Below are 56,864 nucleotides of genomic sequence, written 5' to 3'. Positions count from 1 at the left end.
GACCGCCATCACCTCCTTCGTGGGCATCGTGCTGGTGATGGTATTCTTCATCACCTCCTCGGACTCCGGGTCCCTGGTGATCGACTCCATCACTGCCGGCGGCAAGGTAGACGCGCCCAAGCCCCAGCGCATCTTCTGGGCGCTGATCGAGGGCGCCATCGCCATCGCCCTGCTGCTGGGCGGCGGCCTGACCGCCCTGCAGACGGCCGTGATCACGACGGGCCTGCCGTTCACCCTGGTCCTGCTGGCGGCCTGCTACGCCATCGTCAAGGGCCTGATGAGCGAGCCCAAGAGCGTCTGAGCGGCGCACGGATCGGCTCGACTCCCACGCAAAAGGCGGCCTACGGGCCGCCTTTTGCGTGGCTGGCCTCTCCAGGCCAGGACCTCCGGCCTTGCCGACCGGGCCGGCGTCGACGGCACGCTACACTGCAAGCTTCCTGGCGGGGACCGGTGTCGACGACACGCTACACCCGGTGTCGCCCCACAGCAGACGGTGTCGACGGTTCGCAACACCCGGCATTGCCGGGCCTCGACCGGTCCCGCACCGGCGCCCTCCACGCCCTCCCTCCTTGTGCCTGCCGAGGCGCAGCTGGCGGGGCTGGCGGCGATAACCGGGTCTCGGCAGGGCGCCCCCTGCCGGCAGCATTCCGCCACCGGAATATCGCCTAGCCCCCTGAACAAAAGTCCAAGCTGTTGCCCAGAGGCGACAGGTTCTGCCTCCACCGGCCCACCCTCTCGCATCACGCCTGATCATCGGATTCAGTAATCTACTGATAATAAAGAACTATTATTAAATGGCGCGATTATTGCTCCTCATCCTGGCATACACACGTTTGCATTCTCTCCTCGTTGCCCACTGAGGCACGAGGCCACGCAGAACGTTCAAGCCCAAGACAAGGAGCGACGACGCCCATGAAGATCACCATCTTCGGTTCCGGATATGTAGGACTCGTCACTGGCGCCTGCCTCGCCGAGGTCGGCCACGAGGTGATGTGCGTCGATGTGGACGCCGACAAGGTGGCCCGTCTCAGCCAGGGCGAGGTACCGATCTACGAGCCGGGGCTCGAGACGCTGATCCACCAGAACCTGGATGCGGGTCGGCTGCACTTCACCAACGATGCCAAGGCAGCGGTCGACTTCGGCCTGCTCCAGTTCATCGCCGTGGGCACGCCCTCCGACGAGGATGGCAGCGCCGACCTGACCCATGTGCTCAAGGTCGCCGAGACCATCGCCACCCACATGACCGATTACCGCATCATCGTCGACAAGTCGACGGTGCCGGTGGGGACCGCCAGCAAGGTTGCGCGGACCGTCGCCGCGACCCTCGAGGCTCGCGGCCTGGACCTCGAATTCGACGTCTGCTCCAACCCCGAGTTTCTCAAGGAAGGCGCCGCCATCGAGGACTTCTCGCGCGGCTCGCGCATCGTGGTGGGCACCGAGTCCGAGCGGGTCCGCAAGGTCATGCGCGAATGCTACGGCCCCTACAACCGCCAGCGCGACAAGCTGATGTTCATGGGCGTGCGCAGCGCCGAGCTGACCAAGTACGCCGCCAACGCCATGCTGGCCACCAAGATCAGCTTCATCAACGAGATCGCCAACCTCTCCGAGCGCCTGGGCGCCGACGTCGAGGAGGTCCGCCACGGCATCGGCAGCGACCCGCGCATCGGCTACAGCTTCATCTACCCGGGCTGCGGTTATGGCGGCTCCTGCTTCCCCAAGGACGTCAAGGCGCTGGCTCACACCGCCGAGGCGGCAGGCTATCCCGCCGAGCTGATCACGGCCGTCGAGAACGTCAACGCACGCCAGAAGAGCCGCCTGTTCGAGATGCTCAGCCAGGCCTTGAACGGCGACCTGGCCGGCAAGACCATCGCGCTGTGGGGCCTGGCCTTCAAGCCCAATACCGACGACATGCGCGAGGCGCCGAGCCGTGCCTTGATGGAGGCCCTGTGGCAGGCCGGTGCCCGGGTGCAGGCCTATGATCCCGAGGCCGCCGAGGAGTGCCTGCGCATTTATGGCAACCGCAACGACCTGGACGTGACCGAGCATCGTGACGAGACCCTCGAGGGCGCCCATGCGCTGGTCATCTGCACCGAGTGGAAGGCTTTCCGTACCGTCGACTTCGGCAAGCTGCGCGAACGGCTGATCGAGCCGGTGGTGGTCGATGGTCGCAACCTCTTCTCGCCCCAGAGCGCCCAGGAGGCCGGGCTCAGCTACTACGCCATCGGCCGAGGCGCCTCCGTCCGTCCCGTCGTCTCCTGAGAGGCAACGCTATGTCGAAGCTCCCAGACCACACCTCCGTCGCCAGCAAGGTGACGGAGCTGACCGCCCTGCTGCTGCTGCTGGCCCTGCTGGTGGTGCTGCTCACCGAGCTGCCGTCGGAGGTCTTCTCCCCGGCGTCGAAGAGCTTCTTCTTCGCCATCGGGGCCATCGGCGCCTGGCGCTACTCCTGGTGGTTCGTCCAGGCCCTGCGCTCGGTATGGTACAACCGGCGCATCTTCCCGCGCCTCCGGGCCGCGGCGGATGCCGCGGGGGACGCCGCCAAGCCCAGCGAGCTGTACGTGCTGTGCACCTCGTTTCGCATCGACCCCGATGTCACCTATCAGGTCTACGAAGGGCTGGTGCGCGAGGTCGGCGACTACGGGGTGCCGACGACGATCTTCGCCTCGCTGTCCGACCGCACCGACGTCGACATCATCACCCACGTGATGGAAGACCTCGGCTGGCCGGACAACGTCGAGCTCCGCTACATGTTCCAGAAGGGCGACGGCAAGCGTTCGGCAATGGCGGAGGTGCTGCGCGCCATCTCGCGCCGGGCGCCAGCGCCGGACGCCCTGCTGGTGTCGATGGACGGGGACATCCTGCTGGAGCCGGGCACCCTGTCGCGCTCGCTGTCCTTCTTCAAGACCAACGAGGACCTGGGGGCGCTGACCACCAACAACAGTGCCATCGTCAATGGCGGCGACGTCACCAAGGAATGGTACGACCTGCGCTATGCCCAGCGTCACCTGGTGATGAGCTCCCTGTCGGTATCGCGGCGCCTGCTGGTACTGACCGGCCGCTATAGCGCCTTTCGCCTCGACCTGGCCACGCAGCCGAGTTTCATCGAGCTGGTGGAGAACGACCATGTGGAGCACTGGCGCTTCGGCAACTTCAAGTTCCTCTCCGGGGACGACAAGTCCACCTGGTACTGGCTGCTCAAGAACGGCTGGCGGATGCTCTACCTGCCGGATGTCTACGTCTCCGGCTTCGAGGAGCTGCCGGATCGTCGGCGCTTCTTCAAGTCGACCACCGACCTGATGCGTCGCTGGTACGGCAACATGCTGCGCACCAGCGGCCGCGCGATCGCCCTGGGCCCACGCCCGATGGGCATCTTCACCTGGTGGAGCCTGGTCGATCAGCGGCTCTCCATGTGGACGACCCTGATCGGCCCCATGGTGGCGATCCTGGTGACCCTGTTCGTGCGGCCCTCGTTCATCTTCGCCTATGCGCTGTGGATCCTGTTCACGCGCAGCATCTCGACGCTGATCCTGGCCTGGCAGCGCGGCCGCTACAGCCTGCTGTGGATCCCGCTGATCTACTACAACCAGGTCTTCGGGGCGCTGCTCAAGACCTATGTCAGCTTTCGTTTCAATCGCCAGAAATGGTCGCGCCAGGGGATCTCCGCCGGCGAGCCCAGCGACCCGGTCGCGGTCAGCCGGCAGCGCCGCATGGGCCACGTGCTGCATGGGTTCTTCGTCGCCGTGATGTTCTACGTGCTGCTGCTGGCCACCGGCGTGCTGCAGCCCCCCGATCGCACGGCCATGGCCATCCTGCAGGGTCCGGCCCCCGGCGAGGCGCAGGCATCCCGCGAGACGCCGGGCACGGCCAACCGCTGGCTGGCGATGACCCTCGCCGATGGATCCCCGAGTGGCGCCGTCACGCTGCCGCCGGACCGCCTGAAGCTGGACGAGGGCCTGCTCGAGATCGTGGCCACCACGCAGCGCATGAGAACCGAACGCCTGTCGGGGGCGGCCGGCGACCAGACGACCACGCTGGAGATCAGCCCCGCGCTGGCCCGCCATATCCGTGACGCCAGTGGTCGCCCCCTCGACGGCAGCGGGATCGAGACCTGCAGCACGTCGCAGGGCTGCGCCCTCGAGCTCGACGACCGGGAAGTGACCCTCGTCGACCTGAACATCAGAGTGCAACCCGGCCGCTCCTGAGGACGCAGGCAGGCGCCAGGAGACCTCTCTAGGAGACACCTATGACCGACTATTACGCCGACAATCACGAACGCAGCGAACCCACACTGGGTGGGCAGCGAGATGCCGAATCGGCCCCGCAGGAGGGCCATCAGAGCGGACAGCGCCCGCAGACACCCGGCGTGGGCATCGCCCACGAGCGCCGGGACGAACGGCGCTATATCCGGGTGGCGCGGGCCTTCCAGGTCAAGATGGACGACGGCACCGTCTTCGACGGGGCCGACCTGTCACAGGGCGGCTTCGCGATCCGTACCGAGCGTCCCATCCGCACCGGGGCCAAGATCAAGGCCTCGCTGCTGATCCTGGCGGGCGGCGCCGAACTGACCATCCCCGTGTCCGCCGAGTGCCGGCATTGCACAGCGACGGTACAGGGCCAAGAGCATACCGCGGGCTTCGAGATCACCGATATCAGCCCGGGCCACCTCGAACTGCTGCGCCGGGTGGTCCGCGCGAGCCTGAGCGGCCGCGAGGTCGACGTGGAAGGGCTGATGGCCGGCGAGGATCCCCAGACGCCGCGCAAGCGCCGGACCAGTACGGGCATGTCCGCTCCCCAGTCCGCCCAGCGCCCGCCAAAGCCGATGGGGCGCTACGTGGCGCTGTTCATGGCCTTCGGCGTGCTGGCGCTGGTGGCGGCCGCCACGGCCTATCGCAACTTCATGCTGATCGAGCCGAGCTTCGCCGCGGTGACGGCGCCACGCATCGACATCCGGGCACCGGGGCCGGGCATCCTCCAGGCCCACGATCTCCAGGCCGGCGACCGGGTGGAGCGCGACGCCAAGCTGACCAGCGTCAAGAACGTCGACCTGGAATCTGACCTGATCCTGGCCAAGGCGGCCCAGAACTACAACAGCAAGCTGATCGAGAACCTGCAGAACAACATCGACTCCGGCGCCAACCAGGTCAGCCTGGCCAACTCCGCCAAGCCGGCCAACGGCGAGTCGGTGAGCTTCGAGACGGTGTCGCCGGAGATCGCCCAGGCCCGCATCGACCAGTTCGAGACGGCCCGGGATTTCCAGAACTCGCGCATCACCGCCCTCGAGGCCCGTCAGTCCCAGAACGAGATCTACAGCCCCTGCAACTGCCTGGTGGCCTGGGCCCTGAGCAGCTCCGACGGGACCTATATCAACGAGAGCGAAAAGATCATGACGCTCATCCGCACCGGCGAGAACGACATCATGGTCGAGGCGCTGGTGCACATGGACGACATCGACAACATCGATCCCAACCAGAAGGCCTACATCTCGCTGCCGCACACCTCGGGGCCGATCAGTGCCCGGGTCCGCAGCGTGGCCCTCGACATCGAGCGCCAGCCGCGTGCCGGCTTCCCCAGCTGGGTCCGCCAGCAGCAGAACGTGGCCAGCGTGCTGCTGGTGCCGGAGAAGCCGCTGCCGGCTGACGCCGTGGGTACCCCGGTCGACGTCCGCTTCACCGAGGCCCCGCTGATCGGCACCACTGCCGAGTGGATCTGGCAGGGCGGGCGCGCCGTTGGCCAGCTGTTCGGTGGCGTCATCGACCTGTTCACCGGCGACGAGCAGGACGCCCAGAACAGCGGCAACCTCAGCCAATCGGGCTAAGCCCGTTCATACCGTACGCCAGCTCATGACCACGGCCGCCCGTCGGGCGGCCCCGACCGGAGCCCGACATGTCTTACGACACCCTTCCGAACGGTAAGCGTCACTGCGCCATGCTGATGATGGCCCTGCTCCCCGGCCTGGCCGCCCCGGCCATGGCCAAGAGCGATGAAGGCAACAACCTGTCGATCCCCAGCGAGGCGGCCTGCTCGACCCGCTATCCCCTGGTCGCCTCTCCCGCGCCCGCGCCGCAGGCCGAGGATGCCAAGTCCGCCGTGCGTGACGGCTTCGGCACCCAGCGGGACTGGGGCACCGAGGACAACGTCGCGCTGCTCTCGGCCGGCGAGACCGGCCTCAACGAGCCCGGCCTGCGGATCCGTTACCCCGCAGGCACCTCGTCCCCCGGCGATACCGAGAAGGGCGGCGCCGGCTTCTATGCCGCACCCGACGCCCTGGCCGGGGCAGAACGCGCCTGCCTGCAGTACCGGGTCCGCTTCGAGCCGGGCTTCAATTTCGTCAAGGGCGGCAAGCTGCCGGGCCTGTTCGGCGGCGAGGCGCCCAGCGGCGGCGAGGAAGCCGACGGCGAGAACGGCTTCTCGATGCGCTACATGTGGCGCAAGCACGGCCAGGGCGAACTCTACGAGTACGCCGTCAACCAGGACGAGGAGTATGGCAAGTCGGTGGGCCGGGGGCTGTGGAGCTTCCCCACCGGGCAGTGGGTGACCCTCGAGCAGGAGATCATCCTCAACGACCCCGGCCAGGCCAATGGCATGGCCCGCGTGTGGGTGGACGGGCGACCGATCCTCGAGCAGCGGGGCATCACCTATCGCACCAGCGAGGCAGTGACCATCGACGGCCTGATGTTCTCCACCTTCTTCGGCGGGAATGGCAAGGACTGGCGTACGCCCCGTGACCAGCATGCCGACTTCGCCGGCTTCCGGGTCTACGCCCCCCGGTCCTGACCGACCCGACGGGCCGTGCCGACGGCCCGTCCCGACACCGCTTCACAAGGAGCTCCGATGCCCATGACCCAGTTCACCGGCCTTCGCCGCGCCGCCCTGCCCCAGCGTCTGCTCTCGGGCCTCTCCCTGGCCCTGTGCGGCCTGGGCGCGGCAGGGATCCCCGCGGCACAGGCGATGACGCTCGAGGAGCGAGCCGAGCTCGACCTCTCCGAGTACAAGGTGACGGCGCCGGATGCCTCGTACTTCGATGTCGAGGCGCGCATGGCGCTGTTCGAGGACGTCGACAACCCCATCCTGCTGCAGGAAATCGACCAGCTGTCGACGGGCACCAGCTGCGAGCAGCTGCTGGAGTACAAGCCAATCGACACGCGCATGCGGATCCCGGGCTACTATCCCAGCCCCGAGGAATGGGAGCTGGCCTCGGAGCCACTGTTCCAGTTCGAGGACAACGTCTCGCTGCTCGCCGGCAGCTACGTGGCCACCGGCGACGACTACTACGCCGAGTGCCTGGTGCGCTTCCTCGACAAGTGGGCCCAGGACGAGGCGCTGACCAATTTCTACTACGACTCCATGGAGCCCCAGGCCTGGTTCGCCACCGAATCGATGATCTTCGCGGCCGCCATGGCCTACTCGGTGATCCGTCCCGGGTTCGAGGGCATGCAGGAGGAACGCCAGCGCATCGAGACCTGGCTCAACACCCTGGCCCACCAGCACTCGGACATCCAGGGACAGGCGGGCAACAGCTGCTGCAACAACCACTTCTACCGCCGCGCCCTCTACGCCACCATGGTCGGCGTGCTGACCGAGGACAACGAGCTGTTCCGCTTCGGCGTCAGCGCCATCTATTCCGCGCTTCACGACATCACCGAGGAAGGTGCCCTGCCCATGGAGGTGGCCCGCGGCCGGCGCGCGACGCACTACCAGAACTATGCCGTGCTCTACCTGATCACCAACATGCAGGTCATCGCGCGCCAGGGATACGACATCTTCGAGCTGGAGGTCGAGGGCAACACCATCCATGAGGCCGTCGACTTCGCCCTGGAGATCTTCGAGAATCCCGCCGCCCTGGGCGACATGGCGCCCCTGGAGCAGTACACCGGCTTCCTGAAGGACAACCAGTACTTCTCCTGGATGGAAATCTACCAGACCCGCTACCACGACCCGCAGATCGCCGAATTCATCCGCAGTGTGCGGCCCATCTACAACCGCAGTGCCGGGGGATACATCACGCTCTACTTCATGGAACCCGATGCGCAGCGGAATATCGTCATGGATGAACAGCAGCGCGAGGACGCCGCGTTCAAGGGCCTGGGCGAGGAGTGATCGCTCCCCCGCCGCCCCCATCCATTACATTGAGGCAGACCGATACCATGACCAAGACCATACTCACACTCCCGCGCACCGGCCAGTCTCCCGGACTGCGACTGGCCGCCTCGGCCGGCCTGCTGGTCTGGCTGAGTGGCTGTGCCGCGCTCCAGCAGCCCGACCCCCATGTCAGTGGGCCTCCCTCCGCCAAGTACGAGGACTGGTTCGACGGCGGCCAGCCACGCAACCTGAAATGGATGCACAAGAACACCCTGGAGAAGGCCGACCAGCTGCTGGAGGCGGGGAAGCCCTACGAGGCCATCGCCCAGATCGAGTCGCTGATGCAGCAGGGCCTGCCCCAGGCCTACTACGAGATGGGCAAGATCTTCGATCAGGGCAAGAGCGTGGAACCCGATCCGGCCCGCGCGGCGATGCTCTATTCCGAGTCCATCAAGACACCGTCCTACATCCTCGGTCACGCCTCCCTGAACCTGGCCACGCTGTATCGCGAAGGAAGAGGCGTCGAGCGTAACGACGTGCTGGCCTACCACCTGCTCCAGCAGGCCATGGACGAGGAGGTCGGCGCACGGGCCGAAGTCGCCCTCGCCGAACTCCTCGCCGAGGGCGGCCAGGGCGTCAGTGCCGACCCGGCACTGGCCGCCTCGCTGTACCGCAAGGCCGCCGAGGCCGGCAACGAGGCGGCCCTGCAGGCCCTCGCCGAGGCCCATCGCCCCGGGGGGTGGCTGAAGGCGGACCCGAGCCGGGCCCAGGAGTATGCCCAGCGCTATGCCGAGGTGCTGGAGCGGCGTGCCGGCAACGGCGACGTGGACGCCATGGCCAAGCTCGCCGGCCTGTTCAGTCCCGACGGCCTGCTGGGCGACCAGCCCCAACGGCGCATGCACTGGCTGACCAAGGCTGCCAACGCCGGCGATTCGGACGCCCTGAGCAAGGCCGGTCGCGCCCTGCTGGAGGGCGACAATCCGCGCCAGGGCCTGACGATGCTCGAGCAGGCCGCCCAGAACGGCGACGTCGGTGCCATGGAGACCCTCGGCAAGGCGCTGCTGGAGGGCAACGGCATCCCCCGGCGTCCCGACCAGGCCCAGCACTGGCTGAGCGCGGCCATCGCCCAGGATTCCGTCGATGCCAAGGTCACCCTGGGACGTGCCCTGCTGACCGGCGAGGGCATCCCCGCCTATCCGCAGCGCGGCGTCGAGCTCCTCGAGGAGGCCGCCGCGCAGGACGACGGTCTGGCCCTGGCGCTGCTCGGCAGCTACTACCTCGACGACGAGAACAAGGCCAGCCAGCCGCTGGTGGCCCTCGACTACCTGAAGCGCGGCCACCAGTTGGGCCACCCCTATGCCACCCAGCAGCTGGGGGAGCTCTACCTGGAGGGACGCGGTATGCCGGCGGACGGCCAGAAGGCCGCCATGCTGCTCAACGAGGCCGCCGACCAGGGACAGACCGCCGCCCTGCGCATGCTGGGCGAGGCCTACATGGAAGGCGAGGTACTGCCCTATCACCCGTCCAAGGCGGAAGAGTTGTTGACCCGGGCGGTGGAGAGCGGTGACGTCTCCGCCATGACCGCCCTCGGCCAGGGCTACCTCGAGGGCACCCTCAAGGAGCGCCGTCCGTCCCGTGGCCTGGCCCTGCTGGAACAGGCGGCCCGCAAGGGCGACGCCTACGCCATGGTGGTGCTGGGCCGGGCCTACCGCAAGGGCGACGGCGTCCCCCGCGACCTCCAGCAGGCCCAGCAGTGGCTGACCCGGGCCCGGGACGCCGGCCATTCCTCGGCCGAGGATGCCCTGGCCCAGCTGCGCTACGACCAGGGCGAGGCCGGTGACATCGAGGCGCTCGTCAAGGCCGCCGAGGATGGCCATCCCGGCTCCATGGCGAGCCTCGGCGAGGCCTTCCTCAACGGCCGCGGCGTCCAGCAGAACCTGCGCCAGGCCCGCATCTGGCTGCAGCGGGCCGCTTCCGAGGGGCATCCCGGCGCCGCCGCCGACCTGGGCCGCATGTACCTCGAGGGCCAGGGCGTCCAGCGTGACCCGGCCAAGGGCGCCCGCTACCTGCAAAGCGCGGCCGCCAGCGGCCATGCCGGGGCCCGCGCCGACCTGGGCGAGATCCTGCTCACCGGCCGGGGGCTGCCCGCCGATCCCGAGCGGGGCATGCGCCTGCTCGAGCAGGCCGCCGCCAACGGCCACGACGGGGCACGCCTCGCCCTGGCCGAGGCGCTGCTCAAGGGCGAGCATGTCGCCCAGGACACCCAGCGCGGGCTCGAACTGCTGCGCGGTGCCGCCGAAGCCGGCGACGACTATGCGGCCCAGCTGCTGGGCGAGGCCTACCTGGAGGGCAATGGCGTGACCGCCGATCCGCAACAGGCCAAGACCTGGCTCGGCCGGGCCAGCGAGGCGGGCAACCTGTCGGCCCAGACCCTGCTCGGCACGGCCCTGGTACGCGGCGACGGGGGCATGACCCCGGATCCCGCCCGCGGCCGCCGCCTTCTCGAGCAGGCCGCCGAGCAGGGCCATGCCGGTGCGCAGGCCACCCTGGGCCGGGAGCTGCTGCGCGGCGAGAACCTCGAGCAGGATCGTCGCCAGGGAGCCGACTACCTGCTGGCCGCCGCCCGCCAGGGACACGAGACCGCGCGCCTGGCGCTGGCCAAGGCCTACCTCACGGCCAACGGCCTGGAGAACGCCAACCGCGAGCAGGCCATGCTGTGGCTCAACGAGGTGATGGACGGCGACAGCGAGATGGCTGCGCAGACGCTGCACGACCTGCTGTCCGACGAGGCCGCCATCGACGCCCTGCAGCAAGTCTCCGCCGAAAGCTGAAACCGGGGGGAGCCCCGCTCCCCCTCCCCGCCAAACGCAACAGGCCGGCAGTTACCTGCCGGCCTGTTGACGTCTGGGCTCGGGGCGGACGGATCAGCCGCCGAAGGGATTGCGCAGCACGATGGTCTCGTTGCGGTCCGGCCCGGTGGAGATGATGTCGATGGAGGTCCCCACCTGCTCCTCGAGGAAGCTGATGTAGGAGCGGGCATTGGCGGGCAGGTCCTCGACGCGCTTGATGCCCAGGGTCGACTCGCTCCAGCCCGGCAGGTCCTGGTAGACCGGCTCGATGGCCTCATAGCCCTCGGAGTCCACCGGGGTGTCCAGCACGTCGCCATCCTTGCTGCGATAGCCCACGCAGACGCGGATGTTCTCCAGGCCATCGAGCACGTCGAGCTTGGTCAGGCAGATCCCCGAGACGGAGTTGATCTGCACGGCATGGCGCAGGGCCACGGCGTCGAACCAGCCACAGCGGCGCGCCCGGCCGGTGGTGGCGCCGAACTCGTGGCCCTTCTCGGCCAGGTGACGGCCATGCTCGTCGAAGAGCTCGGTGGGGAAGGGACCGGAGCCCACCCGGGTGGTGTAGGCCTTGGTGATGCCCAGCACGTAGTCCAGGTAGAGCGGGCCGACGCCGGAGCCGGTGGCGGTCCCGCCGGCCGTGGTGTTGGAGCTGGTGACAAAGGGATAGGTGCCGTGGTCGATGTCCAGCAGCGAGCCCTGGGCTCCCTCGAAGAGGATGTTGTTACCGGCCTTGCGCACCTCGTGGACCAGGCTGACGGCATCGCAGACCATCGGCCGCAGTTCCTCGGCCATGGCCATGGCATCGTCGAGGACCTGTTGGAAGTCCACCGCGGCCTCGCCGTGGTACTGGGTCAGCACGAAGTTGTGGTAGTCCAGCACCTCGCCGAGCTTCGAGGCGAAGCGCTCGCGGTGCAGCATGTCGCCCAGGCGCAGGCCGCGACGCGCCACCTTGTCCTCATAGGCCGGGCCGATGCCGCGCCCGGTGGTGCCGATCTTGGCCACGCCGCGGGCCTTCTCGCGCGCCTGGTCGAGGCGCACGTGGTAGGGCAGGATCAGCGGGCAGGCCGGCGACAGCCGCAGGCGCTCGCGAACCGGCACGCCCTTGGCTTCCAGTTCGCGGATCTCCTCGATCAGCGCTTCCGGCGACAGCACCACGCCGTTGCCGATCACGCAGGTCTTGTCGGGACGCAGGATGCCGGAGGGAATCAGGTGCAGGACGGTCTTCTCGCCGTCGATGACCAGGGTATGGCCGGCGTTGTGTCCGCCCTGGAAGCGCACGACCGCATCGGCGGATTCGGTCAGCAGATCGACCACCTTGCCCTTGCCTTCGTCACCCCACTGGGTGCCCAGTACGACTACGTTCTTGCCCATAGTGCTCTCGTCTCTCGTTGCTGCGCCGCCGGCTGTCGGGCCGGTGTCGATATCGTGTCTGCCTGACCGTTCAGGCCTGATCGGTGGACGGCTCCAGGGGCGCCACCTGCCAGCCGCCGTCGGCCTGGACCAGGCGTCGATGGCAGCGATGTTCCGCGGGGCCGGTGCGCTGCCCCGGCAGCGCCTGGACGACCCGTTCGCCCTGCTGACGCAGGGCATTGATGACCTCCGCCAGGCCGTCTCCCTCGACCGGCGCCCAGATGCCGTCGTGACGCGGCTCGCTGGGCACCAGGGTGGCCAGCAGCTTGAGCTCCAGGGAGAAGCCGGTGGCCGGCCGGGCCCGGCCGAAGGCGCGCCCGGTGTCATCGTAGCGACCGCCCTTGGCCAGCGCCTGGCCATAGCCGGGCACGAAGGCGGCGAACATCATCCCGGTGTGATACTGGTAGCCACGCAGCTCGGCCAGGTCGAAGTAGAGGTCGACCTCGGGATGCTCGGCGGCCACGCCCTGATGGAGGGTCCGCAGCTGATCCAGCGCCGCGCCCACCGGCTGGGGGGCCTCGGCGAAGGCCTCGCGGGCCTCGTCGAGCACCTCGGGGCCGCCATGCAACTCGCCCAGGGCACGGAACATGGCCGCCAGTGCCGGGTCCGCCACACAGGCCTCGACCTGGGCGGCCAGTTCCCCCGGCGACTTGAGCTCGAGGGCCTCGAACACCGCCTTCTCCTGCTCGGGAGTCAGGTCGGCGGCCTGCACCAGGCTGCGATAGATGCCGATATGACCGATCGCCAGGTGGACCTCGCCGGCACCGGCGGCCTGCAGGCTGGCCAGCGCCAGGCGCAGGATCTCCACGTCGGCCTCCAGACCGGCATGGCCGAACAGCTCGACCCCGACCTGCACCGGGCTGCGCCCGCCCTGGTACTGGTCGGGCTTGGCCCGCAGCACGGTGGTGCAATAGCACAGTCGTACCGGCCCCTGGCGCTTGAGCGAGTGAGCATCCATGCGCGCCACCTGGGGCGTCACATCGGCGCTGACACCCATCATGCGCCCGGTCATCTGGTCGGTCAGCTTGAAGGTCTGCAGATCCAGCTCGGTGCCGGTACCGGTGAGCAGGGAGTCCAGGAACTCCACGGGGGGCGGCATCACCTGATCGTAGCCCCAGCGGTGGTAGAGGTCGAGCAACGCCCGGCGCAGCTCCTCCATGCGGCTGGCTTGGGGCGGCAGCACCTCGTCCATGCCGTCGGGCAGCAGCCAGCGGTCAGCGATGGTCATGTCGTTCTTCCTGCAAGACGGTGATTGGCCTTCGGCAAGCCTCGCGGCATGACGTGGCAGGAGTGCCGGAGGGGGATTGCCGGGAGTGGAGAGGCCACAAAAAAACCGGGCCACGCCCGGTTACAGGAGTCTATCACGTTTGGGGGCGGGATGAACCCCATGAGGGGCGGCGCGGGCCGCCCCTCATGGCCGTCACTGCCCGGACTGGGGCGTGGGGCTCTTGAGGTACTGGAAGAAGTCGCTGGAGGGATCCAGCACCAGCATGTTGCCATCGCCCCGGAAGCTCGACCGGTAGCCCTCGAGGCTGCGCCAGAAGGAGAAGAACTCCTCGTCCTTGCCGTAGGCATCGGAGAAGATGGCCGCCGCCTCGGCATCGCCCTCGCCGCGCAGCGTCTGGGAGCGCTCATTGGCCTGGGCCAGCAGCACCTGACGACGACGGTCGGCGTTGGCGCGGATGCGCTCGGACTCTTCCTGGCCCTGGGCACGCCACTCGCGGGCCTCCCGCTCGCGCTCGGAGCGCATGCGATCATAGACCGCCGAGGAAACGTCCTCGGGCAGGTCGATGCGCTTGACGCGGATGTCGAGGATCGCCACGCCGAGTTCCTCGCGCATCAGCTCATCGAGATCCTGGGTGGGGCCGGTCATCAGCTCGTCGCGCTTCTCGGAGATGATCTGCTGCAGGTTCAGGCGACCGAACTCGTTACGCAGACTCTCGTCGACACGCGGCTGGATCAGGCGCACCGCCTGCATCTCGTCACCGGCCGTGGCCTCGTAGTAGCGGGTCGGGTTGATCACCTGCCACTTGACGTAGGAGTCGACGATCACCGCCTTCTGCTCGAGGGTCAGGTAGCGGCTGGCATCGGTGTCCAGGGTCAGCACCCGAGTGTCGAACTTGCGGATCGTCTGGGTGATCGGGATCTTGAAGTGCAGCCCGGGCTGGATGTTCTCCTCGATCACCTCGCCGAAGCGCAGCTTGACCGCCCGCTCGGTCTCGTCGATCACGTAGAGGCTATTGCTGGCCAGCCAGGCCACGGCGGCCAGGCCGCCCACGATGAGCAGGGATCGGTTGTTGATCATCATTAACGGCCCTCCCTGCGGATTCCGTTGCTGCTGGAGTTGCGGTTGCTGCTGTCACCGGAAGACTGGGTGGCACGCAGGCGCTCGAGGAGCTGGGGATCCAGCGCCTCCTCGTCGATGTCGTCCTGGCTGCCGGCGGCCCCGGCGGTGCCGGTGCGCAGGCGGTCCATCGGCAGCACCATCAACGGGCTCTCCTCGGCAACGTCCACCATGACCTTGGATGTCTCGCCGTAGACCTCGGAAATGGTGTCGAGGTAGAGGCGCTCGCGCATGATTCCCGGCGCGTTCTGGTACTGGGTCAGCAGCGCATTGAAGCGGTTGGCCTGACCGCGGGCCTCGGCGACCACGGACTCGCGGTAGCCCTGACCCTGCTCGACGATGCGCTGGGCCTGGCCCTGGGCGGCCGGGATCACGGCATTGGCATAGGCCATGGCCTGGTTGATGGTGCGCTGGCGATCCTCGCGGGCGCGGATGACGTCATCGAAGGCATCCTGGACCGCATCGGGCGGCGAGGTGGACTCGACGTTGAGGGTCTGGATGAGGATGCCGGTGCCGTAGCTGTCCAGGTAGGATTGCAGGCGGCTGGAGACCGCGGTACCGAGAATCTCGCGGCCCGATGTCAGGATGTCGATCATGTCGGTGCCGCCGACCACGTGACGCAGGGCGGAGTCCAGGGCGTTCTCGAGGGAGAGTTCGGGGTTGCGCACGTTGAGCACGTAGCCACGGGGATCGGCAACCTGGTACTGCACCGACATCTCCACGGAGACGATATTCTCGTCCTGGGTCAGCATCGACTGGGTCTGGGTGATCGAGCGCACCCGGGTCACGTTGACCATGCGCACGTCATCGATCAGCGGCGGGTTCCATTGCAGGCCGGGCGTGACCACTTCCTGGAACTTGCCGAAACGCAGCACCACGCCACGCTCGGACTGGTCGACCAGGTAGAAGCCGGAAGCCGCCCAGATGGCGAGCGCCACGATCAGCAGCAGCCCCGGCAGGGCAAAGGCGTTGCGCGGCTTGCCGCCGCCCGAGCCGCCACTGCCGCCGCGCTTGCCGCGACCGCCCAGCATGTTGTTGAGCTTGTCCTGAAACTTCTTCAGGGCCTCGTCGAGGTCGGGAGGGCCCTGGTTGCCACCGCCCTTGCCTCCACCGCCGTTGCCGCCACGGCGCCCTCCCCCGCTCCAGGGGTCGTGCTGGTTGCCGCCACCGGGCTCATTCCAGGCCATACGTCGTCTCCACTCTGCGTTGCGTTCCACCGTGCCGCGTCGCCGGGCGGTGGGCATCGGTTGCGATCCTTGTGGCGCCGGCCACTGCCGGCGCCCGAAGGCGACTCATTGTTCCCACACGGGACGATCCTGCAGTTCCTCGGGCAGGTAGTCGTCGGCACGCTCGCCGAGGCGTGCCATCAGCTGCAGGAAGTCACGCCGCGGCAGGCGGACCTCCAGCAGGGTGCGGCCCTGGTCGTCGAAGCGTTCCTCGCGTACCGCGCCCAGTTCGTGCAGCCCGGCCCGCAGCTTGCCCTGCTCCGGAGCCAGGGTGACGTCGAAATCGATGATGTCGTCGGCCAGGCACTCGGAGAGCGCCTGCTCGAGCAGCTCGAGCCCCCGGTTCTGCTGGGCGGAGAGCCACACCACCTCGGGGCGTCCCTCGCCGTCGCGCTCAATGCGCGGGGCGCTGTCGAGCAGGTCGATCTTGTTCATCACCTTGAGCGTCGGCACGTCCAGGGCGCCGATCTCGTCCAGCACCCCCTCCACCTGATCGACATTGAGCTCGCGGTCCGGGTCGGCCGCATCGATCACATGGACCAGCAGGCTGGCCTCGGCGGCCTCCTGCAGGGTGGCCTGGAAGGCCTCCACCAGCTTGTGAGGCAGGTGCCGGATGAAGCCCACGGTATCGGCCAGCACCACCGGCCCCACATCCTCGACCTCCAGGCGCCGCAGCGTGGGGTCGAGGGTAGCGAAGAGCTGGTCGGCCGCATAGACCCGCGAGGCGGTCAGAGCGTTGAAAAGCGTCGACTTGCCGGCGTTGGTGTAGCCGACCAGGGACACGCTGGGAATCTCGGCCCGGGAACGCGCCCGACGGTTCTGACTGCGCTGGCTGCGCACCTTGTCGAGGCGCTTGTGGATCGCCTTGATGCGCCCGCGCAGCAACCGGCGGTCGGTCTCGAGCTGGGTCTCCCCCGGCCCGCGCAGGCCGATGCCACCCTTCTGCCGCTCCAGGTGGGTCCAGCCACGTACCAGTCGGGTCGACATGTACTCCAGCTGGGCCAGCTCCACCTGCAGCTTGCCCTCGTGGGTCCTCGCTCGCTGGGCGAAGATATCGAGGATCAGGCCGGTGCGGTCGAGCACGCGGCACTTGAGCGCCTGCTCGAGGTTGCGTTCCTGGGAAGGGCTCAGGGCGTGGTTGAAGATCACCAGTTCGGCGTCATGGACCGCCAGGGCCTCGCGCAGCTCCTCGACCTTGCCGGAGCCGATGAAGGACCGCGGGTCAGGCCGACCACGGCTGCCACTGAGCAGAGTGGCCGGCTCCGCGCCGGCCGAGCGCACGAGTTCCAGGAACTCGCCGGGGTCTTCGCGCTCCTGCTCGTCCTGGAAATCGACATGGACGAGCACCGCCGTCTCGCCGGCGTCGGGTCGTTCAAAAAACAATCAATACCTCACGCGTTGCTGTCCGACGGCGCAGGGGCGTCAGGGGCCGGCAGGCGCACGTTGCGCGACGGCACGACCGTGGAGATGGCATGCTTGTAGACCATCTGACTGACGGTGTTACGCAGCAGGATGACGAACTGGTCGAAGGACTCGATCTGCCCCTGCAGCTTGATGCCGTTGACCAGGAAGATCGATACCGGAATGCGCTCCTTGCGCAGGATGTTCAGGTACGGATCTTGAAGGGACTGCCCTTTGGACATGTTGCTCTCCCTGAATTGTCTCTTGGGTGGATAGGGTTTGCAGTGCTCGCCCCGGGCAGGGACGACACGGGTTAACCATCGGGCCTGTTCAAACGGCCACTCGAAACGCTCATCTTACGCTAACTACCGAATTCGCGCACCAGTTTCAGGACCTCGCCGAGGGGATCGTCGCCCAGGGTGTCGACCCACTGCAGTCCCGGCCAGCGCCGCATCCAGGTGAGCTGTCGCTTGGCCAGCTGGCGGGTGGCGACGATGCCCCGGTGGCGAAACGTCTCCCGATCGACGTGGCCATCCAGGTACTCCCACCCCTGACGATAGCCCACGCTCTTCATCGAGGGCAGCTGCGGGTGCAGGTCACCTCGAGCGCGCAGTCCCGCCAGCTCGTCCAGGAAACCCGCCTCGAGCATGGCATCGAAGCGCCGCTCGATACGCTCGTGCAGCACGCCTCGATCGGCAGGGGCAAGACCTATCGACAGCGTGCGCCAGGGAAAGGTTTCCGGGCGCTGCTCCTCCCAGAGTGCGGTGAGCGACCGGCCACAGACCCGGTAGACCTCGAGGGCCCGCATCAGGCGCTGGGGATCATGGGGGTGGATGCGCGCCGCGGCCGCGGGGTCAACCCGAGCCAGTTCCGCGTGGAGACCGGCCAGGCCAAGGCGTTCGGCGTCGCGAGCCAGCTCGGCGCGTACCGCCGGATCCGCCGGAGGCAGGTTGGCCACCCCCTCCCGGAGCCGCTGGAAGTACATCATGGTCCCCCCCACCAGCAGTGGCACCCGCCCGGCAGCGCTGATGGCCGACATCTCGCGGTACGCATCCTCGCGAAACTCCGCCGCCGAGTAGGCATCGGCCGGGTCGCGGATGTCGATCAGCCGATGCGGGGCCCGGGCCAGCTCGGAGGTGTCGGGCTTGGCGCTGCCGATGTTCATGCCGCGGTAGACCATCGCCGAGTCGACACTGATCAGCTCATGTCCCAGCCGTTCGTGGAGGACGATGGCGAGGTCGGTCTTGCCGGCGGCGGTGGGGCCCATCAGGAAGATGGCGGGGGGGCGGGTGTCACTCATCGTCGCTCATTGGCCGCGCAGGAACAGGCGGTCCAGCTCCTTCATGCTCATCTCGGTCCAGGTGGGCCGGCCGTGGTTGCACTGGCCGCTGCGCTCGGTGCGTTCCATGTCGCGCAGCAGGGCGTTCATTTCCTCCAGAGTCAGCTGGCGGTTGGCGCGCACGCTGCCGTGGCAGGCCATGGTGGCCAGCAGTTCGTTGATATGGGCCTCGAGCCGATCGGAGCGGCCGTAGCGCTCCAGGTCGCCGAGCATGTCGCGGATCAAGGGCTCCACGTCGGCGTCGACCAGCAGGGCCGGCACCTGGCGCACCAGCAGGGTCTCGGGGCCCGCCACGTCGAGCTCCACCCCGAGGCGCGAGAAGGCCCCGCGCTCGGCCTCGGCGGTGGCCACCTCGGCGGCGCTGGCGGCCAGCGACACCGGCACCAGCAGCGGCTGGGCCTCCAGCGCCCCGCCATGGACCTGGGTCTTCATGCGCTCGTAGACGATGCGCTCGTGGGCGGCGTGCATGTCCACCACCACCAGGCCCCGCTCGGTCTGGGCGAGGATGTAGATGCCATGGAGCTGGGCCACGGCATAGCCCAGCGGCGGGGCCCGGGTGTCGTCCGCCGCGGGCATCGCCGGGCGCGGCCGCACGGCCTGAGCCTCGCGCTCGGCCAGGGCCACGTCGGCGGCAGCCCCGCCGGCCCCGGGGGCGGCCGGCTGGGGCGTCAGCAGGCTGTCTTCGTGGTTAGGGTGCAGGGCCCGGTAGCCCTCCATGAAGGCGCGTACCCGATCGGCGGTCGGCCGTTCCGGTCCTTCCTCGCGGCCCGGCAGGGCCATGGGCTGCTGCTGCCAGCGCCCGGCGGCCTCCGCCACGCGCTGATCTCCCCCCGCCGGCATCGCCGGCTCGGCATCCTGGGGTGCCTCGACCGGGCCTGCGCCGCCCTCCTCGTGGTCGTCGCCGGGGCGGGCCTCGCCCAGCGCCCGGTGCAGGCTGGAGAACAGGAAGTCATGGACCATGCGCCCGTCCCGGAAGCGCACCTCGTGCTTGGTGGGATGGACGTTGACGTCCACCACCGTGGGGTCGACCTCGAGGTAGAGCACGAAGACCGGATGCCGGCCGTGGAACAGCACGTCCCGATAGGCCTGGCGGATGGCATGGGCGACCAGCCGGTCGCGGACCACCCGGCCATTAACGAAGAAGTACTGCTGGTCGGCCTGGGCCCGCGAGTGGGTGGGCAGCCCCACCCAGCCCCACAGGCGCAACCCGCCGACCTCCAGGTCGAGGTGCAGGGCATTCTCCAGGAAGGCCTTGCCAAGCAGCGCCTGGAGACGCCGCTCATGGCCGACCAGGTCATCTCCGGGGCGCAGCTGATGGACGGTCTTCTGGTTGTGGCGCAACACCCAGCCGATATCCAGCCGCGACAGCGCCTGACGACGAAAGGCCTCCTCGACATGGCCGAACTCGGTCTTCTCGGTGCGCAGAAACTTGCGCCGCGCCGGGGTATTGAAGAACAGATCGCGCACCGTCACCGAGGTCCCTCGGGGATGCGGTGAGGGCGAGACCCGGGGCTCCATGCGGCGCCCTTCGACTACCACCCGCCAGCCACTGGTGGGATCCTCCTCGACGTTGGACATCAGCTCCAGCCGCGAGACCGAGCTGATCGAGGCCAGGGCCTCGCCACGAAAGCCCAGGCTGGCCACCCCCTCGAGGTCATCGAGGGAGGCGATCTTGCTGGTGGCATGCCGCGACAGCGCCAGTGGCAGGTCATCCTCGCCGATGCCGCTGCCGTCGTCGCGGACCCGGATCAGTCGTGCGCCGCCGGCCTCGAGCTCCACCTCGATGCGCCGGCTGCCGGCGTCGATGGCGTTCTCGATCAGTTCCTTGACCACCGAGGACGGGCGCTCGACCACCTCGCCGGCGGCGATCTGGTTGGCGAGGCGGGGATCGAGGATCTGGATGCGTCGGGTATCGGTCATGGATCGTCGTCACTCACGAACGGGGAATGCGCAGCACCTGGCCAACCCGGATGACGTCGCCGTCGAGCTCGTTGGCCTGGCGCAGCTGGGCTACCGGCACGCCATGGCGCGCGGCGATCTCGGAGAGGGTATCCCCGGGCTGGATGCGATACTCGTTGCCGACGGTGTCGCGGCCCTGGTCGCGCTGCCAGGCCAGCAGGCTGGCCGGGGGCGGGTTACGATGGAAGTGGGCGCGGATGCCGCCAAAGATCGCCTCGACCATGCGCTGCTGGTAGCCGCCGTCGCGCAGGCGGCTCTCCTCGTCGGGATTGGAAATGAAGCCGGTCTCCACCAGCAGCGAGGGGATGTCCGGCGACTTGAGCACCATGAAACCGGCCTGCTCGACCCGGGACTTGTGCAGGTCGTTGACCCGCCCCAGCCGGTCCAGCACCTGGCCACCGATGGTCAGGGAGTCGTTGAGGGTGGCGGTCATGGTCAGGTCCAGCAGCACGCCGCGCAGCACTTCGTCCTTGTCGTCCAGGGAGAGGCTGCCGTCCACCCCGCCGATCAGATCCGCGCGATTCTCGGTGGCGGCCAGCCACTGGGCGGTCTCCGAGGTGGCGCCGCGCTGGGAGAGCGCATAGACGGAGCTGCCGTGGGGCCGCGGGCTGTTGAAGGCGTCGGCATGGATCGAGACGAAGAAGTCGGCCTTCTGCTCCCGGGCGATACGGGTCCGCTGACGCAACCCGATATAGTAGTCGCCGTCGCGGATCATCACCGCCTTGAAGCCCTCGGTCGCATCGATCAGCCGTGCCAGCCGGTTGGCCATCTCCAGCACCACGTCCTTCTCGCGTGTCCCGCTGGGTCCGATGGCCCCCGGGTCCTCGCCGCCATGCCCGGCGTCCACCGCGACGATGATGTCCCGCTTGGGGTGCGGCTGGGCGGGCTCCATGACCGGCGCCACCGTGGCCGGATCGCGGCCCTCCGCCACGGCCTCGGCCTGGGCTCGGTCGGCGGCGATCTCCTGCTCGCGGATCATCGACTCGATCGGATCGATGGGGTCTTCCACGGCGCTCTCGCCGGGATACTCGAGGTCCACGACGAGGCGATGGCCGTACTGCTCGTTGGGGGCCAGGGCGAAATGGCGAGGCTCGATCGCCCGGGACAGCTCCAGCACCACCCGCAGGTCATCGCCGTCGCGGATGCCGCTGCGCACCTCTCGGATGGCGCTGCCCTCGAGGTCGAGCCGGGCAAGATCGGCGTTGAGCCGACTGTCGCGCAGGTCGATGACCAGCCGCCGCGGATCGTCCAGGGAAAAGACCTTCGCCTCGGCCGGAGCGGAGAGATCGAAGACCAGGCGGGCATGGTCCGGCGCCGCCCACAGGCGCAGGTTGTCGACGCTGGCCGCCTCGGCCGCGCCCGGGGCAAGCAGTGCCAGCGGCCAGAGCCAGCCGAGCAGCCGGGATCGCAGGACTCCCTTCCTCATGAGGCGTCGTCACCCTCCCTGGCAAGACAGCCATCCGCCAGTGCCGGGTCGGCGGCCAGGCGTGCCAGCACCCGACGACCGTGGTCGCTGTGGGCGGTGATCAGGGCTCGACGGCCATGGCTGGCCACCTCCAGGTGGACCACCAGGTCCGGCGTGGGCAGCCAGCCCTCACCCCGGGCCGGCCACTCGATCACGCACAGAGCGTCCTCGGCCAGCAGGTCGCGCCCGCCGATGAACTCCAGCTCCTCGGGATCCCCCAGGCGATAGAGATCGAAGTGATTGACCCGGGCGGCTTCCAGCTCATAGGGCTCCACCAGGGTGTAGGTGGGGCTCTTCACCGCACCGCGATGGCCATAGGCGCGCAGGATGCCGCGAGTGAGGGTCGTCTTGCCTGCCCCCAGCTCGCCGTCGAGGTGCAAGCGACCTCGCCCCTCCAGGGCCCGCCCCAGGGCTTCGCCGAAGGCCACCTGGCGGGCTTCGTCATCGAGTCGCAGCTGCATCGTCCTCGCCCATCGTCGGGTTGACCAGAATTCGCGCACAGGATGCCAGATCGCCGGCCAGCAAGCCACGCTCTCCCCCCTCGCCGGCCGCCATGTCGGCGGCCAGGGCATGGACCACCACCCCGAGTCGGGCGGCGCGCTCCGTTGCCAGCCCCTGGGCCAGCAGCGCGCCCAGGATGCCGGAGAGCGCATCGCCCATGCCGCCGCTGGCCATGCCGGGGTTGCCGTAGGGACAGACCGCCAGGCCGGCCGGGCCCGCCACCAGGCTGCCGGCCCCCTTGAGGATCACCACGCCACCAAAGCGACGCTGCAGGGCGAGCACCGCCGCCGGCCGGTCGGCCTCCACCTCGGCGGGTTCGATGCCCAGCAGGCGCCCGGCCTCGCCAGGGTGCGGGGTGAGGATCCAGTCGTCGCGCTGCTGCCCGGTGAAGCGCGACGCCAGCAGGTTGAGGCCATCGGCATCCACCACCAGCGGGCGGGCGGCGGCGAGCGCCGCCTGGAGCATGGCCTGCCCCCAGCTGCCCTGGCCGAGGCCGGGCCCCACCACCAGCACGTCGGCCTGGCCAGGCAGTTCGCCGAGATCCGCGGCTCCGCGCACGCCGTGCACCATCACCTCGGGCCGGCGCACCAGGCTGGCGATGACGTGCTCCGGCGCCGTGGCCAGGCTCACCTTGCCGGCCCCCAAACGCGCGGCATGTTCGGCGGCCAGCAGGGCCGCCCCACCGAAGCCCGGGGCACCGCCCAGCACCAGGGCATGGCCCGCCGCGCCCTTGTGAGCGTCGCGGGCGCGCGGCGGCAGCGCCGAGGCGATCATCGCGCGGTCGAGCAGGTGGGCCGCCGGCGTCATGTCCGCCGCCACTTCCCGGGGAGCGTCGAGGGCGCGGAAGCTCACCTCGCCGGTCAGCGCCGGGGCGCGGCCGGTGTGCAGCCCCAGCTTGTCGCCGATAAAGGTGACCGTTCGATTCGCCCGCACGGCCACGCCAAGTTCGGCCCCGGTGTCGGCGTGCAGCCCGGAGGGAATGTCGATGGCCAGCACGGGACGGCCCGCGGCGTTGACGGCAGCGATGGCATCGCGCAGCTCGCCGCGCACCTCGCCGGCAAGCCCGGTGCCGAGCAGCGCATCCACCACCACCTCGCCGTTGAGCGCCAGGCCCGGCTGCCAGGGCTCGAGACCGACGCCGGCGGCGCCGGCCATGTCGGCGGCCCGGCGGGCATCCCCTGCGAGCTCTGCCACGGGCTTCACGACCACGTGCTGGACCTCGAGGCCCGCGGCGGCGGCCAGGGCCGCCAGCACATGGCCGTCGCCCCCGTTGTTCCCCCCGCCACACAGCACGCTGAGCGAGCGCGCCTCGGGCCAGGTCTCGCGAAAGGCCTGCCAGGCCGCGGCGGCGGCTCGCTGCATCAGGGCGAAGCCCTCGATGCCGGTCGCGATGGTGCGCCGGTCCAGCTCGCGGACCTGCTCGGCCCGGTAGAGCGGACGCCCCTCAAGGTGTCGGTCCTGCGACTGCCCTGCCATGCGCTGTCTCCCCTGAACGCGATGCTTTACCATGAGTGTGTCGTTTCCCCCGCCCGGCGCCAAGCGTCGCGGCGCTTTCCTGCATGGTGTTTTCTCGATCATGACCCAGCCGTCTCCCGCCGGCGACGCGCCCGACCTGGATCGCCTCGCCGAGCTGATCAAGACCTGGGGCCGCGAGCTCGGCTTCCAGCAGGTAGGCATCACCGATGTCGACCTCGCCGAGGACGAGGCCCGCCTGCAGCGCTGGCTCGACGCCGGCCACCACGGCGAGATGGGCTTCATGGCCAAGCACGGCACCAGGCGCACCCGCCCCGAGGAACTGGTGCCGGGCACGGTGCGAGTGATCAGCGTGCGCCTCGACTATCTCCCCGCCGAGGTGGAAACGACCCGGATGCTCGCTCGCCCCGACAAGGCCTATGTGTCGCGCTACGCGGTGGGACGCGATTATCACAAGCTGATGCGCAAGCGCCTGGCCCACCTCGCCAAGCGGATCGAAGACACGGTGGGGGCCTTCGGCTACCGGGCCTTCGTCGACTCCGCCCCGGTGATGGAGCGCGCCCTGGCGCGCAAGGCCGGCCTGGGCTGGGTCGGCAAGAACGCCATGCTGCTCAATCCCCGCGCCGGCTCGCTGTTCTTTCTCGGCGAACTCTACACCGACCTGCCGTTGCCGGTGGACGCGCCCTTCGAGGCCGAGCACTGCGGCCGCTGCAGCGCCTGCCGCAGCGCCTGCCCCACCGATGCCATCGTCGAGGACAAGGTCGTCGACGCGCGGCGCTGCATCTCTTACCACACCATCGAGCTGCACGGCCCCATCCCCGAGGAGTTCCGCGCCGCCATGGGCAACCGGGTCTTCGGCTGCGACGACTGCCAGCTGGTCTGCCCCTTCACCCGCTTCACCCGGACCACCCGGGAGGACGACTTCTCCCCTCGCCACGCCCTGGACCGGGCCGACCTCACCACGCTGTTCGCCTGGAGCGAGGCAGAGTTCCTGGACAAGACCGCCGGCAGCCCCATCCGGCGGATCGGCTATGAGCGCTGGCTGCGCAACCTGGCCGTGGGACTCGGCAACGCCCCCTGGAGCGAGGCGGTGGAGGCCGTCCTCAGGGCCCGCCTGCCCTACCCCTCGGACCTGGTCCGCGAGCATGTGCGCTGGGCGCTCGACCGCCAGCACGAGAAACGGCAGCAACTCATAGCCGTAAGCCGTAAGGCGTAAGCTGGAAGCTGGAAGCTGGAAGCTGGAAGCTGGAAGCTGGAAGCTGGAAGGCAGCCTCGATCCTCCACCACAGGCATCAAAGGGTATCTTCCGGCTTCAAGCTTCCAGGCGCGAAGTGCCGCTCTTCAAGCTTGCGTCCGGCGCAGCCGGGCTTATTCCTCCTCGTCGCGCTCGTCGTCCTCGAGGCGCAGGAAGGTCCGGCGGTAATGGGCCAGCTCGGCGATGGACTCCTTGATGTCGTCCATGGCCAGGTGGACGTTGCGCTTGCTGAAGCCGACCAGGGCCCCGGGGTTCCAGCGCTTGGCCAGTTCCTTGAGGGTGGACACGTCGAGGTTGCGATAGTGGAAGAAGGCCAGCAGCTCGGGCATCTCCCGTTCGAGGAAGCGACGGTCCTGGTGCACGCTGTTGCCGCACATGGGTGAAGTGCCGGGCGCGACGTGCGCTCGCAGGAAGGCGAGCGTCTGGCGCTCGGCCTCGGCGGTGTCGATGCGGCTCTCCTTGACCCGCTTGACCAGCCCCGAGGCGCCGTGGGTCTTCTGGTTCCAGTCGTCCATGGCCTCGAGCAGGCTGTCGGCCTGGTGCACGGCAAGCACCGGGCCCTCGGCAACGACATTGAGGTCGGCGTCGGTGACCAGGGTGGCCACCTCGATGATGCGCTCGCGGCTGGGGTCGAGCCCGGTCATTTCCAGGTCGATCCATACCAGGCGTTGAGCGCGCGGTTCCTGAGGGTCTTGTGTCGCGGACATGGGGCCTTCCTTGCAGGGCACCCGGCTGACGACAGCCGGGCCCGTTGATGAGTACAATGCCGCCATTGTACCGACCTTCGGGCCATCATGAGCAAACGCAAGTTGAGCCGCCAGCAGCGCTGGCGCATCGAGAAGATCCAGGCCGAACGGGCCAGGCGCGCCGAGAAGCGTGGCGACCAGGACACCGAGAAGCTCGCCGCCGGGGAATACGGTCCCGAGCAGCAGGGCCGGGTGACTGCCCACTTCGGGCGTACCCTGGAGGTGGCCCCTGCCGGCGGCGGGGAGCCGGTGCGCTGCCACCTGCGCGCCAACCTGGAGGGGCTGGTCACCGGCGACCGGGTGATCTGGCGGGCCGGCCAGGACGGCAGCGGCGTGGTGGTGGCCCGCGGGGGGCGCGACAACGTGCTGGAGCGGCCCGACGCCCGAGGCCAGCTCAAGCCGGTGGCCGCGAACATCGACCAGATCCTGGTGGTCTTCGCCGTGGAGCCCGAACCCCACGCCAACCTGATCGATCGCTACCTGGTGGCCGCCGAGGCCACCGGGATCGCCCCGGTGCTGGTGCTCAACAAGGTCGACCTGCTGCCGCCGGAAGGCGGCACCCTGCGCGGGCTGCTGGCCCGCTACGAGGCCCTGGGCTATCCGGTGGTGACCACCACCACCGCCCGGGCGGATGGCCTCGATGCCCTGCATGCGCGCCTCGCCGGGCGCACCTCGGTGTTCGTCGGCCAGAGCGGGGTGGGCAAGTCCTCGCTCATCGACCGCCTGCTGCCGGATGCGGAGCTGCGCATCGGGGCGCTGTCCGAGGACTCGCGCAAGGGCCGCCACACCACTACCACCGCCAGGCTCTACCGCATGCCGAGCGGCGGCGAGCTGATCGACTCCCCGGGGATCCGCGAGTTCGGCCTGACCCACCTGGACGAGGGCCAGGTGGCGGAGGGCTTCGTCGAGTTCCGCGAGCTGCTGGGTCGCTGCCGCTTCCGCGACTGCCGCCACCGCCAGGAGCCGGGCTGCGCGCTGATCGAGGCCGTGGACGAGGGCACGATCCATGCCGATCGCTTCGCCAGTTATCGACGCATCGTCGACAGTCTCGACGAGACTTGAGATAAAGACGAAATACCCCGAGCGAGGAGAGCGCCATGAGTTCCGAAGCCAACCTGCTGCCGCTGATCGTCGAGCCCGCGCAGCTCGCCGAGCACCTGGATGCCCCTTCCCTGCTGGTCATCGACGTGCCGCTGAGATCCGAGAGCCATGACCAGGGCCATGTGCCGGGTGCCGTCTACCTGGACTTCAAGCGCCTGCTGCGCGGCGAGGGCGAGGTGCCCAACGAGGTGCCCGACGTGGCCGCGCTGTCGCGGCTGTTCTCGTCGCTGGGCCTGACCCGGGACACCCATGTGGTGGCCTACGACGACGAGGGCGGCGGCTGGGCCGGCCGGCTGCTGTGGACGCTGGAGCTGATCGGCCATACCCGCTACTCCTACCTGAACGGCGGCCTCCACGCCTGGCGCGGCGCCGGCCTGCCACTGTCCACCGAGCCCACCACGCCGACGCCCAGCGACTACGAGGCCGAGATTCTCCACCCCGAGGTGGCCATCGACCGGGTCGAGCTCCAGGAGCGCCTGGGCGCGAAGGGCTTCGCCGTCTGGGATGCCCGCTCCCGGGCCGAATACGACGGCGAGAAGGGTGACAACCGGCGCCTTGGCCATATCCCCGGGGCGGTCAACCTCGACTGGACCGACGCCATGGACAAGGACCGCGACCTGCGCCTGCGCGACTATGCCGAGCTGATCACCGAACTCGAGGCCCTGGGCCTGACACCGGACATGGAAGTGGTCACCCACTGCCAGAGCCACCACCGCAGCGGCTTCACCTGGCTGGTGGGCAAGGCGCTGGGCTTCGAGAAGATGCGTGGCTATGCCGGCTCCTGGCAGGAATGGGGCAACCGCGACGATACCCCCATCGAAAAATAAGCTGGAAGACGCGGCTGCGCCGCTTGAAGAAGGAAGACCGGCGCTTCGCGCCTTGAAGAGGGAAGCAAGCCGCATAAGCTGTCTTCCCTCTTCCTTCTTCCCTCTTACAACTCATGTAACTGACCGGAACGCCTCCTTCGTGACCCCAGCCAAGTTGTTTGCCCTGATCCAGTACCCGCTGCCCCAGCATTTGCTCTCCCGCCTGGTGGGGCACCTCGCCGACTGCCGAGTGGCCTGGTTCAAGGACCTTGCTATCCGCGCCTTTATCCGCCAGTTCAAGGTCGACATGGGCGAAGCCCACGCGCCCGATCCCCGCACGTACCCGAGCTTCAACGCCTTCTTCACCCGGCCGCTGAAGGACGGCGCCCGACCCATCGGCGAGGGACTGATTTCCCCCGCCGATGGCACGCTCTCGCAGTTCGGCGAGATCGGCCACGGCCGGCTGATCCAGGCCAAGGGTCATGACTTCACCGCCGCCGACCTGCTGGGCGGCGACCTGGAGGCCGCCGCCCGCTTCCACGACGGCAGCTTCGCCACCGTCTACCTCTCGCCCAGCGACTACCATCGGGTGCATATGCCGGTGTCGGGCACGCTACGGGAAATGGTCTACGTGCCGGGGCGGCTGTTCTCGGTCAACGCCGCCACCACCCATCACGTGCCCAACCTCTTCGCCCGCAACGAGCGGCTGGTCTGCCACTTCGACACCGCACACGGCCCCATGGCCCTGGTGCTGGTCGGCGCCATGATCGTCGCCGCCATCGAGACAGTATGGGCCGGCCAGATCACGCCGCTCCCCCGTGGCGGGGTGCAGCGCATTCGCTTCGACACCCCGGTGCGCCTCGAGAAGGGCGAGGAGATGGGCCGCTTCAAGCTCGGCTCCACCGTGGTGATGGCCTTCGCCGAGCCGGTCGCCTTCGATCACCTCCCGCTCGAAGGCAAGGTGCGCATGGGACAGCGGCTGGGCGTCTTCGACGAGACGCTGGGTGCCAAGCCTCGCCAGGAAGAAGTGGCGAGCCCGTCCTGACCGCGGCGCCGCGGGAATGGGCACAGACTGCCTGTCGCGATTCGGCCAAGGGATAAGCGTTCCGGCACTCCTCTCGGCCGCTGCCGGGACAGGAGTTCCTAGGCTATTGGGGTGGCAAAGGCCATCACCTCGGCCACGCTGGCCTTGCCCAGCGCCAGCTGGAGCAGCCGGTCGAGGCCCAGGGCCACCCCGCTGCCCGCCGGCATGCCGGCATCGAGTGCGCCCAGCAGACGCTGGTCGATGTCCACCTCGGGCAGTCCCTGGGCGCGGCGGGCAGCGTTGTCCTCCGCGAAGCGGGCGCGCTGCTCGTTGCCATCGGTGAGCTCGTCGTAGCCGTTGGCCAGCTCCAGACCGTCCCGGTAGACCTCGAAGCGCGACGCCACCCAGGCGCCGTCCTCGGCGTCTCGGTGGCGTCGGGCCAGGGCCGCCTGGCTGGCCGGGTAGTCCACCACCACGTCGATCCCGTCACGGCCGAGGGCCGGCTCGATGACCAGACTCATCAGCAGGTCCAGGCAGTCGTCCCGGGACGCCTCCGCCATCTCCAGCCCGCCCTTCTCGGCGGCCAGCCGGCGCAGGGAGATCAGAGGCTCGCTGAAGGGATCAAGGGCCAGGGTCTCGCGGAACAGCTCGCGATAGCGGCGGCGGCGCGTCGGGCCGGGGTCTTCCGGCAGCAGGCGGCGGATCAGGACCGCGGTCTCCTCGATCAGGCCTTCCAGGTCCAGCCCCGGGCGGTACCATTCCAGCATGGTGAACTCGAGATTGTGCCGGCGCCCCACCTCGCCGTCGCGGAAGCTGCGCGCCAGCTGGAAGATGGCACCGCTGCCGGCGGCCAGCAGGCGCTTCATGTGGAACTCCGGCGAGGTCTGCAGCCAGAGCCGCTCGCGGCCCGACGGCGTGGTGGCCTCGCAGGCCAGCGAGGCCAGGTGCAGGTCGGTGCTGCCGCCATGGCCGAGCGCCGGCGTCTCCACCTCCCACACGCCGAGCTCGGCGAAGAAGGCCCGCACCTCGGCGATCAGCCGCGCCCGCTCGCGCAGGGTCGCGATCTCGGCCGTGGGCTGCCAATCCACCATCGATCGATCCTCCAGAATCACGAAGGCCACGCCAGAAACCAGCGTGGCCTTTCAAGGCAGGTCGCCCAGATAGCGCCCTCACCGAGCGATGCTCAGGGCTAGACCCTTTCCCTACGGGCCTTCGCACTTCCCACATCCCGGTGGGTCGCAAGGCGATTCCCGGGTAAGGCAGCGGAGTTTAGCAGCGCTGAATGAGCAAGCCGTCCCAGGACTCAACGCCGTATGAGCGAGCGCAGGAAGGGCCAGGCATCAGGCGCGGGACACGTACTCGCCGGTGCGCGTATCCACCTTCAGCACTTCGCCCTCGTTGATGAACAGCGGCACGCGTACCACGGCGCCGGAGGAAAGGGTCGCCGGCTTGGAGCCGCCCTGGGCGGTGTCCCCCTTGAGGCCCGGATCGGTCTCGGTGACCTCGAGCTCGATGAAGTTGGGCGGCGTGACGTTGATGACGTTGTCGTTCCACAGGGTCACGGTGTAGGCGACCTGCTCCTTGAGCCACTTCTCGGTGTCGCCCAGGGCCTTCTTCTCCACCGGGTACTGCTCGAAGGAGCCGTCGGTGAGCATGAAGTACCACATCTCGCCGTCGTTGTAGAGATACTCCATCTCCAGCTCGAGGACGTCGGCGCCCTCCAGGGATTCGCCGGACTTGAAGGTCCGCTCCCAGACCCGGCCGGTCATCAGGTTGCGCAGCTTGACCCGGTTGAAGGCCTGGCCCTTGCCCGGCTTGACGTAGTCGTTCTCGAGGATGGCGCAGGGATCGCCATCCAGCATGACCTTCAGACCGCCCTTGAATTCGTTGGTAGAATAGTTCGCCATGATGCTTTACCCATATTCGAGCGCGCCGCCGGCCGAAGCCGAGGGCGCGCGATGCAAGATGATTGTCGTCGAGGGCCATGCCCTCGCCCATATTGACTGGTGTGTCGCATGATAACCCGAAGCCCCGTCCCTTTGCAGCGTCAGGCACCCGAGGCCGCCGGCGGCCACTGGCAGACGCAGCTCAGCGGTGCCGTGCGCGACCCCCGGGAGCTGTGCCGGCGACTGGAACTGGCGCCGGCCTGGTGGCCCGGGGCCGAGACCGGCCATGGGCTGTTCGCGGTGCGCGTGCCCGAGGCCTACCTGGCGCGCATCCGCCCCGGCGACCCCCATGACCCGCTGCTGCGCCAGGTGCTGCCGCTCGACGCGGAGGCCCGCCCGACCCCCGGCTACGTGACCGATCCCCTGGAGGAGGCCGAGCACACCCCGAAGCGCGGCCTGATCCACAAGTACGCCGGTCGGGTACTGCTGATCGCCAGCCCCGCCTGCGCGGTGAACTGCCGCTACTGCTTCCGCCGTCACTTCCCCTACGAGGAGAACGCGCCCTCGCGCTCCCAGTGGGACGAGACCCTGGAGTACCTGCGCGGCGACGGCTCCATCCGCGAGGCCATCCTCTCGGGCGGCGATCCCCTGGCGGCCAGCGACCGCCAGCTGGCCTGGCTGGTGGCCCGCCTCGAGGCCATCCCCCACCTCAAGCGCCTGCGCATCCACACCCGCCTGCCGGTGGTGATTCCCGACCGCATCGACGAGGCCCTGCTCGCCTGGCTCGGCGGCACCCGCCTGCAGGCGGTCATGGTACTGCACATCAACCACGCCCAGGAGATCGACGAGGCGGTGATCGCGGCCTGCCGGCGCCTGCGCGAGGCCGGCGTGACCCTGCTCAACCAGAGCGTGCTGCTGCGCGGTGTCAACGATGACATCGACACCCTCGCCGCGCTCTCCGAACGGCTCTTCGAGGCGGGCGTGCTGCCCTACTACCTGCACGTGCTCGACCCGGTGGCCGGCGCCGCGCATTTCGAGGTGGACGACGACGAGGCCCGGGCCCTGGTGGCAGCGCTGCGCCGGGAACTGCCGGGCTTTCTGATGCCGACCCTGGTCCGGGAGATACCCGGCGAGGCCAGCAAGACACCGCTGTAAGCCGGAACAAGCCGGAACAAGCCGGAAGAAAGCCCAGCCCCCATGTCGATTGCTCGGCATGGGGGCTGGGTTTATCGGGAGTTCTTCAAGCTTCCAGCTTATGACTTCAAGCTAATGTCTCGGCCGTGACGTTGGCCGCCGGGGCCTCGGTGGAGAGCTTGCGGTTGATCGCACTCATCACACCCTTGATGGAGGCGCTGGTGATGCTCTCGTCGGTGCCCACGCCGAACACCGCCTCGCCGCCAACGCGCACCTCCACGTAGGCGATGGCCTCGGCATCGGCGCCCTGGCCGCGGGAGTGCTCGTGGTAGTCGATGATCTCGACATCATGGCCCTCGGCCGCCAGGGCCTTGATGAAGGCCGCCAGCGGCCCGTTGCCCTGGCCCTGAATGGTGCGCCGCGCGCCGTGCTCCGCGATGGTCGCCTCCAGGGTCACCGTGGGGCTGTCCGGCTCGGAAGACATCCGATGGCTGATCAGGGCGAAGGGCTCGCGCTGCTCGAGGTACTCGTCGACGAAGGCCTGGTAGATCATCTCGGAAGTGATCTCCTTGCCCAGGCGGTCGGCGACCTCCTGGACCACCTGGCTGAATTCGATGGACAGCCGGCGCGGCAGCTCGATGCCATGCTCCTGCTCCAGCAGGTAGGAGATGCCGCCCTTGCCGGACTGGCTGTTGACGCGGATCACCGCCTCGTAGCTGCGGCCCACGTCGAGCGGGTCGATGGGCAGGTAGGGCACTTCCCAGACACCGTCCGGATTCTCGCGGCGCGCCGCCATGCCCTTCTTGATGGCGTCCTGGTGGGAGCCGGAGAAGGCGGTGAACACCAGGTCGCCCACATAGGGATGTCGCGGGTGCACCGGCAGCTGGTTGCAGTACTCCACCTCGCGCATGATCGGCGTGATGTTGGAGAAGTCCAGCCCCGGGTGCACACCCTGGGTGTAGAGGTTCATGGCCAGGGTAACGATGTCGACGTTGCCGGTGCGCTCGCCGTTGCCGAACAGGCAGCCCTCGACCCGGTCGGCACCGGCCATCACCGCCAGCTCGGCCGCGGCCACGCCGGTGCCACGATCGTTGTGCGGATGCACGCTGACGATCAGGTGGTCGCGATGGGCGACGTGGCGGCAGAACCACTCCACCTGGTCGGCGTAGTTGTTGGGGGTGGCGCACTCCACGGTGGCCGGCAGGTTGACGATCATCGGCTTGTCGACGCTGCCGCCGTAGGTCGCCTCCACGGCATCGACGATCTCCACGGCGAAATCCATCTCGGTGGTGGAGAACAGCTCCGGGGAGTACTGGAAGGTCCAGTGCGTCTCCGGCGCCGCCACCATGTGCTCGCGGATTCGGGTGGTGGCGTCCACGGCGATCTGGATGCACTCGGCCTGGTTGACATTGAACACCACACGGCGGAACACCGGGTCGGTGGCGTTGTAGACGTGGACGATGGCGTTCTTCACCCCCTTGAGCGCCTCGAAGGTGCGGTCGATCAGGTGCGGCCGCGCCTGGGTCAGCACCTGGATGTGCACGTCGTCGGGAACCTTGTCGTTGTCGATCAGCGCGCGCACGAAGTCGAAGTCGGTCTGGGAGGCCGAGGGGAAGCCCACCTCGATCTGCTTGAAGCCGATCTTCACCAGCAGGTCGAAGAAGCGCTGCTTGCGCTCCAGGTCCATCGGATCGATCAGCGCCTGGTTGCCGTCACGCAGGTCAACGGCGCACCACTGGGGCGGCGCCTCGATGCGCCGGCTCGGCCACTGCCGGTCGGGCAGGTCGACGGCCACGAAGGGGCGGTACTTGGTGGAAGGGTTGTCGAGCATCATGGCGGCGTTCTCCGGCGGCAGTCAGAAACGGCGACGCCCCGCCTGCCGGGAGGCAGGCGGGGCGTCGTCGCGATGTACGGCATCGTCCATCGGCATCGCGCCCGCACGGCGGACGGCACGCGACCCGGGAATGGCGACGATGTTCATGGCAATGGCGTAGGGGGTGGTGGACATGTGACAACCTCGATTCGACCGTGACAGATGGGCGATGCAGACGGCATCGCCCGGCGCGCTCAGCGGCGGGCTAGTAGTCGTAGGTCGAGGACGAGGGTGTACGATGTCATGTTCATGCCCCTAGAAAATCAGGCCGGGCGCGGCTTGTCAACTTTCCGGCCTCACCGGCCGCGCCAGGGACGATGGCGAGGCGCCCCTGGCGGCCCGCCGGCGCCGCCTCAGGTGGTCACCTCCGCCGTGCCGAGCAGGGTCAGCAGGTCGCGGGCATGGTCGGCCGCCTCCTGGCCCAGGGCGGTCAGGTAGCCACCATCCGCCTGGGTGACCAGGCCCTTGCGATACAGCCGCTGGGTGGCGGCGATCATCGACGGCTCGGCGCTGGAGTGCACCTTGATGCCCTCCTGGTGGTTGACCGGACTGAACAGGCCGAGCACCTTGAGCTCGTCGAGCATTTCCGGGGTATAGCGAGGCTGGGTCATGGCGCATTCCTTGATCTTGTTGGTGTGCCTCCCCGACGCTACCCCGGCAAGCCTCGCGGTGCCAGCGAAATCCGCCTCACGACGCCTCCAGGTCGCCGTGCCGGTAGCCGATCAGGTAGAGCACGGCATCCAGGCCCAGGGTCGAGATCGAGTGCCGGGCCTGCTGGCGGACCAGCGGCTTGGCCCGGAAGGCGATGCCGAGGCCGGCCGCGGCCAGCATCTTGAGGTCGTTGGCCCCGTCGCCCACGGCGATGGTCTGCTCCATGGTCAGCCCCTCCCGCGCGGCGATCTCGCGCAGCAGCAGCGCCTTGCGGTCGGCATCGAGGATCGGCTCTTTCACCTCGCCGGTCACCCGGCCATCCTCGATCACCAGCTCGTTGGCGTGGACCTCGTCGAAGCCGAGCCTCTCCTGGAGGTGGCGGGCGAAGTAGGTGAAGCCGCCGGAGAGGATGGCGGTGCGGTAGCCCAGGCGCTTGAGGTGGTGCATCAGCCGCTCCAGGCCATCCATCAGCGGCAGCTCCTCGGCGATCTCGGCGAGCACCGACTCCTCGAGGCCGCGCAGCTTGCTCATGCGCTCGCGGAAGCTCTGCTGGAAGTCCAGCTCGCCGCGCATGGCCCGTTCGGTGACCTCGGCCACCTCGTCGTAGACCCCGTGGCGGCGTGCCAGCTCGTCGATGACCTCGGCCTGGATCAGCGTCGAGTCCATATCGAAGCACACCAGGCGGCGGTGGCGGCGCCAGATAGAATCCTCCTGCAGGGCGATGTCGACACCGTGGGCCGCGCCCAGCGCCAGGGCCTTCTCGCGCAGGGTCTCGAGGTCGATGTCCTCGCCGCGCAGCCAGCACTCGACGCAGGCACCGTGCTCGGGCACCCCGCCGTCCAGGGGCTCGCGGCCGGAGAGGCGGTGGATCAGTTCCACGGTCAGATTCTGCTCGGCGGTCAGGGCTCCCACCTCGGCGAGGATTCCGGCCGGCAGATGCGGCGCCAGCAGGGTCAGGATCAGGCGCGGTTGGCTGGCCTGCACGCTCCAGCGGTGGTAGTCCTCGGCGCTGACCTGGATCGCCTGGACGTCCAGGCCGAGGCTGTCCCCGGCGGCGGCCAGCGCTCCCTCGAGGTCGGCCTCGCGCTCGAGCCCCACCAGGGCCTCCAGGGAGAGGATGCCAAAGGTCACGCTCTGGTTGATGTCCAGCAGGCGCGCCCCGCTGACCGCCAGGGCGCGGCCCAGGCCGGAGAGCTGGCCGGGCCTGGCCGGTCCGGTGGCGCGAATCAGGTGTCGTCGTGTCATGTCAGTCTTCCGTCTCCAGGCGATCGACCTTCTGCAGGCCACGGGGCAGCTTGCTGCCGCGGCGACCGCGCTCCCCCCGATAGTAGTCGAGATCGGCAGCCTTCAGCGTCAGCTTGCGTTTGCCGGCGTGCACCACCAGTGCCTGGCCGGGGGCCAGCAGCGCCAGGTCGCGCAGGAACTCCTCGCGACGGGCGGCCCGGGCCCCGGGGATGTCGAGCATCTTGTTGCCCTTGCCCTTGGCGAGTTCCGGCAGCTGGTCCAGCGGGAAGACCAGCAGGCGGCCCTCGTTGGACACCGCCGCCACGCTCACGCCCTCGCCCTCGGGGACGACCAGCGGCGGCACCACGCTGCAGCCCTTGGGCACCGACAGCACCGCCTTGCCCGACTTGTTCTTGCCGGTCAGGGCCTCGAGGCGGGCGACGAAGCCGTAGCCCCCGTCGGAGGCCAGCAGGTAGCGGGTGGTCGGCGGGGCGAGCAGGACCCCGGCCATGTGCGCGCCGGCCGCCACGTTGACCCGCCCGGTGACCGGCTCGCCCTGGCTCCGGGCGCTGGGCAGGTTGTGGGCGGCCAGGGTATAGGCGCGCCCGGTGTCGTCGAGCAGCACCAGCGGCTGGTTGGTCTTGCCACGGGCGGCGAGATGGAAGCGGTCGCCGGCCTTGTAGGACAGCCCCACCGGGTCGATCTCGTGGCCCTTGGCGCTGCGGATCCAGCCCTTCTCGGAGAGCACCACGGTGACCGGGTCGGCGCCGACGAGCTCGACCTCGGAGAGCGCCTTCGCCTCCTCGCGCTCGACCAGCGGCGAGCGGCGCGGGTCGCCGTAGTCCTGAGCGGCGGCGCGCAGCTCCTCCTCGATCAGGTCGGTGAGCTTGGCCTCGGAGCCGAGCAGCTCCTCCAGGCGCGCCCGCTCGGCCTCGAGGTCGTCCTGCTCGCCGCGGATCTTCATCTCCTCGAGCTTGGCCAGGTGGCGCAGGCGCAGCTCGAGGATCGCTTCGGCCTGGCGCTCGCTGAGGCCGAAGGCCTCGATCAGCGCGGCCTTGGACTCGTCCTCCTCGCGGATGATGCGGATCACCTCGTCGATGTTGAGGTAGGCGGCGAGCAGGCCCTCGAGGATGTGCAGGCGATCCTGGACCTTGCCCAGGCGATGCTCCAGGCGCCGGCGCACGGTGCTGCGCCGGAAACGCAGCCACTCGCCGAGCAACTCGGGCAGCGGCAGCACCCGCGGCCGGCCGTCCAGGCCGATCACGTTCATGTTGATGCGGGCATTCTTCTCGAGGTCGGTGGTGGCGAACAGGTGCGCCATCAGCGCCTCGATGTCGACCCGGTTGGAGCGCGGCTCGATCACCAGCCGAGTCGGCTCCTCGTGGGTCGACTCGTCACGCAGGTCGGCGACCATGGGCAGCTTCTTGGCCTGCATCTGGCCGGCGATCTGCTCGAGCACCTTGGCGCCGCTCACCTGGTAGGGCAGCGCGGTGATCACCACGTTGCCCTCCTCCCGGGTGTAGCGGGCGCGCATCTTCACCGAGCCGCGGCCGGCCTCGTAGACCTTGCGCAGCTCGGCCCGCGGGGTAATGATCTCGGCCTCGGTGGGAAAGTCCGGCCCCGGCAGGTAACCCATCAGGTCGGTGGTGGTGGCCTCGGGATGGCGCAGCAGGTGGCAGGTGGCCTCGACCACCTCGCCCACGTTGTGCGGTGGTATGTCGGTAGCCATGCCCACGGCGATGCCGGTGCCGCCGTTGAGCAGCACATGGGGCAGCCGAGCGGGCAGCACCACCGGCTCCTGCATGGTGCCGTCGAAGTTGGGGGTCCAGTCCACGGTGCCCTGGCCGAGCTCACTGAGCAGCACCTCGGCGAACTTGGACAGCCGCGCCTCGGTATAGCGCATGGCGGCGAAGGACTTGGGGTCGTCGGGGCTACCCCAGTTGCCCTGGCCGTCCACCAGCGGATAGCGGTAGCTGAACGGCTGGGCCATCAACACCATGGCCTCGTAGCAGGCGCTGTCGCCGTGGGGGTGGAACTTGCCCAGCACGTCGCCGACGGTGCGCGCCGACTTCTTGTACTTGGCGCTGGCAGAGAGCGCCAGCTCGCGCATGGCATAGACGATGCGCCGCTGGACCGGCTTCATGCCGTCGCCGATGTGCGGCAAGGCCCGGTCGAGGATGACGTACATCGAATAGTCGAGGTACGCCTTCTCGGTGTACTCGCGAAGGGACAAGCGTTCGACGTCGCCCTCCGCCACCTGGATATCCATGGTCATGGCAATTTGACCTTATTCACGATCGTGGAATCGTTGGGGATCGCCCCACTGAAAACTCATCGGAGTCCGCGACTTCGAATCGCGGCTTATCCGGCGAAAGCCCTGGGCGGAGGCGCTGTAAACCCTTCCTTGGGCGCTAGCGATGCCCTGCTTCGCTCTCGCATCCTGCTCCGCTTGCAGGGCCGGTGCTGGCCATCCATGGCCAGCCCGTTCGGAGCAGTGCTCCTCACCCCTGGCATAGGACCTCCGCTGCGGGCTGTCCCCAGCGCCGCTCGCCTCGGTATTTCTTCCAGCTTCAAGCTTACGGCTTACGGCTCCCGGCGAAGCCGGGTCAGACCTCTATCTCGGCGAGATTGCCATAGTCCTCCAGCCAGCTCTTGCGGTCGGCGGCTCGTTTCTTGGCCAGCAGCATGTCCATCATCTCCAGGGTGCCGTCGCCGGCCTCCCGGGTCAGCTGCACCAGCCGGCGCGTCTCGGCGGCCATGGTGGTCTCGCGCAGCTGCAGCGGGCTCATCTCGCCGAGGCCCTTGAAGCGCTGGACGTTGGGGGTGCCGCGCCGGCCCTCGAGCTGGCGAAGGATGGCGGCCTTCTCGCTCTCGTCGAGGGCGTAGAAGACCTCCTTGCCCAGGTCGATGCGGTAGAGCGGCGGCATGGCGACGAAGACGTGGCCGGCATCGACCAGCGCCGGGAAATGCCGCACGAAGAGCGCGCACAGCAGCGTGGCGATGTGCAGGCCGTCGGAGTCGGCATCGGCGAGGATGCAGATCTTGTGGTAGCGCAGCTTGGAGAGATCATCGCTGCCCGGGTCCATACCCACGGCCACGGCGATGTCGTGCACCTCCTGGGAACCGTAGATGTCGTGGGACTCCACCTCCCAGGTATTCAGGATCTTGCCGCGCAGCGGCAGGATCGCCTGGCTCTCGCGGTTGCGCGCCTGCTTGGCGCTGCCCCCGGCGCTGTCCCCCTCCACCAGGAACAGCTCGCTGCCGGCCGGGTCCTGACCCGAGCAGTCGGCCAGCTTGCCGGGCAGCGCGGGCCCCGAGGTGACCTTCTTGCGCGCCACCTTCTTCGAGCTCTTCTGGCGACGCTGGGCGGCGCTGATGACCAGGTCCGCCAGGGCCTCGCCCTGGTCGACGTGGTGGTTGAGCCACAGCGAGAAGGCATCCTTGACCACCCCGGAGACAAAGCCCGCCACGGTCCGTGACGACAGCCGCTCCTTGGTCTGGCCGGCGAACTGGGGATCGAGCATCTTCACCGAGAGTACATAGGCGACGCGCTCCCAGAGGTCCTCGGCGGTGAGCTTCACGCCCCGGGGCAGCAGGCTCCGGTATTCGCAGAACTCGCGCAGGGCATCGAGCAGCCCCGAGCGCAGGCCGTTGACGTGGGTCCCGCCCTGGGGCGTGGGAATCAGGTTGACGTAGCTCTCGAGCAGCGGCTCGCCGCCCTCGGGCAGCCACTGGATGGCCCAGTCCACGCCGTGCTCATCGTCGGCGAAATGCCCGACGAAGGGGGCGGCGGGCAGCACCTCATAGCCATCGGTGGTCTGGGCCAGGTAGTCGCGCAGACCGTCCTCGAACTGCCAGACGCTCCGGGTGCCGTCGGGCTCGGTGAGGGTGACCTCGAGCCCCGGACAGAGCACCGCCTTGGCCCGCAGCAGGTGCTTGAGTCGGGACAGCGACAGTTTCGGCGAGTCGAAGTAGCTGGGCTCCGGCCAGAAGCGCACCACGGTGCCGGTGGCACGCTTGGCGGCCGAGCCGATCACCTCCAGGGCCGAGGCCTTCTCGCCGTGCTCGAAGGCCATGCCGTGACGCTCCCCACCCTTGAGCACCTCGATCTCGAGGCGCCGGGACAGGGCGTTGACCACCGAGACGCCGACCCCGTGCAGGCCGCCGGAGAAGCGATAGCTCGAGGCCGAGAACTTCCCGCCGGCATGCAGCTTGGTCATGATCAGCTCGACCCCGGAGACGCCGTGTTCCGGGTGGGTATCGATGGGCATGCCGCGACCATCATCGCTGACCTCGACACCACCGTCCTCGAAGAGCCGCACGCCGATGGCCCGGGCATGGCCGGCCAGCGCCTCGTCCACGCTGTTGTCGATGACCTCCTGGACCAGGTGGTTGGGCCGAGAGGTATCGGTGTACATGCCGGGGCGCTTGCGCACCGGCTCGAGCCCGGCGAGCACCTCGATGGAGCTGGCGCTGTATTGTGTCATGACGTCATCCGGTTGCTATGCATGATTCCGTTGCCTGCCTCCCCTCGCTCAGCCCCGCGCCGCCACCCTGCCAGGGGCCAGGGCATGGCCGCCCTGGGCCAGGATCGCCGGCAGGTAGTCGGCCAGGGCGGAAAAGCCGTGATCGCCGCCCGGGTGCAGGATGGTCCTGGCCCCCTGGTAGAGCGCGAAGGCCTCAGCGGCCTCGAGGGTCTCATCCGCGGTGCCCAGCAGCAGCAGGTAGCGCCCCGGCGAGACGCGCTCGGGCGTCATCGCCGCCAGCGCCCGCCGGTGGTCCTCCTCGACCACGAAGCGCTCGCTGCTGTAGGGATTGACGAAGGCCTCACCGACCCAGTCCGCCACCAGGCGCCCGGGCGCCACCGCTGGATTGACCAGCCCCCCGGGCAGATCGTGGCGCTCGGCGAGCACCGTCGCCAGGAAGCCGCCCATGGAGCTGCCCACCACCAGCGGGTAGTCGCCCAGCTCGGCCAGGCGGGCCGTCGCCACGTCCAGTGCCTGGTCGGGGCGGTGCGGCAGGTCCGGGGTGGCACAGGGCAGCCCGAGGTCCACGCAGGCCTCCCGCATCAGCGCCGCCTTGGGGGAGGCGCTGCCGCTGTTGAAGCCGTGGAGGTAGAGGACCCCGGTGGTCGGCACGCGCGGGCAGGCGGGACTCAGCATACCCGAACCCCTGTATATATGGCCAGCCCGGCGGGTCTCGCCGGTCGCGCTGGCCTCATCGGCCATGCTCCCCCTCGGCCGACCAGACCGCCTCGATCAGGCCGCGGGTGGAGTCGTCCATGCCCTCGAGGCCGGTGCGGTGCTCCAGGGTCTGCTGGGTCTCGCCGGCGATCTTCTTGCCCAGCTCCACCCCCCACTGGTCGAAGGGATTGATGTCCCAGATGGTCGCCTGGACGAACACCTTGTGCTCGTAGAGGGCAACCAGCGCCCCCAGGGTCTGGGGGGTCAGGCGGTCGAGCAGCAGGGTGCTGGACGGCTGGTTGCCCCGGTAGTGCTTGTACTCCGGCCGCGGCCCGTCGTCCTCGATGGCATCGTCGCCGAGCATCAGCACCCGCGACTGGGCGAAGCAGTTGGCCAGCGTCAGGCGATGCTGCCCCATCAGGTGATCGCGGGTGGCCGGGTCGGGCACGTCGTCATAGCGCACCCGGGGGGCGATGAAGTCGCACTCCACGGCCTGGGTGCCCTGGTGGAGCAGCTGATAGAAGGCATGCTGGGCGTTGGGGCCGAGCTGTCCCCACAGCACCGGGCAGGTGGAATAGCCGACCTGGTCGCCATCGTGGGTGACCGACTTGCCGTTGGACTCCATCTCCAGCTGCTCGAGGTAGGCGGCAAAGTACTCGAGCCGGCCATCGTAGGGCAGGATCGAGTGAGCGCGGATATCCAGGAAATTGACGTTCCAGATCCCGGCCAGCGCCAGCAGCACGGGCAGGTTGTCGGGGAGCGCCGCCTCGCTGAAGTGGCGGTCCATGGCATGGGCGCCGGCCAGCAGGCCACGGAAGTGCTCCATGCCCACCACCAGGGCGATGGGCAGGCCGATGGCCCCCCACAGCGAGTAGCGGCCGCCGACCCACTCCCAGAACGCCAGCTGGTGGTCGTCGGCGATGCCCCACTCGGCCATCTTCTCGGGGCTGGCCGAGACACCGATGAAGTGCTGGCGCATCACCAGCGCCTCGTCGACGCCCTCCTCGCCGGCGGCGCCGAGCAGCCGCGACTTGAGCCAATCCCGCGCGGTGCGGGCATTGGACAGGGTATCGATGGTGGTAAAGGACTTGGACGACAGCACGAACAGCGTGGTCTCGGGATTGAGCCGAGTCAGGTAGTCGGCCAGCTGCGAGCCGTCCATGGTCGAGGCGAAGTGCACATCGATGCGGTGAACGCCCTCGGGACGGTAGTCGGCCAGGGCATGGGTAACCATCAGCGGCCCGAGGTCGGAGCCGCCCACACCGAGGTTGACCACGTCGCGGATCGGCTTGCCGGTGGCGCCCCGCCACTGGCCGGCATGGAAGCGATCGACCATGGTGGCCATACGCTCCAGGGTGGCATGGACCGAGGGCACCAGGTCCTCGCCGTCCACCTCGAGACGGGCCTCGGCGGGCAGGCGCAGGGCGGTGTGCAGCGCCGGGCGGTCCTCGCTGCGATTGACCCGCTCACCGGCCAGCAGGCCGCGGATCGCCTCGGGCACCCCGGCATCCCGGGCCAGGTCGAGCAACAGGTCGAGGGTCTGGCCGGTCCAGCGCTGCTTGGAGAGATCGAGGGTCAGGCCGGCCGCGCTGCGGCTGAAGGTCTCGAAGCGGCCGGGCTGCTCGACGAAGAGATCGCGCAGGTGCCGGCGCCCCATGCCGGCGGCATGTTCGGCCAGGGCACACCAGGCCCGCTGCTGGTCAATGGGGGTATGGCTCATGGAATTCCTCCTGGACATCCTGTCGTGCAGCCGACAACAGGGGAGCGTAGAATGGCGGGCTTCCAGCCCATGATTCCCTGCCTATGAGTGACGCATCTTACCGTGACGCCATCTTTTCCACACCCCTGGACCGGGTGGCGCGCTTTTCGTTCGACGAGCGGGTCGTCGCCTGCTTCCCTGACATGATCCGCCGCTCGGTGCCCGGCTACGGCCAGATCCTGGCCATGCTCGGCCCGCTGGCCCGTCGCCACCTGCGCCACGGCGGCCACGTCTATGACCTGGGCTGCTCGCTGGGGGCCGCCGGGCTGGCGCTGGCCGGCCAGCTGCCGCCGGATGCCTTCCGCTATACCGGGGTCGACCTCTCGCCGGCCATGGTCGAGCGGGCCGGGGAGACGCTGGGCACCGAGTGTCCCGACCACGCCATGGCGGTGGTCGAGGGCGATATCCGCAATCTCGACTACCGGGCCTCGGGCATGATCCTGCTCAACTTCACCCTGCAGTTCCTGGCGCCGGGGGATCGCGACGCCGTGATCGCCCGGCTCTATGAGGCCCTGGAGCCCGGCGGCGTGCTGGTGCTGTCGGAGAAGGTCGTCGCCGAGGACGAGCAGGACAACGCCTGGCTGGTGGAGCGCTACCACGACTTCAAGCGGGCCAACGGCTACAGCGAGCTGGAGATCAGCCAGAAGCGCACCGCCCTGGAGAACGTGCTGGTACCCGACACCCTGGCCGCCCACCACGCACGCCTGGCGCGCGCCGGCTTCACCCGCTCGCTGACCTGGTTCCAGTACCTCAACTTCGCCTCGCTGATCGCCTTCAAGGAGGCCTGACGTGCCGATCTCCGACACTCATCGCCCCCTCTACCAGGCCTTCCTCGAGCAGGGCCTCGATACCTGGCTGGCTCGGCTCCCCGAGCAGCTGGCCCGTGGCCTGGACCGCAAGCGCTACGGCGACCTGCCGGCCTGGGAGAAGGCCGTGGCCAAGCTGCCGCCGCTGCCGGAGGCGCGCCGCGTGGCCCTCGACGCCGACACCGTGACGGTGGATGTGGACCTCGACGCCTCGCGGCGCCGCCAGGGCGAGAACCTGCTGCGCGCCCTGGCGCCCTGGCGCAAGGGTCCCTATTGCCTGGGTGGCGTGGCCATCGACACCGAATGGCGCTCCGACTGGAAGTGGCAGCGGGTGGCGCCCCACCTGGCGCCGCTGGCCGGCCGCCGGGTGCTCGACGTGGGCGGCGGCAACGGCTATCACGCCTGGCGCATGGCCGGCGCCGGCGCCGCCTTCGTGCTGGTGATCGACCCCTCGCCACGCTTCTACTGGCAGTTCCAGGCGGTACGCCACTTCGTCGGCGAGGCCGACGACGGCGCCGTGCAGTTCCTGCCGGTGGGCATCGAGGACGTGCCGGACGACCTGGCGTTCTTCGACACCGTGTTCTCCATGGGCGTGCTCTACCATCGCCCCTCGCCGCTGGAGCACCTGGCCCAGCTCAAGGCCGCCCTGCGCCCCGGGGGCGAGCTGGTGCTGGAGACCCTGGTGGTCGAGGGTGACGCCACCACGGTGCTGCTGCCCGGGGACCGCTATGCCGCCATGCCCAACGTCTTCTTCCTGCCGTCCTCCGCCGCCCTGTGTGGCTGGCTCGAACGCTCGGGCTTCGAGAACGTCCGCGTGGTGGACGAGGCCGACACCACCCTCGACGAGCAGCGCGCCACCGACTGGATGACCTTCCAGTCGCTGGCCGACTTCCTCGCCCCCAGTGACCCGAGCCGCACCCGGGAAGGCCATCCGGCGCCACGCCGGGCAGTGGTGATCGCCGATCGGCCCGCTTGAGCCTGGCGCGGCGGGGTACCGGCGGTACCGGCCGGTCAAGCCATCCGGTCCGTCGAGGTACGCTGCGCCAGCCGTGTCGCCTCCGCCGAGGCCTGCCCCAAGACACGGGGGCAGCCCGTGGCGCAAGGTGACCGACAGCCCCAGCCCGAGGCCCGACCGCGTTGCGCCTCAGCGGCGCAGGATCGCCAGCCACCGCCCCAGGTTGAGCAGACTGGCCAGGGACGTTGCCACGTAAGTGAAGGCGCAGGCGGTGAGCACGTGGCGGGCGCCGGACATGTCGCGTGCCGGGATGTACTCCCTCAGCAGCGGCAGGGCTCGCTGGAAGCTGGCGTCCCACTCCACCGGCAGAGTGATCAGGTGCACCAGGGCCGCGGTCCCGAAGCTGAGCACCGCGGCCAGCACCATCACGAGGGTACCGCCGGGCAACCGGGTGACCACCAGCAGCACCGGTGCCGCCATCATCAGCAGGGCGCCGAGCTGCTCGGCCCGCTGGGCCACCTGGACGAGGCGAGTGCGCGCCGCCAGCGGTGCATAGCCCTGGTGGTGCTGGATGGCATGTCCCACCTCATGGGCCGCCACCGTCACCGCAGTGAGCGAGCGCCCCGCGTAGTGCGCTCGCGCGAGCCTCACCCGCCGGGCCCGGGGGTCGTAGTGGTCCCCTCTCTCGGTCATCTCTACCGTGACTCCTGCGATACCGAGCCGCCTGAGCAGGTGCTCGGCCAGCTCGCCCCCGGTGCCGGGGTAGTCATCCCGGGGCGCGCCATGACGCTTGAGCACCCACTGGGCCCAGAGGTTCGGCAGCAGGAAGAGGGCCAGCATCAGGACGATGGCCAGCAGGATCATCGGTGAAGACTCCATCAGCGAAGATGCGAGATTGGACCCACAGAACCGGTTTCCGTGCCACGCGCCCGTCCTCGAAACGCAGCGGGCCCGGCGACCGGGGGTCGCCGGGCCCGCGCTTGCGGCCAGGGCTGATGGTTACTTCAGCAACTCGCGAACGTCCTTGGCCTCCCAGTGCGGGAAGTACTTGCGCACCAGGGCATTGAGCTCCACCTCGAAGCCGGCCCAGTCGACCTCGCCCGGGACCGCGCCCTCGACCTCGGCGACGCCGCGGATCATGCCGGCGCCCACCGTGATGTTGGACAGCCGGTCGATGATGATGAAGCTCCCGGTACCGGGGCTGCGGTCGTAGTCGTCCAGGGGCACCTCACCGGTCAGCGCCACCCGGCAGCGGGCGATGGCATTGAGCTCGAGGCGTGCCGCCGGATGCCGCTCCAGGGTGTTGACGTCCACCTGATGATGGATGGTTGCCACCTGGCCGGCCACCGCTCGCCCGGCGAGACGGATGTCGTACTGGCGACCCGGCTCGAGGGCCTGCTCGTTCATCCATACGATGTCGGCGTCGAAGGCGCTGGACATGGCCACTTCGGCGTCTTCGGCCACGATCCAGTCGCCCCGTGAGATGTCGATCTCGTCCTCGAGAGTGACGGTGATCGCCTGGCCCGGCCAGGCGGCGTCGAGGTCGCCGTCGAAGGTGACGATGCGCTCGACCCGCGAGGTCTTGCCCGAGGGCAGCACCTTGATGGTCTGGCCGGGGCGCAGGATGCCCGCCTCCAGGGTCCCGGCATAGCCGCGGAAGTCCAGGTTCGGCCGGTTGACGTACTGCACCGGCAGGCGCAGGTCGTGGAGGTTCTGGTCGTGGCGGACCTCGACGGTCTCGAGCAACTCGAGCAGTGCCGGCCCCTGGTACCAGGCCATGGCCTCGCTCTTGTTGACCACATTGTCGCCCTTCAGCGCCGAGAGCGGCACGAAGCGGATGTCATCGGCCCCGAGCTGCTCGGCGAAGGCCCGGTACTCGGCGACGATCTCCTCGAAGCGTGCCTCGCTGTAGTCCACCAGGTCCATCTTGTTGACCGCGATCACCAGGTGGCGGATGCCCAGCAGGTCGGCGATAAAGCTGTGGCGGCGGGTCTGGGTCTGCACGCCGTAGCGGGCATCGATCAGGATCACCGCCAGTCCGGCGGTGGACGCCCCGGTGGCCATGTTGCGGGTATACTGCTCGTGCCCCGGGGTGTCGGCGATGATGAACTTGCGCTTGTCGGTGGAGAAGAAGCGATAGGCCACGTCGATGGTGATGCCCTGCTCCCGCTCCGACTGCAGGCCGTCCACCAGCAGCGCCAGATCCACTTCCTCGCCGGTGGTGCCACTCTTCTTCGACGCCTGGGTGATCGCCGCCAGCTGGTCGTCGAAGATCATCTTGGAGTCGTGGAGCAGCCGGCCGATCAGGGTCGACTTGCCGTCATCGACGCTGCCGCAGGTGATGAAGCGCAGCAGGTCCTTGTTCTCGTGCTCGTGCAGGTACTGCTCGATGTTGTCGGCGATCAAGGTCGATTGGTGTGACATTTAGAAGTACCCCTCGCGCTTCTTCTTCTCCATGGAGCCGGCCTGGTCGTGGTCGATGGCGCGGCCGCTGCGCTCGCTGGTGCGGGTGAGCAGCATCTCCTGGATGATCTCCGGCAGGGTGGCCGCCCTGGATTCCACCGCGCCGGTCAGCGGGTAGCAGCCCAGCGTGCGGAAGCGCACCCACTTCTCCTCGGGCACCTCGCCCTCGGCCAGCGGCAGCCGCTCGTCGTCGACCATCACCAGCATGCCGTCGCGCTCCACCACCGGCCGGGGGGCGGCGTGATAGAGCGGCACGATGGGAATCGACTCGAGGTAGATGTACTGCCAGATGTCCAGCTCGGTCCAGTTGGAGAGCGGGAAGGCACGGATCGACTCGCCCTTGTTGACCCGGGCGTTGTAGAGGTTCCACAGCTCCGGCCGCTGGCTCTTGGGATCCCAGCGGTGATGCTTGTCGCGGAAGGAGAACACCCGCTCCTTGGCGCGGCTGGCCTCCTCGTCGCGGCGCGCGCCGCCAAAGGCGGCATCGAAGCCGTACTTGTCCAGGGCCTGCTTGAGGGCCTGGGTCTTCATCACGTCGGTGTAGCCGCTGGAGCCGTGGTCGAAGGGATTGATGCCCGCCTCGACGCCCTCCTGGTTGATGTGCTCGATCAGCTCCATGCCGGACTCCGCGGCCATGCGGTCGCGGAACGCGATCATCTCGCGGAACTTCCAGGTGGTGTTGACATGCATCAGCGGGAACGGCGGCGGCCCCGGGTAGAAGGCCTTGCGCGCCAGGTGCAGCATCACCGAGGAGTCCTTGCCGATGGAGTAGAGCATCACCGGGTTGGAGAACTCGGCCGCCACCTCGCGGATGATGTGGATGGACTCGGCTTCCAGCTGCTTCAGGTGGGTCAGCCGCCGCGGCGTCAGGCCCGGGGCACTCCCCTCGGCCTGGACGGCGCTCTCGCGTGTCGGTGCATGAAGACTGTTCATGGCCCGGCTACCTCGCATGACGTGGGCGGAATGGGATCATGCGAGAGAGGGTATCGTCATGCCGATAATAACGTAAAAGAATTAATATCTATCTTTTTAGACGATAAAAGGATATTAGAGCTCGACCCGTTCCACCCAGGTGGCGAGCTCGCCGCCGTGCAGGTCGAGTACGCGAAAGCCGGGGCGGGACGCCTCGTCGACGGTGAAGGTCTCGGCGCCGGCCAGGAACTGGTCGCTGGTGGCGGGGCAGCCGTAGACCGGGACCCCGTCCGGGCCGCGCCCAACGAAGGCCTGATGGATATGGCCGCAGAGCACCGCCTGGACGTGGTCGTGGCCGGCCAGACAGTCCCAGAAGGCCGCGGCATCGACCAGCCCCAGCTCATCGAGCCAGGCCGAGCCGACGGCCAGGGGCGGGTGGTGCATGGCCAGCAGGGTCGGCCGGTCGCCGCCGGCCAGTCGGTCGGCCAACGCTGCCAGGCGCGCCTCGCCGACTTCGCCGGCTTCCTCGCCGACCACCTGGGTGTCCAGCAGCAGGACCCGCCAGCCGTCGAGGTCGAGGCTCGCCTGGAAGGGACGACACTCGGCCATCAGCCCGGGGTCGTCGTGATTGCCGGGCAGCCAGAACCAGGGGCAGTCGAGGCGGCCCAGCACCTGCTCGGCCAGCGCATAGGAGGCCGCCGTACGGTCCTCGCTGACGTCGCCGGTGACCAGCACCGCGTCGGGCCGCAGCCGCGCCACCGCCGCCACCACGCGCTCGAGCTGGCGATGGGGAATGCCGGTCCGGCAAGGTGCCTGGGGGTCGGCATGCAGGTGGCAATCGGTAACCTGGATGAGACGCATCAGCGCAACGGGCTCCTCACGGCAGTTCCGGCAGGTCCAGGGAGTGGCCGTGGGCCAGGCCATGGTCGAGCCACTCACCGAGGAAACGGTTCAGCTGGAGCTTCTCGTCGGGCTGGTGCATGCGGGCGTTGGGGTAGCGATAGCGGCCATCGAAGTGGCGCTGGCGCTGGAAGTCGGTGACCTCCGCCATGCGCACGTCGTGATAGAGGTGCACCCGCATACGGGGCGCATCGATCACGGCGTCGAGGACCCCACGCTGGGAGACCCGGATGATGCTGGTGTAGGGGGCCCGCTCCTGAACCTTCAGGCACAGGGCGCCGAGGCGGCGCCCCTGGTTGACCAGTTCCACCTCGCGGCTCTCGCCGGCCTCGAGGTCCCCCAGCAGGCGAGTCAACCGCAGGTAGTTGGCGGTGCACTCGCCCTGCAGGGTCCTCAGGTCGGTGACGTAGGCGCTTCTCGACACGCTACCTCCTTGCTCTCAGTGAGGCCCGCTGCGCCGCCAGCCAGTGGAAGGCGATCAGGCACATGGCATTGTCGAGTCGCCCGGCCAGCAGGAGTTCCCAGGCTCGATGGAAGGACAGCACGTGGACACGGATATCCTCGTGTTCCTCGTCGAGGCCGTGGATGCCGCCCAGCCCGCGGCTGTCGACCAGGCCACAGAACAGCGTGACCCGCTCGTTACAGGCCCCGGGGCTGGGGTAGTAGGTGTGCAGCTCGATCAGCTCCCCCACCCGGCAGCCGGCCTCCTCCTCGGCCTCGCGGCGGGCCACCTCGGCCAGGCTCTCGCCGCGCTCCACCAGCCCCGCGACGATCTCGAGCTTCCAGGGCGAGTCGGGGTCGTCCAGGGCGCCGGCACGGAACTGCTCGACCAGTGCCACCGCATCCCTCTCGACATCGTAGAGCAAGACGCCGACGGCGTCGTGGCGCTGGTGCACCTCGCGGACCATCGCCCCGCTCCAGCCGCCCTCGAAGAGGCGGTGGCGCAGGTGCAGCTCCTCCAGGCGAAAGAAGCCCTGGTGAAGGCAGCGCCGCTCGAGCAGCTCCACGTCCTGGGCGTCGAAGGGCGCGGCCGCCAGCGCATCGGGCGGGTTGGCGTGATCGGTCTCCGACATGCAGGGCCTCCGTGTTCGCGAATGCCCCATTATCATGACCGCGGCAGGGGCTGCCAACCGTCGCCGTGCGCTGGCCGAAGCGGACCTCGGTGCCCGTCTGCGGCGGGTGAATGTCAAGGCGCGGTGGCGCCTCTCGGGGCGGACTAGTCCTGAAGGCGCGCCACCATGGCCCGAGCCCGGACGCGCAGCGCCTCGTCGGAGGCCTCGCGTCCCGCCCGGGCCTGCCCCGCCACGGCGCGTCGGGCATGGGCCAGGGCCTGCGACTCACGCCCTTCCGCTTCCAGGTAGGCCGCATAGTAGGTGTTGACGTCGATGCCCTCGGGGCGGATCGCCAGGGCCTTCTGGAACATCGCCTCGGCGGTCTCCTCGTCGCCGAAGGCCACCGGCCAGCCCGGGGCTCGATCATAGAGGGCGCCCAGAGTCACGTAGGCCGAGCCACGATGGCCCTCGGGATCCAGCGCCACCGCGCGCTCCAGCACCCGGCGCGCCTCCTTGGCGGCGCCCAGGGCGGACAGGCCGCCGACCTCCCGCGCCAGGGAGGCCAGGATGATGCCGCGCCAGATCAGTACCTCGCTGGCCCCCGGGTGGGCCTCGGCGAGCGCCTCGGCTTCCTCGGCCAGGGCCGACAGGGCATCCTCGCGACGCGACGCCTCCATGGCGGTGGTGACATGCTCCCAGCGCTGCTTCAGCGAGAAGACATCGTCCTCCCAGGCCAGTGCCTGGGCGATGGGGGCGGCGGACAGGCCCAGGCAGACGGCGGCGGCCAGCAGGTGGCGTCTCGGCATGGCGGTTTCCTCGGCATTGTGGTGGTTGTGGGCAGGATCGCCTCACAGGAATGTAACGAACGTTTGATTGATTCGCCAGTCCGCTCCCGGTTTGCCGAGCCGCGCCGGGATGGCGTATGTTTCGACTCTTCGACCCAGGGGAGGCGAGGATGAAAGGCCGCAACATGACCCGCTGGCGCGATCCCGCCAAGGACCCGCGCCAGGAGCCCAAGAGCAACCTGATCACCGCCGAGGGCGCCGAGCGCCTGCGGGGCATCCTCGACCACCTCTCGCGGGTCAAGCGCCCCGCCCTCTCGACCAAGGTCGGCGAGGCAGCCGCCCTCGGCGATCGCAGCGAGAATGCCGACTATACCTACAACAAGAAGGAGCTGAACCGGGTGATCGCCCGGATCCGCTACCTGACCAAGCGCCTGGACGAACTCCAGGTGGTGGACCGGCTGCCCGCCGATACCGAGCGGATATTCTTCGGCGCCTTCGTCACCCTCGAGGACGAGGACGGCGAGGAGCTGCACCTGCGCATCGTCGGCCACGACGAGACCGACACCACCAAGCACTGGATCAGCGTGGATGCTCCCCTGGCCAAGGCGCTGCTGGGCAAGGGGCTCGACGACGAGGCCACGGTGGCCGCCCCGGGCGGCGAGACCACCTACCTCATTACCGATATCGCCTATCGGCAGCCCTAGCAGATGTCACTCCGGGGCCTGTGATTACCCCTGCAGGGCGTAGTCGATGGTGGTCACCACGCGCACGCGCTTGATGTCCGGGGTGTAGCTGTCGAGATCTTCGATCGAGAAATACCCCTGGTTGGCCCGCTGGATGGCCCCCACCTCGCTGCCGGAATCCTCGGCGAACTGCTCGGCGGCACGGCGCGCATCGGCCGTCGCGGCGGCGATCATGTCGGGCTTGATGCCTTCCAGGCCAGTGAACAGGAACTCGGTGCGATACTGGTAATTGGGTGACAGCAGCACGCCGTCGCGCACCAGGGCACCAGTCTCGGGCATGGCCGCCTTGACCTCGGCGACCCGCGGGGTGCGGACCAACACCGTGGCCTCGGCACGATAGCGCTCCTCGGGCGGCGCCTGCCGACCGTTCCGTTCGGCTTGCAGGTCTCGCACGCTGGGCGGGGTGACGCTGATGTTCTCTGCCGCAAACCCATGCGCCTGCAAGAAGGTCCGAATCCGCTCCTCGTCCGCTGCGAGCTCGGCCTGCAGGCGCTCCAGCCGGTCGGCCGTCACGCTGTAGTGCAGCGGCCATAGCGCCATGTCGGCAGGCACCTGACGCTCGGCCAGTCCCTTCACCGTGACCCGTCGGTCGGCCTGCTTCCAGGTCCATGCCGCCTCCTCGAGGTGGCTGCCACTCCACACCAGCCCGATGGCCAGCAGGCCGCCCAGCACCCCGGCTCCCAACACGCGCCCTTCCGCCATATCGCCGCCCCCTCCATGTCTGTCTGCAGGCAGACTAGCAGCCGCGGGATGGCCTCGGTAGCGCATTGCGGTAGACACACAAACGCCAGCTCCGCCATGACCGATGCTCGATGGCGACACCCAAGAAGCCCTCGGTAACAGCGGCTTGGCCAAGCACGTAGGGGAGCGTCGCCACAGGCCGACGGTCCCGGCTCCTTTCACGTCGCCGCTCCGACTCTCGCCACTCGGCACTGCACCTCAACTCATTGCCCTAAATGGAAAAATAGTGCCCATGGCATGGTGTTGGCATGATTCAGGACAGCGAGCCACCCGGCTCGTGGCAGCACAAACCACGTGTTCACCTGACACTCTGGAGGTGCATCATGAACAAGACCCTGCTGACATCGATACTGCTGGCCGTCGCCCTGCTCTTCGGCGCCGGGGCCGTAGCAGACAGCCATGCCAAGTTCAGCGACCTGGATGCCGACGGCAATGGCACCCTCAGCGCCGAGGAGGCCGCTGCGGCCGGCCTGGACGTCAAGAGCGCAGATGCCGATGGCGATGGCGCCATCAGCGAGGAGGAATTCAAGGCCGCCAAGTCCTCCATGGGAGGCGAAGGCACCGGCATGGAAGGCGAGTCGATGACCGAATAATCCACACTCAACTCGGCGGCCGGTGCCTCCGGCCGCCGCGGGGCATGCCGACCCAATCGGCATGCCCCTTTCCGTTGCCGACCGGCGGACTCCCGGCGGCCGACGGGACACCTCAGGTCCTGGCGCTGTAGACCCGGAAGCGACGGTCGTCGGCGAGGATCTCGAAGCCGCCGAAGGCCCGCTCCAGCAGGTCCGGATAGGGCAGGAAGGCGTTGGCCACCAGTACCAGCCGGCCGCCCGGCACCAGATGCTCCGGCGCCCCTCGGATCAGCCGCCCGGCGGGGCCATAGTCCACGGCCCGTTCCTGGTGGAAGGGCGGGTTGCTGACGATGGCGTCGAAGCGTCGCCCCTCGAGCTCCGCGAAGACATCCCCCGCCCTCACCTCGCCGGCCAGGCCGTTGGCCGCGAGGCTGCGCCTAGTGGCCTCCACGGCGAAGCCATTGACGTCCACCGCGGTGACCGAAAGTCCGCGCCGGGCCAGCCAGGCGGCCAGGATGCCGTCGCCACAGCCCAGGTCAAGCACCTGCCCCGTCTCGGGCAGCACACCCGGCAAGCGGGACAGCAGCAGCTGGGTCCCCGCGTCGAGCTTGCCGTGGCCGAAGACGCCCGGATGGCTGGCCAGCGTGAGTCCCTCGGCCTCGAAGGACGTCCAGGCCGCCTCCGGGTCGAGCCCGACCCGGTCGAGCCGGGAGGCGAAGAGCGTGCAGCGCCGGGCGCTGTCCACCTTGCGACAGCCCAGTCCCAGGGCCGCCAGGACCTTGAGCACCCGCTTGATGCCACCCTGATGCTCCCCCACCACCTGCAAGGGGGTGCCCACCGGCAGGTGGGCGCACAGCCACAGCAGCCACCATTCGCCCAGGGCATGGGCCTTGGGCCAGAACAGCACCACGCCCGGCGGTGCCGGCATCTCCGCCTCGAAGGGCGAGCCGGCCGGCCGCCCCCGCGCCCGCCAGGCGGACAGCAGCGCCTGGTCGGCGGCGAGCAGTCGCCCCTCGCCGCTTTCCAGCCAGCCGTCCCGGGGCGGGGCGACCCACAGCCAGCCGCGATAATCGGCGTCCTGGCGTTCCAGCAGCTGACAGACGGGGGTCTCGGCACTCATGACGCGGGCTCCTCGGGGCGAATCAGGGTATAGAGCAGGTAGCGGCCCAGCCGCCAGTGCGGGTCGACGCGGCTGTAGCGCCACTCCAGCTCGAGCAGGGCCTGGCGATCCGCCGCCGCCTCCGGCGGCGTGCGCAGGTAATCGTGGAAGACGCGCACCCCGGCCACCTGCGCCACGCAAAGGCCCGCCTCCTCGGCCCAGGCGACGACCTGCCCATGGGTCAGCGGCGAGATGGGGGTCAGGCGCCGGCGGCGCCCCTGGCCCTCCAGCCGATCGTCCAGGGCCTTGGCCAGGTTGCCCTTGACCACGTTGGACAGGCGCAGGGCATCGCGGTTGAAGACCATCAGCGAGAGCTGCCCTCCCGGCGTCAGCAGCCCGGCCAGGGTCGCCAGGGCCGCCCGCGGATCCGCGAGCCACTCGAGCACGGCATGGCAGGTGACCAGCGGCCAGGGGCCGGGCAGTGCCGCCGGCAGGGACTGGAGCGGCAGCCGGTGGCGGACCACCGGCCGGTCGCCGAGATGCTCGGCGGCCCGCTCCAGCATCTCGCCGGCGGGCTCGGTGAGGGTGACGGGATGGCCCCGGTCGCTCAGCCAGGCGGCCAGCTGTCCCAGGCCACCCCCCACCTCCAGGACCGGCTGCCCCTGCAGGTCCAGCATCTCGGGCAGCAACCGGTCGAGCAGGGCCAGGCGGAGTTCGCCACGCAGCCCGCCATAGAGGCTGCCGGCGAACTTGTCGGCGAGGCCGTCGAAATGGCGGTCGCCCGCCGGGGACAGGTAGGGGGAAAACTCGGGCATGGGGCTTCCGGACAGGGACTGGCGGCCATTCTACCCGTTAAGCGGTGCCGGCTCACGGACCGCGGCGCCTGCGGGTTTATCTCGCCGGTTCAGACGCTTATACTATCGTCCACTTCGCCCTCTTAGCTCAGCAGGATAGAGCAGCCGCCTCCTAAGCGGCAGGTCGCAGGTTCGAATCCTGCAGAGGGCGCCAGATCCGCCTGTCCCCTGACCGGCACCTCTCTAGCCCCTGCCACGCACAGCGCCCGAGTGCTCCCCAGATAGATTCGTCATCGCCCTTCCCGTCGCGCGTTTATTCTTCTCACTCAACCGCGTGGTAGGTTCTTCATACTCCTCTAATCTGGTACAGAGTCGCGATAACAATCCGGAGGCCAAGGAGATGGGCGCAAGCAGTGTCGTGAAGGCGACAGCATGGTCGCAACGCCTCATGCAACTCATCGGCAGTCGTCATGCCACGCGCTGCAGTGTAGTGGCTCTGCTCCTGGTCGCGGGTGCGGCGATCGTCTACGTCACTGGCGGCACGGCCTACGCCTACCCCTACTTGATGCTGATCCCGGTACTGGCCGCGGCCTCCTGGTACAGGCTTCCCGGGGGGCTGATCACCGCCTTCCTCGCCGGCGCCTTGATGGCCGTCATGCCTCAGGACGCCCACCTCAGCGTCGAGCAGAGCACGGCCAACTACCTGACGCGGTTTGCCTTCTATCTGCTCTTGGGCGGGGTGGCCGGCTGGCTGTTCCAACTGCGACGCCGCTCGGCCAACGAACACCGGGTCATCGCCCGTACCGATCCCCAGTCGGGACTCCCCAACCAGGTCGCCCTCAAAGAGGATCTTGACCAGTGTCTATCGCAGTCGGTGTGGCGAGTCACTGGAACCGGGGTGATAAAGGTCAAGATCACCGATATGACAGACGTTGTCGAAGCCCTGGGCATGGAAGCCGCCGATCAGCTTATCCTGGCGCTGGGCACTCGGCTGAGTCAGGCGGTTCGCGACGGCAGCAGGGCGTACCGCATCAGCCTTGATGAGCTGGCGGTGATATTAAAGGATATCAAGCCGGCCGATCTCGACCCTATCAGCCAGCGATTGATGGATGTCGGCGAGGACAACCTGTTGATTCAGCAAGTGCCTGTGCGCGTCCAGCTGGTCATGGGGAGTGCCATTTCGCGCAACGGCGCGACGAGGGCGACAGAGCTACTCCGAGAGGCCCGCATCGCGCAACTGGCAGCTATCCGGCAACGGCGTAGCCACACGCATTTCAGCCCCACCTTCGATCAGCGAACTCTTGACTCGCTCAAGCTGATCGCTCAGGTGCGAGACGGGTTGGCCGCGCGGGAGTTCGAGCTGCATTACCAACCCAAGATTCGACTGGGCGATGACCAGGTCTGTGGATGCGAGGGACTGATCCGTTGGCGAGGAGACGACGACAGGCTGATTCCGCCTGGCCAGTTCATGCCCAAGGTGGAAAACACCTCGCTGATTGGCCCGGTCACCAGCTTCGTTGCTCAAGCCGCCGGTGCCTTTGCCATGCATGACGGGAGCGAGGGCGCAATCGGCATCAATATCTCCGTGCATAACCTGCATGACGAGAAGCTGCATGATCTTCTCCTGGAGCTTGTCGAGCAAGCTGGCGTGCGCCCTGAACGTCTGGAAGTGGAAATCACCGAAAGCGCCTTGATCGGTGACCTCGGCGCTGCACGCAGCGATATCCAGCGCATTCGCGATATCGGTATCGGCGTGAGTATCGATGACTTCGGCACAGGCTTTGCGTCTTTCGAGTACTTACAGCACCTGCCGATTACGGGGCTCAAGATCGATCGAGTCTTTGTCGCCAACCTGGAACGAGACGAGCGTGCGCGCAAGCTGATGGCCTGCATGATCGACGTGGGCCATGCCCTTGAGCTGGTGGTGACCGCCGAAGGCGTGGAGACAGCGGCGCAGGCGGATATCCTGCGCCAGCTCGGCTGCGATCAGGCACAAGGCTTCTTTTTCTCACCGGCCCTCCCCGCCGCCGACTATCTCGCTTGGTGCCAGCGCTATTCGGAAAGACGCAGGTAGTGGTCAGCTGTGATTTCTCGGTATCCGATGGGCTGACACCACTAGGTTCCCAGGCCGCCGAGCATCACCACGCCGAGCACCACGGCCAGCAGCAGCAGCGTCTCGAGGGCCATCAGGATCACCGGCTTCCAGCCCACCACCGCGAGCTTCTGGAACGATGTCTTGATGCCGAGCGCGGCGATCGCGGTCACCAGACACCAGCGAGACAGGGTCGACATCCCCTCGTTCACCGCCTCGGGAATGAGCCCCAGGCTGTTGACCACGACCAGCAACACGAAGC

At 68.7% G+C, this 56,864-nt stretch carries 50 protein-coding genes and 1 tRNA gene (1 of these 51 running past the window's edge); 18 read left to right on the top strand and 33 right to left on the bottom strand.

Annotation, left to right across the window (positions count from 1 at the left end; translation table 11 throughout):
- From EKG36_RS15290 to EKG36_RS15260, 7 genes are all read left to right on the top strand, one after another.
- Positions 1-301, top strand: the final stretch of a protein-coding gene (locus EKG36_RS15290) for a BCCT family transporter (protein ID WP_126485630.1). The gene continues 1,361 nt to the left of window position 1, outside the view; only the last 301 of its 1,662 coding nucleotides appear in the window; the start codon falls outside the window, past its left edge; it ends in the stop codon at positions 299-301.
- 611 nt (positions 302-912) lie between these two features.
- Positions 913-2,259 carry a UDP-glucose dehydrogenase family protein gene (locus EKG36_RS15285; protein ID WP_126485628.1) on the top strand — a complete coding sequence of 449 codons (1,347 nt, stop codon included), beginning with the start codon at positions 913-915 and terminating at the stop codon, positions 2,257-2,259.
- Between the two features lie 11 nt (positions 2,260-2,270).
- Positions 2,271-4,202: a glycosyltransferase gene (locus tag EKG36_RS15280; RefSeq protein ID WP_126485626.1), complete on the top strand. Its 1,932-nt coding sequence runs from the start codon at positions 2,271-2,273 to the stop codon at positions 4,200-4,202.
- A gap of 41 nt (positions 4,203-4,243) precedes the next feature.
- Positions 4,244-5,815, top strand: a complete 1,572-nt coding sequence (locus EKG36_RS15275) for a PilZ domain-containing protein (RefSeq protein ID WP_126485624.1) — start codon at positions 4,244-4,246, stop codon at positions 5,813-5,815.
- 68 nt (positions 5,816-5,883) lie between these two features.
- Positions 5,884-6,774, top strand: a complete 891-nt coding sequence (locus tag EKG36_RS15270) for a polysaccharide lyase (protein WP_126485622.1) — start codon at positions 5,884-5,886, stop codon at positions 6,772-6,774.
- Positions 6,775-6,837: 63 nt separating this feature from the next.
- Positions 6,838-8,097: an alginate lyase family protein gene (locus tag EKG36_RS15265; RefSeq protein ID WP_221766095.1), complete on the top strand. Its 1,260-nt coding sequence runs from the start codon at positions 6,838-6,840 to the stop codon at positions 8,095-8,097.
- 47 nt (positions 8,098-8,144) lie between these two features.
- Positions 8,145-10,910, top strand: coding sequence for a tetratricopeptide repeat protein (locus tag EKG36_RS15260; RefSeq protein WP_126485620.1), 2,766 nt, complete (start codon positions 8,145-8,147; stop codon positions 10,908-10,910).
- A 93-nt stretch (positions 10,911-11,003) separates the two neighbouring features.
- On the opposite strand, the gene EKG36_RS15255 is transcribed toward EKG36_RS15260, so the two are convergent.
- From EKG36_RS15255 to EKG36_RS15205, 11 genes are all read right to left on the bottom strand, one after another.
- Positions 11,004-12,299, bottom strand: a complete 1,296-nt coding sequence (locus EKG36_RS15255; protein ID WP_126485618.1) for an adenylosuccinate synthase — start codon at positions 12,297-12,299, stop codon at positions 11,004-11,006.
- A gap of 70 nt (positions 12,300-12,369) precedes the next feature.
- A complete protein-coding gene (locus EKG36_RS15250; RefSeq protein WP_126485616.1) occupies positions 12,370-13,566 on the bottom strand; it encodes an ATP phosphoribosyltransferase regulatory subunit in 1,197 nt (398 codons plus the stop codon).
- A 192-nt stretch (positions 13,567-13,758) separates the two neighbouring features.
- A complete protein-coding gene (hflC, locus tag EKG36_RS15245; protein WP_126485730.1) occupies positions 13,759-14,643 on the bottom strand; it encodes a protease modulator HflC in 885 nt (294 codons plus the stop codon).
- A 2-nt stretch (positions 14,644-14,645) separates the two neighbouring features.
- Complete coding sequence (gene hflK / locus EKG36_RS15240; RefSeq protein WP_126485614.1) at positions 14,646-15,869, bottom strand: FtsH protease activity modulator HflK; 1,224 nt, start codon at positions 15,867-15,869, stop codon at positions 14,646-14,648.
- Positions 15,870-15,974: 105 nt separating this feature from the next.
- On the bottom strand, positions 15,975-17,291 hold the full coding sequence (hflX, locus tag EKG36_RS15235; RefSeq protein WP_126485612.1) for a ribosome rescue GTPase HflX: 1,317 nt from the start codon (positions 17,289-17,291) through the stop codon (positions 15,975-15,977).
- An 8-nt stretch (positions 17,292-17,299) separates the two neighbouring features.
- The gene (gene hfq, locus EKG36_RS15230; RefSeq protein WP_126485610.1) at positions 17,300-17,551 is read right to left on the bottom strand and encodes an RNA chaperone Hfq; all 252 of its coding nucleotides are present in this window, start codon (positions 17,549-17,551) and stop codon (positions 17,300-17,302) included.
- Positions 17,552-17,670: 119 nt separating this feature from the next.
- A complete protein-coding gene (gene miaA, locus EKG36_RS15225; protein ID WP_126485608.1) occupies positions 17,671-18,609 on the bottom strand; it encodes a tRNA (adenosine(37)-N6)-dimethylallyltransferase MiaA in 939 nt (312 codons plus the stop codon).
- A gap of 6 nt (positions 18,610-18,615) precedes the next feature.
- On the bottom strand, positions 18,616-20,568 hold the full coding sequence (gene mutL, locus EKG36_RS15220; RefSeq protein ID WP_126485605.1) for a DNA mismatch repair endonuclease MutL: 1,953 nt from the start codon (positions 20,566-20,568) through the stop codon (positions 18,616-18,618).
- Between the two features lie 13 nt (positions 20,569-20,581).
- The gene (locus tag EKG36_RS15215) at positions 20,582-22,033 is read right to left on the bottom strand and encodes an N-acetylmuramoyl-L-alanine amidase (protein ID WP_126485603.1); all 1,452 of its coding nucleotides are present in this window, start codon (positions 22,031-22,033) and stop codon (positions 20,582-20,584) included.
- Entirely contained in the window at positions 22,030-22,533 is a 504-nt protein-coding gene (tsaE, locus tag EKG36_RS15210; protein ID WP_126485601.1) for a tRNA (adenosine(37)-N6)-threonylcarbamoyltransferase complex ATPase subunit type 1 TsaE, read from the bottom strand. Before tsaE ends, EKG36_RS15215 begins: the two co-directional genes overlap by 4 nt.
- A complete protein-coding gene (locus EKG36_RS15205; RefSeq protein ID WP_126485599.1) occupies positions 22,514-24,049 on the bottom strand; it encodes an NAD(P)H-hydrate dehydratase in 1,536 nt (511 codons plus the stop codon). Before EKG36_RS15205 ends, tsaE begins: the two co-directional genes overlap by 20 nt.
- Before the next feature lie 100 nt (positions 24,050-24,149).
- Between EKG36_RS15205 and queG the strand changes: the two genes are divergently transcribed.
- The gene (gene queG, locus EKG36_RS15200) at positions 24,150-25,262 is read left to right on the top strand and encodes a tRNA epoxyqueuosine(34) reductase QueG (protein ID WP_126485727.1); all 1,113 of its coding nucleotides are present in this window, start codon (positions 24,150-24,152) and stop codon (positions 25,260-25,262) included.
- A 152-nt stretch (positions 25,263-25,414) separates the two neighbouring features.
- Here queG and orn read toward each other — a convergent pair whose 3' ends face one another.
- Complete coding sequence (gene orn, locus EKG36_RS15195) at positions 25,415-26,008, bottom strand: oligoribonuclease (RefSeq protein WP_126485597.1); 594 nt, start codon at positions 26,006-26,008, stop codon at positions 25,415-25,417.
- Between the two features lie 87 nt (positions 26,009-26,095).
- Here orn and rsgA point away from each other — a divergent pair, with 87 nt between their 5' ends.
- The 3 genes from rsgA to asd all read left to right on the top strand — a co-directional run bounded on the left by rsgA (position 26,096) and on the right by asd (position 28,999).
- Positions 26,096-27,109: a small ribosomal subunit biogenesis GTPase RsgA gene (gene rsgA / locus EKG36_RS15190; RefSeq protein ID WP_126485595.1), complete on the top strand. Its 1,014-nt coding sequence runs from the start codon at positions 26,096-26,098 to the stop codon at positions 27,107-27,109.
- Positions 27,110-27,144: 35 nt separating this feature from the next.
- A complete protein-coding gene (locus EKG36_RS15185) occupies positions 27,145-27,975 on the top strand; it encodes a sulfurtransferase (RefSeq protein ID WP_126485593.1) in 831 nt (276 codons plus the stop codon).
- Between the two features lie 139 nt (positions 27,976-28,114).
- Positions 28,115-28,999, top strand: a complete 885-nt coding sequence (gene asd / locus EKG36_RS15180) for an archaetidylserine decarboxylase (RefSeq protein WP_126485591.1) — start codon at positions 28,115-28,117, stop codon at positions 28,997-28,999.
- A 98-nt stretch (positions 29,000-29,097) separates the two neighbouring features.
- Here the strand turns inward: asd and epmA are convergent, their stop codons facing one another.
- Together epmA and efp are read right to left on the bottom strand one after the other, a co-directional pair.
- Positions 29,098-30,069, bottom strand: coding sequence for an EF-P lysine aminoacylase EpmA (epmA, locus tag EKG36_RS15175; RefSeq protein ID WP_126485589.1), 972 nt, complete (start codon positions 30,067-30,069; stop codon positions 29,098-29,100).
- A 249-nt stretch (positions 30,070-30,318) separates the two neighbouring features.
- On the bottom strand, positions 30,319-30,885 hold the full coding sequence (gene efp / locus EKG36_RS15170; protein ID WP_126485587.1) for an elongation factor P: 567 nt from the start codon (positions 30,883-30,885) through the stop codon (positions 30,319-30,321).
- 108 nt (positions 30,886-30,993) lie between these two features.
- Between efp and epmB the strand changes: the two genes are divergently transcribed.
- Positions 30,994-32,019, top strand: coding sequence for an EF-P beta-lysylation protein EpmB (gene epmB, locus EKG36_RS15165; protein ID WP_126485585.1), 1,026 nt, complete (start codon positions 30,994-30,996; stop codon positions 32,017-32,019).
- 106 nt (positions 32,020-32,125) lie between these two features.
- Here epmB and leuA read toward each other — a convergent pair whose 3' ends face one another.
- The 8 genes from leuA to pgi all read right to left on the bottom strand — a co-directional run bounded on the left by leuA (position 32,126) and on the right by pgi (position 42,649).
- Positions 32,126-33,832, bottom strand: a complete 1,707-nt coding sequence (leuA, locus tag EKG36_RS15160) for a 2-isopropylmalate synthase (RefSeq protein WP_126485583.1) — start codon at positions 33,830-33,832, stop codon at positions 32,126-32,128.
- Between the two features lie 21 nt (positions 33,833-33,853).
- A complete protein-coding gene (locus tag EKG36_RS20495; protein WP_185827570.1) occupies positions 33,854-34,006 on the bottom strand; it encodes a hypothetical protein in 153 nt (50 codons plus the stop codon).
- A gap of 218 nt (positions 34,007-34,224) precedes the next feature.
- Positions 34,225-34,482, bottom strand: a complete 258-nt coding sequence (locus EKG36_RS15155) for a TIGR02647 family protein (RefSeq protein WP_126485581.1) — start codon at positions 34,480-34,482, stop codon at positions 34,225-34,227.
- 76 nt (positions 34,483-34,558) lie between these two features.
- A complete protein-coding gene (gene serB, locus EKG36_RS15150) occupies positions 34,559-35,767 on the bottom strand; it encodes a phosphoserine phosphatase SerB (RefSeq protein ID WP_126485579.1) in 1,209 nt (402 codons plus the stop codon).
- Position 35,768: 1 nt separating this feature from the next.
- Positions 35,769-38,021: a DNA topoisomerase IV subunit A gene (gene parC / locus EKG36_RS15145; protein WP_126485577.1), complete on the bottom strand. Its 2,253-nt coding sequence runs from the start codon at positions 38,019-38,021 to the stop codon at positions 35,769-35,771.
- A 331-nt stretch (positions 38,022-38,352) separates the two neighbouring features.
- Entirely contained in the window at positions 38,353-40,233 is a 1,881-nt protein-coding gene (gene parE, locus EKG36_RS15140) for a DNA topoisomerase IV subunit B (protein ID WP_126485575.1), read from the bottom strand.
- 48 nt (positions 40,234-40,281) lie between these two features.
- Positions 40,282-40,908: a YqiA/YcfP family alpha/beta fold hydrolase gene (locus tag EKG36_RS15135; protein ID WP_126485573.1), complete on the bottom strand. Its 627-nt coding sequence runs from the start codon at positions 40,906-40,908 to the stop codon at positions 40,282-40,284.
- A gap of 55 nt (positions 40,909-40,963) precedes the next feature.
- Positions 40,964-42,649: a glucose-6-phosphate isomerase gene (gene pgi, locus EKG36_RS15130; protein ID WP_126485571.1), complete on the bottom strand. Its 1,686-nt coding sequence runs from the start codon at positions 42,647-42,649 to the stop codon at positions 40,964-40,966.
- An 83-nt stretch (positions 42,650-42,732) separates the two neighbouring features.
- Between pgi and cmoA the strand changes: the two genes are divergently transcribed.
- A complete protein-coding gene (cmoA, locus tag EKG36_RS15125; RefSeq protein ID WP_126485569.1) occupies positions 42,733-43,476 on the top strand; it encodes a carboxy-S-adenosyl-L-methionine synthase CmoA in 744 nt (247 codons plus the stop codon).
- 1 nt (position 43,477) lies between these two features.
- Positions 43,478-44,470, top strand: coding sequence for a tRNA 5-methoxyuridine(34)/uridine 5-oxyacetic acid(34) synthase CmoB (gene cmoB, locus EKG36_RS15120; protein WP_126485567.1), 993 nt, complete (start codon positions 43,478-43,480; stop codon positions 44,468-44,470).
- A 168-nt stretch (positions 44,471-44,638) separates the two neighbouring features.
- Here cmoB and EKG36_RS15115 read toward each other — a convergent pair whose 3' ends face one another.
- From EKG36_RS15115 to EKG36_RS15085, 7 genes are all read right to left on the bottom strand, one after another.
- Positions 44,639-45,313, bottom strand: a complete 675-nt coding sequence (locus EKG36_RS15115) for a zinc metallopeptidase (RefSeq protein ID WP_126485565.1) — start codon at positions 45,311-45,313, stop codon at positions 44,639-44,641.
- Positions 45,314-45,448: 135 nt separating this feature from the next.
- Positions 45,449-46,873 (bottom strand): sulfate adenylyltransferase subunit CysN, encoded by a 1,425-nt coding sequence (gene cysN, locus EKG36_RS15110; protein WP_126485563.1) that lies wholly within the window; start codon positions 46,871-46,873, stop codon positions 45,449-45,451.
- Complete coding sequence (gene cysD / locus EKG36_RS15105) at positions 46,874-47,845, bottom strand: sulfate adenylyltransferase subunit CysD (RefSeq protein WP_281274429.1); 972 nt, start codon at positions 47,843-47,845, stop codon at positions 46,874-46,876. It abuts the gene before it with no gap.
- Between the two features lie 114 nt (positions 47,846-47,959).
- A complete protein-coding gene (locus EKG36_RS15100) occupies positions 47,960-48,685 on the bottom strand; it encodes a metallophosphoesterase (RefSeq protein ID WP_126485561.1) in 726 nt (241 codons plus the stop codon).
- Between the two features lie 16 nt (positions 48,686-48,701).
- The gene (locus EKG36_RS15095) at positions 48,702-49,148 is read right to left on the bottom strand and encodes a DUF1249 domain-containing protein (RefSeq protein WP_126485559.1); all 447 of its coding nucleotides are present in this window, start codon (positions 49,146-49,148) and stop codon (positions 48,702-48,704) included.
- 1 nt (position 49,149) lies between these two features.
- Positions 49,150-49,797 carry an NUDIX domain-containing protein gene (locus EKG36_RS15090; RefSeq protein WP_246007529.1) on the bottom strand — a complete coding sequence of 216 codons (648 nt, stop codon included), beginning with the start codon at positions 49,795-49,797 and terminating at the stop codon, positions 49,150-49,152.
- A gap of 143 nt (positions 49,798-49,940) precedes the next feature.
- The gene (locus EKG36_RS15085; protein ID WP_126485555.1) at positions 49,941-50,582 is read right to left on the bottom strand and encodes a TRAP transporter TatT component family protein; all 642 of its coding nucleotides are present in this window, start codon (positions 50,580-50,582) and stop codon (positions 49,941-49,943) included.
- Positions 50,583-50,731: 149 nt separating this feature from the next.
- Here EKG36_RS15085 and greB point away from each other — a divergent pair, with 149 nt between their 5' ends.
- Positions 50,732-51,265, top strand: coding sequence for a transcription elongation factor GreB (gene greB / locus EKG36_RS15080; RefSeq protein WP_126485553.1), 534 nt, complete (start codon positions 50,732-50,734; stop codon positions 51,263-51,265).
- 24 nt (positions 51,266-51,289) lie between these two features.
- Here greB and EKG36_RS15075 read toward each other — a convergent pair whose 3' ends face one another.
- Entirely contained in the window at positions 51,290-52,006 is a 717-nt protein-coding gene (locus EKG36_RS15075; RefSeq protein WP_126485551.1) for an SIMPL domain-containing protein, read from the bottom strand.
- Positions 52,007-52,368: 362 nt separating this feature from the next.
- Here EKG36_RS15075 and EKG36_RS15070 point away from each other — a divergent pair, with 362 nt between their 5' ends.
- The gene (locus EKG36_RS15070) at positions 52,369-52,638 is read left to right on the top strand and encodes an EF-hand domain-containing protein (protein ID WP_126485549.1); all 270 of its coding nucleotides are present in this window, start codon (positions 52,369-52,371) and stop codon (positions 52,636-52,638) included.
- A gap of 112 nt (positions 52,639-52,750) precedes the next feature.
- On the opposite strand, the gene EKG36_RS15065 is transcribed toward EKG36_RS15070, so the two are convergent.
- Positions 52,751-53,737, bottom strand: a complete 987-nt coding sequence (locus EKG36_RS15065) for a methyltransferase (protein ID WP_126485547.1) — start codon at positions 53,735-53,737, stop codon at positions 52,751-52,753.
- Entirely contained in the window at positions 53,734-54,531 is a 798-nt protein-coding gene (locus EKG36_RS15060) for a methyltransferase domain-containing protein (RefSeq protein WP_126485545.1), read from the bottom strand. Before EKG36_RS15060 ends, EKG36_RS15065 begins: the two co-directional genes overlap by 4 nt.
- Before the next feature lie 116 nt (positions 54,532-54,647).
- On the opposite strand from EKG36_RS15060, the gene EKG36_RS15055 reads away from it, so the two are divergent.
- Both EKG36_RS15055 and EKG36_RS15050 read left to right on the top strand, forming a co-directional pair.
- Positions 54,648-54,724 (top strand) — tRNA-Arg (locus EKG36_RS15055).
- Positions 54,725-54,910: 186 nt separating this feature from the next.
- Positions 54,911-56,584 (top strand): putative bifunctional diguanylate cyclase/phosphodiesterase, encoded by a 1,674-nt coding sequence (locus EKG36_RS15050; protein ID WP_126485540.1) that lies wholly within the window; start codon positions 54,911-54,913, stop codon positions 56,582-56,584.
- A 41-nt stretch (positions 56,585-56,625) separates the two neighbouring features.
- On the opposite strand, the gene EKG36_RS15045 is transcribed toward EKG36_RS15050, so the two are convergent.
- On the bottom strand, positions 56,626-56,864 hold a 239-nt coding region (locus EKG36_RS15045), incomplete at its 5' end, for a putative sulfate exporter family transporter (RefSeq protein ID WP_126485538.1).

Source organism: Halomonas nitroreducens, from assembly GCF_003966155.1.
Taxonomy (GTDB): Bacteria; Pseudomonadota; Gammaproteobacteria; order Pseudomonadales; family Halomonadaceae; genus Halomonas; species Halomonas nitroreducens.
The sequence above is the reverse complement of the archived record's forward strand: the minus strand, read 5'-3'. Positions and strand labels throughout refer to the sequence as shown.

Bases quoted from the DNA above. Each gene is read 5' to 3' on its own strand.
- pgi (WP_126485571.1), bottom strand. From the start codon at position 42,649: ATGAGCCATACCCCCATTGACCAGCAGCGGGCCTGGTGTGCCCTGGCC.
- EKG36_RS15205 (WP_126485599.1), bottom strand. From the start codon at position 24,049: ATGGCAGGGCAGTCGCAGGACCGACACCTTGAGGGGCGTCCGCTCTAC.
- EKG36_RS15275 (WP_126485624.1), top strand. From the start codon at position 4,244: ATGACCGACTATTACGCCGACAATCACGAACGCAGCGAACCCACACTG.
- cmoA (WP_126485569.1), top strand. From the start codon at position 42,733: ATGAGTGACGCATCTTACCGTGACGCCATCTTTTCCACACCCCTGGAC.
- miaA (WP_126485608.1), bottom strand. From the start codon at position 18,609: ATGAGTGACACCCGCCCCCCCGCCATCTTCCTGATGGGCCCCACCGCC.
- EKG36_RS15115 (WP_126485565.1), bottom strand. From the start codon at position 45,313: ATGATCCTGCTGGCCATCGTCCTGATGCTGGCCCTCTTCCTGCTGCCG.
- EKG36_RS15070 (WP_126485549.1), top strand. From the start codon at position 52,369: ATGAACAAGACCCTGCTGACATCGATACTGCTGGCCGTCGCCCTGCTC.
- EKG36_RS15155 (WP_126485581.1), bottom strand. From the start codon at position 34,482: ATGACCCAGCCTCGCTATACCCCGGAAATGCTCGACGAGCTCAAGGTG.
- epmB (WP_126485585.1), top strand. From the start codon at position 30,994: ATGATAACCCGAAGCCCCGTCCCTTTGCAGCGTCAGGCACCCGAGGCC.
- orn (WP_126485597.1), bottom strand. From the start codon at position 26,008: ATGTCCGCGACACAAGACCCTCAGGAACCGCGCGCTCAACGCCTGGTA.
- efp (WP_126485587.1), bottom strand. From the start codon at position 30,885: ATGGCGAACTATTCTACCAACGAATTCAAGGGCGGTCTGAAGGTCATG.
- hflC (WP_126485730.1), bottom strand. From the start codon at position 14,643: ATGATCAACAACCGATCCCTGCTCATCGTGGGCGGCCTGGCCGCCGTG.
- mutL (WP_126485605.1), bottom strand. From the start codon at position 20,568: ATGACCGATACCCGACGCATCCAGATCCTCGATCCCCGCCTCGCCAAC.
- EKG36_RS15265 (WP_221766095.1), top strand. From the start codon at position 6,838: ATGACCCAGTTCACCGGCCTTCGCCGCGCCGCCCTGCCCCAGCGTCTG.
- EKG36_RS15280 (WP_126485626.1), top strand. From the start codon at position 2,271: ATGTCGAAGCTCCCAGACCACACCTCCGTCGCCAGCAAGGTGACGGAG.
- rsgA (WP_126485595.1), top strand. From the start codon at position 26,096: ATGAGCAAACGCAAGTTGAGCCGCCAGCAGCGCTGGCGCATCGAGAAG.
- EKG36_RS15085 (WP_126485555.1), bottom strand. From the start codon at position 50,582: ATGCCGAGACGCCACCTGCTGGCCGCCGCCGTCTGCCTGGGCCTGTCC.
- EKG36_RS15185 (WP_126485593.1), top strand. From the start codon at position 27,145: ATGAGTTCCGAAGCCAACCTGCTGCCGCTGATCGTCGAGCCCGCGCAG.
- EKG36_RS15090 (WP_246007529.1), bottom strand. From the start codon at position 49,797: ATGTCGGAGACCGATCACGCCAACCCGCCCGATGCGCTGGCGGCCGCG.
- EKG36_RS15060 (WP_126485545.1), bottom strand. From the start codon at position 54,531: ATGCCCGAGTTTTCCCCCTACCTGTCCCCGGCGGGCGACCGCCATTTC.
- EKG36_RS15285 (WP_126485628.1), top strand. From the start codon at position 913: ATGAAGATCACCATCTTCGGTTCCGGATATGTAGGACTCGTCACTGGC.
- greB (WP_126485553.1), top strand. From the start codon at position 50,732: ATGAAAGGCCGCAACATGACCCGCTGGCGCGATCCCGCCAAGGACCCG.
- epmA (WP_126485589.1), bottom strand. From the start codon at position 30,069: ATGGTGGATTGGCAGCCCACGGCCGAGATCGCGACCCTGCGCGAGCGG.
- parE (WP_126485575.1), bottom strand. From the start codon at position 40,233: ATGACACAATACAGCGCCAGCTCCATCGAGGTGCTCGCCGGGCTCGAG.
- tsaE (WP_126485601.1), bottom strand. From the start codon at position 22,533: ATGCAGCTGCGACTCGATGACGAAGCCCGCCAGGTGGCCTTCGGCGAA.
- queG (WP_126485727.1), top strand. From the start codon at position 24,150: ATGACCCAGCCGTCTCCCGCCGGCGACGCGCCCGACCTGGATCGCCTC.
- hfq (WP_126485610.1), bottom strand. From the start codon at position 17,551: ATGTCCAAAGGGCAGTCCCTTCAAGATCCGTACCTGAACATCCTGCGC.
- parC (WP_126485577.1), bottom strand. From the start codon at position 38,021: ATGACCATGGATATCCAGGTGGCGGAGGGCGACGTCGAACGCTTGTCC.
- EKG36_RS15250 (WP_126485616.1), bottom strand. From the start codon at position 13,566: ATGACCATCGCTGACCGCTGGCTGCTGCCCGACGGCATGGACGAGGTG.
- leuA (WP_126485583.1), bottom strand. From the start codon at position 33,832: ATGATGCTCGACAACCCTTCCACCAAGTACCGCCCCTTCGTGGCCGTC.
- cysD (WP_281274429.1), bottom strand. From the start codon at position 47,845: ATGAACAGTCTTCATGCACCGACACGCGAGAGCGCCGTCCAGGCCGAG.
- EKG36_RS15075 (WP_126485551.1), bottom strand. From the start codon at position 52,006: ATGGCGGAAGGGCGCGTGTTGGGAGCCGGGGTGCTGGGCGGCCTGCTG.
- EKG36_RS15270 (WP_126485622.1), top strand. From the start codon at position 5,884: ATGTCTTACGACACCCTTCCGAACGGTAAGCGTCACTGCGCCATGCTG.
- EKG36_RS20495 (WP_185827570.1), bottom strand. From the start codon at position 34,006: ATGTCCACCACCCCCTACGCCATTGCCATGAACATCGTCGCCATTCCC.
- EKG36_RS15065 (WP_126485547.1), bottom strand. From the start codon at position 53,737: ATGAGTGCCGAGACCCCCGTCTGTCAGCTGCTGGAACGCCAGGACGCC.
- EKG36_RS15215 (WP_126485603.1), bottom strand. From the start codon at position 22,033: ATGAGGAAGGGAGTCCTGCGATCCCGGCTGCTCGGCTGGCTCTGGCCG.
- hflK (WP_126485614.1), bottom strand. From the start codon at position 15,869: ATGGCCTGGAATGAGCCCGGTGGCGGCAACCAGCACGACCCCTGGAGC.
- EKG36_RS15100 (WP_126485561.1), bottom strand. From the start codon at position 48,685: ATGCGTCTCATCCAGGTTACCGATTGCCACCTGCATGCCGACCCCCAG.
- EKG36_RS15255 (WP_126485618.1), bottom strand. From the start codon at position 12,299: ATGGGCAAGAACGTAGTCGTACTGGGCACCCAGTGGGGTGACGAAGGC.
- serB (WP_126485579.1), bottom strand. From the start codon at position 35,767: ATGACACGACGACACCTGATTCGCGCCACCGGACCGGCCAGGCCCGGC.
- cysN (WP_126485563.1), bottom strand. From the start codon at position 46,873: ATGTCACACCAATCGACCTTGATCGCCGACAACATCGAGCAGTACCTG.
- EKG36_RS15050 (WP_126485540.1), top strand. From the start codon at position 54,911: ATGGGCGCAAGCAGTGTCGTGAAGGCGACAGCATGGTCGCAACGCCTC.
- EKG36_RS15135 (WP_126485573.1), bottom strand. From the start codon at position 40,908: ATGCTGAGTCCCGCCTGCCCGCGCGTGCCGACCACCGGGGTCCTCTAC.
- EKG36_RS15260 (WP_126485620.1), top strand. From the start codon at position 8,145: ATGACCAAGACCATACTCACACTCCCGCGCACCGGCCAGTCTCCCGGA.